Origin of the sequence: Streptomyces sp. NPDC058371, assembly GCF_042723265.1 — a bacterium.
Taxonomy (GTDB): Bacteria; Actinomycetota; Actinomycetes; order Streptomycetales; family Streptomycetaceae; genus Streptomyces.
Genome location: NZ_JBHXJC010000023.1, coordinates 1 through 56,812 on the forward strand (window position 1 = coordinate 1; position 56,812 = coordinate 56,812).

50 protein-coding genes and 3 tRNA genes (1 of these 53 cut by a window edge) are annotated in these 56,812 nt (G+C 70.2%); 22 read left to right on the plus strand and 31 right to left on the minus strand.

From position 1 onward, the window contains the following. The 4 genes from ACFWM2_RS38380 to pdhA all read right to left on the minus strand — a co-directional run. Window positions 1-649, minus strand: a 649-nt coding sequence (locus ACFWM2_RS38380) for an NTP transferase domain-containing protein (protein ID WP_383290382.1), incomplete at its 3' end; no start/stop codon positions are given. Window positions 650-721: 72 nt separating this feature from the next. After that, window positions 722-2,341 carry a dihydrolipoamide acetyltransferase family protein gene (locus ACFWM2_RS38385; RefSeq protein WP_383290385.1) on the minus strand — a complete coding sequence of 540 codons (1,620 nt, stop codon included), beginning with the start codon at window positions 2,339-2,341 and terminating at the stop codon, window positions 722-724. Then, window positions 2,341-3,345 carry an alpha-ketoacid dehydrogenase subunit beta gene (locus ACFWM2_RS38390; RefSeq protein ID WP_383290388.1) on the minus strand — a complete coding sequence of 335 codons (1,005 nt, stop codon included), beginning with the start codon at window positions 3,343-3,345 and terminating at the stop codon, window positions 2,341-2,343. Before ACFWM2_RS38390 ends, ACFWM2_RS38385 begins: the two co-directional genes overlap by 1 nt. Continuing rightward, window positions 3,342-4,496 (minus strand): pyruvate dehydrogenase (acetyl-transferring) E1 component subunit alpha, encoded by a 1,155-nt coding sequence (pdhA, locus tag ACFWM2_RS38395; RefSeq protein WP_383290391.1) that lies wholly within the window; start codon window positions 4,494-4,496, stop codon window positions 3,342-3,344. Before pdhA ends, ACFWM2_RS38390 begins: the two co-directional genes overlap by 4 nt. 175 nt (window positions 4,497-4,671) lie before the next feature. On the opposite strand from pdhA, the gene ACFWM2_RS38400 reads away from it, so the two are divergent. Next, entirely contained in the window at window positions 4,672-5,172 is a 501-nt protein-coding gene (locus tag ACFWM2_RS38400; protein WP_383290394.1) for an Lrp/AsnC family transcriptional regulator, read from the plus strand. Between the two features lie 224 nt (window positions 5,173-5,396). Here the strand turns inward: ACFWM2_RS38400 and ACFWM2_RS38405 are convergent, their stop codons facing one another. Together ACFWM2_RS38405 and ACFWM2_RS38410 are read right to left on the minus strand one after the other, a co-directional pair. After that, complete coding sequence (locus tag ACFWM2_RS38405; protein ID WP_383290397.1) at window positions 5,397-5,987, minus strand: TetR/AcrR family transcriptional regulator; 591 nt, start codon at window positions 5,985-5,987, stop codon at window positions 5,397-5,399. After that, window positions 5,984-7,498, minus strand: coding sequence for a 3-hydroxyacyl-CoA dehydrogenase (locus ACFWM2_RS38410; RefSeq protein WP_383290400.1), 1,515 nt, complete (start codon window positions 7,496-7,498; stop codon window positions 5,984-5,986). The genes ACFWM2_RS38405 and ACFWM2_RS38410 overlap by 4 nt, the downstream gene beginning before the upstream one ends. Window positions 7,499-7,646: 148 nt before the next feature. On the opposite strand from ACFWM2_RS38410, the gene paaN reads away from it, so the two are divergent. Next, window positions 7,647-9,353: a phenylacetic acid degradation protein PaaN gene (paaN, locus tag ACFWM2_RS38415; RefSeq protein ID WP_383290403.1), complete on the plus strand. Its 1,707-nt coding sequence runs from the start codon at window positions 7,647-7,649 to the stop codon at window positions 9,351-9,353. Between the two features lie 22 nt (window positions 9,354-9,375). Here the strand turns inward: paaN and ACFWM2_RS38420 are convergent, their stop codons facing one another. From ACFWM2_RS38420 to ACFWM2_RS38430, 3 genes are read right to left on the minus strand one after another with little or no spacing between them, the layout of a single operon-like run. After that, window positions 9,376-10,170 carry a TrmH family RNA methyltransferase gene (locus ACFWM2_RS38420; RefSeq protein WP_383290406.1) on the minus strand — a complete coding sequence of 265 codons (795 nt, stop codon included), beginning with the start codon at window positions 10,168-10,170 and terminating at the stop codon, window positions 9,376-9,378. After that, window positions 10,167-11,399: an HTTM domain-containing protein gene (locus ACFWM2_RS38425; RefSeq protein ID WP_383290409.1), complete on the minus strand. Its 1,233-nt coding sequence runs from the start codon at window positions 11,397-11,399 to the stop codon at window positions 10,167-10,169. The genes ACFWM2_RS38420 and ACFWM2_RS38425 overlap by 4 nt, the downstream gene beginning before the upstream one ends. Then, entirely contained in the window at window positions 11,399-12,409 is a 1,011-nt protein-coding gene (locus ACFWM2_RS38430) for a DUF5819 family protein (RefSeq protein WP_383290412.1), read from the minus strand. Before ACFWM2_RS38430 ends, ACFWM2_RS38425 begins: the two co-directional genes overlap by 1 nt. Window positions 12,410-12,703: 294 nt before the next feature. Here ACFWM2_RS38430 and paaA point away from each other — a divergent pair, with 294 nt between their 5' ends. The 6 genes from paaA to ACFWM2_RS38460 all read left to right on the plus strand — a co-directional run bounded on the left by paaA (window position 12,704) and on the right by ACFWM2_RS38460 (window position 17,690). Continuing rightward, entirely contained in the window at window positions 12,704-13,747 is a 1,044-nt protein-coding gene (gene paaA / locus ACFWM2_RS38435) for a 1,2-phenylacetyl-CoA epoxidase subunit PaaA (RefSeq protein WP_383290415.1), read from the plus strand. Beyond that, window positions 13,744-14,031 (plus strand): 1,2-phenylacetyl-CoA epoxidase subunit PaaB, encoded by a 288-nt coding sequence (gene paaB / locus ACFWM2_RS38440; RefSeq protein WP_383290418.1) that lies wholly within the window; start codon window positions 13,744-13,746, stop codon window positions 14,029-14,031. Before paaA ends, paaB begins: the two co-directional genes overlap by 4 nt. Next, window positions 14,028-14,762, plus strand: coding sequence for a 1,2-phenylacetyl-CoA epoxidase subunit PaaC (paaC, locus tag ACFWM2_RS38445; protein ID WP_383290421.1), 735 nt, complete (start codon window positions 14,028-14,030; stop codon window positions 14,760-14,762). The genes paaB and paaC overlap by 4 nt, the downstream gene beginning before the upstream one ends. Continuing rightward, the gene (gene paaD, locus ACFWM2_RS38450) at window positions 14,756-15,334 is read left to right on the plus strand and encodes a 1,2-phenylacetyl-CoA epoxidase subunit PaaD (protein WP_383290424.1); all 579 of its coding nucleotides are present in this window, start codon (window positions 14,756-14,758) and stop codon (window positions 15,332-15,334) included. Before paaC ends, paaD begins: the two co-directional genes overlap by 7 nt. Beyond that, on the plus strand, window positions 15,334-16,401 hold the full coding sequence (locus ACFWM2_RS38455; RefSeq protein ID WP_383290428.1) for a 2Fe-2S iron-sulfur cluster-binding protein: 1,068 nt from the start codon (window positions 15,334-15,336) through the stop codon (window positions 16,399-16,401). The genes paaD and ACFWM2_RS38455 overlap by 1 nt, the downstream gene beginning before the upstream one ends. Before the next feature lie 155 nt (window positions 16,402-16,556). Then, window positions 16,557-17,690, plus strand: coding sequence for an acyl-CoA dehydrogenase family protein (locus ACFWM2_RS38460; protein WP_383290431.1), 1,134 nt, complete (start codon window positions 16,557-16,559; stop codon window positions 17,688-17,690). Between the two features lie 54 nt (window positions 17,691-17,744). Here ACFWM2_RS38460 and ACFWM2_RS38465 read toward each other — a convergent pair whose 3' ends face one another. From ACFWM2_RS38465 to ACFWM2_RS38480, 4 genes are all read right to left on the minus strand, one after another. Continuing rightward, window positions 17,745-18,074 (minus strand): rhodanese-like domain-containing protein, encoded by a 330-nt coding sequence (locus ACFWM2_RS38465; RefSeq protein ID WP_383290623.1) that lies wholly within the window; start codon window positions 18,072-18,074, stop codon window positions 17,745-17,747. 320 nt (window positions 18,075-18,394) lie between these two features. Further along, the gene (locus tag ACFWM2_RS38470; protein WP_383290626.1) at window positions 18,395-19,276 is read right to left on the minus strand and encodes a hypothetical protein; all 882 of its coding nucleotides are present in this window, start codon (window positions 19,274-19,276) and stop codon (window positions 18,395-18,397) included. Between the two features lie 507 nt (window positions 19,277-19,783). Then, a complete protein-coding gene (locus ACFWM2_RS38475; RefSeq protein WP_383290434.1) occupies window positions 19,784-21,232 on the minus strand; it encodes a DUF2252 domain-containing protein in 1,449 nt (482 codons plus the stop codon). Between the two features lie 141 nt (window positions 21,233-21,373). Further along, entirely contained in the window at window positions 21,374-21,745 is a 372-nt protein-coding gene (locus tag ACFWM2_RS38480) for a winged helix-turn-helix transcriptional regulator (RefSeq protein WP_383290437.1), read from the minus strand. Between the two features lie 134 nt (window positions 21,746-21,879). Here ACFWM2_RS38480 and ACFWM2_RS38485 point away from each other — a divergent pair, with 134 nt between their 5' ends. Together ACFWM2_RS38485 and ACFWM2_RS38490 are read left to right on the plus strand one after the other, a co-directional pair. Next, the gene (locus tag ACFWM2_RS38485) at window positions 21,880-22,533 is read left to right on the plus strand and encodes an FMN-dependent NADH-azoreductase (protein ID WP_383290440.1); all 654 of its coding nucleotides are present in this window, start codon (window positions 21,880-21,882) and stop codon (window positions 22,531-22,533) included. A 290-nt stretch (window positions 22,534-22,823) separates the two neighbouring features. Next, the gene (locus ACFWM2_RS38490) at window positions 22,824-23,462 is read left to right on the plus strand and encodes a TetR/AcrR family transcriptional regulator (protein WP_383290443.1); all 639 of its coding nucleotides are present in this window, start codon (window positions 22,824-22,826) and stop codon (window positions 23,460-23,462) included. Between the two features lie 303 nt (window positions 23,463-23,765). Here the strand turns inward: ACFWM2_RS38490 and ACFWM2_RS38495 are convergent, their stop codons facing one another. From ACFWM2_RS38495 to ACFWM2_RS38505, 3 genes are all read right to left on the minus strand, one after another. Next, window positions 23,766-24,500, minus strand: a complete 735-nt coding sequence (locus ACFWM2_RS38495) for a DUF2993 domain-containing protein (protein ID WP_383290445.1) — start codon at window positions 24,498-24,500, stop codon at window positions 23,766-23,768. Next, window positions 24,497-26,419 (minus strand): Stk1 family PASTA domain-containing Ser/Thr kinase, encoded by a 1,923-nt coding sequence (gene pknB, locus ACFWM2_RS38500; protein ID WP_383290629.1) that lies wholly within the window; start codon window positions 26,417-26,419, stop codon window positions 24,497-24,499. The genes ACFWM2_RS38495 and pknB (ACFWM2_RS38500) overlap by 4 nt, the downstream gene beginning before the upstream one ends. 723 nt (window positions 26,420-27,142) lie before the next feature. Beyond that, window positions 27,143-27,226 (minus strand) — tRNA-Leu (locus ACFWM2_RS38505). Between the two features lie 489 nt (window positions 27,227-27,715). Between ACFWM2_RS38505 and ACFWM2_RS38510 the strand changes: the two genes are divergently transcribed. The 7 genes from ACFWM2_RS38510 to ACFWM2_RS38540 all read left to right on the plus strand — a co-directional run bounded on the left by ACFWM2_RS38510 (window position 27,716) and on the right by ACFWM2_RS38540 (window position 37,210). Beyond that, complete coding sequence (locus tag ACFWM2_RS38510) at window positions 27,716-28,567, plus strand: FhaA domain-containing protein (protein WP_383290448.1); 852 nt, start codon at window positions 27,716-27,718, stop codon at window positions 28,565-28,567. Between the two features lie 10 nt (window positions 28,568-28,577). After that, window positions 28,578-29,108, plus strand: a complete 531-nt coding sequence (locus ACFWM2_RS38515; protein ID WP_383290451.1) for an FHA domain-containing protein — start codon at window positions 28,578-28,580, stop codon at window positions 29,106-29,108. A gap of 98 nt (window positions 29,109-29,206) precedes the next feature. After that, a complete protein-coding gene (locus ACFWM2_RS38520) occupies window positions 29,207-30,775 on the plus strand; it encodes a Stp1/IreP family PP2C-type Ser/Thr phosphatase (protein WP_383290632.1) in 1,569 nt (522 codons plus the stop codon). Window positions 30,776-30,801: 26 nt separating this feature from the next. Continuing rightward, window positions 30,802-32,241, plus strand: a complete 1,440-nt coding sequence (locus ACFWM2_RS38525; RefSeq protein ID WP_383290454.1) for an FtsW/RodA/SpoVE family cell cycle protein — start codon at window positions 30,802-30,804, stop codon at window positions 32,239-32,241. Further along, window positions 32,238-33,713: a peptidoglycan D,D-transpeptidase FtsI family protein gene (locus ACFWM2_RS38530; protein ID WP_383290457.1), complete on the plus strand. Its 1,476-nt coding sequence runs from the start codon at window positions 32,238-32,240 to the stop codon at window positions 33,711-33,713. Before ACFWM2_RS38525 ends, ACFWM2_RS38530 begins: the two co-directional genes overlap by 4 nt. Before the next feature lie 170 nt (window positions 33,714-33,883). Then, on the plus strand, window positions 33,884-35,881 hold the full coding sequence (pknB, locus tag ACFWM2_RS38535; protein WP_383290460.1) for a Stk1 family PASTA domain-containing Ser/Thr kinase: 1,998 nt from the start codon (window positions 33,884-33,886) through the stop codon (window positions 35,879-35,881). A gap of 297 nt (window positions 35,882-36,178) precedes the next feature. After that, window positions 36,179-37,210, plus strand: a complete 1,032-nt coding sequence (locus tag ACFWM2_RS38540) for a restriction endonuclease (protein ID WP_383290463.1) — start codon at window positions 36,179-36,181, stop codon at window positions 37,208-37,210. A gap of 84 nt (window positions 37,211-37,294) precedes the next feature. Here the strand turns inward: ACFWM2_RS38540 and ACFWM2_RS38545 are convergent, their stop codons facing one another. The 6 genes from ACFWM2_RS38545 to ACFWM2_RS38570 form a co-directional block, all read right to left on the minus strand. Further along, on the minus strand, window positions 37,295-38,038 hold the full coding sequence (locus tag ACFWM2_RS38545) for a class E sortase (RefSeq protein ID WP_383290466.1): 744 nt from the start codon (window positions 38,036-38,038) through the stop codon (window positions 37,295-37,297). Window positions 38,039-38,108: 70 nt separating this feature from the next. After that, window positions 38,109-39,509: a class E sortase gene (locus ACFWM2_RS38550; protein ID WP_383290469.1), complete on the minus strand. Its 1,401-nt coding sequence runs from the start codon at window positions 39,507-39,509 to the stop codon at window positions 38,109-38,111. Next, a complete protein-coding gene (locus tag ACFWM2_RS38555; RefSeq protein ID WP_383290472.1) occupies window positions 39,506-40,144 on the minus strand; it encodes an aminodeoxychorismate/anthranilate synthase component II in 639 nt (212 codons plus the stop codon). Before ACFWM2_RS38555 ends, ACFWM2_RS38550 begins: the two co-directional genes overlap by 4 nt. Continuing rightward, window positions 40,141-40,338, minus strand: coding sequence for a hypothetical protein (locus ACFWM2_RS38560; protein ID WP_383290475.1), 198 nt, complete (start codon window positions 40,336-40,338; stop codon window positions 40,141-40,143). Before ACFWM2_RS38560 ends, ACFWM2_RS38555 begins: the two co-directional genes overlap by 4 nt. A 37-nt stretch (window positions 40,339-40,375) precedes the next feature. Beyond that, the gene (locus tag ACFWM2_RS38565; RefSeq protein ID WP_383290478.1) at window positions 40,376-41,113 is read right to left on the minus strand and encodes a class E sortase; all 738 of its coding nucleotides are present in this window, start codon (window positions 41,111-41,113) and stop codon (window positions 40,376-40,378) included. A 32-nt stretch (window positions 41,114-41,145) separates the two neighbouring features. Further along, window positions 41,146-41,925, minus strand: coding sequence for a DUF881 domain-containing protein (locus ACFWM2_RS38570; protein WP_383290481.1), 780 nt, complete (start codon window positions 41,923-41,925; stop codon window positions 41,146-41,148). Between the two features lie 142 nt (window positions 41,926-42,067). Here ACFWM2_RS38570 and crgA point away from each other — a divergent pair, with 142 nt between their 5' ends. Continuing rightward, a complete protein-coding gene (gene crgA, locus ACFWM2_RS38575; protein WP_383290484.1) occupies window positions 42,068-42,322 on the plus strand; it encodes a cell division protein CrgA in 255 nt (84 codons plus the stop codon). Window positions 42,323-42,603: 281 nt separating this feature from the next. Here the strand turns inward: crgA and ACFWM2_RS38580 are convergent, their stop codons facing one another. Together ACFWM2_RS38580 and ACFWM2_RS38585 are read right to left on the minus strand one after the other, a co-directional pair. After that, complete coding sequence (locus tag ACFWM2_RS38580) at window positions 42,604-43,515, minus strand: rhomboid family intramembrane serine protease (protein ID WP_383290487.1); 912 nt, start codon at window positions 43,513-43,515, stop codon at window positions 42,604-42,606. Between the two features lie 150 nt (window positions 43,516-43,665). Continuing rightward, window positions 43,666-44,199, minus strand: a complete 534-nt coding sequence (locus tag ACFWM2_RS38585; protein ID WP_383290490.1) for a peptidylprolyl isomerase — start codon at window positions 44,197-44,199, stop codon at window positions 43,666-43,668. A gap of 439 nt (window positions 44,200-44,638) precedes the next feature. Between ACFWM2_RS38585 and ACFWM2_RS38590 the strand changes: the two genes are divergently transcribed. After that, window positions 44,639-45,331 carry a DUF5324 family protein gene (locus ACFWM2_RS38590; RefSeq protein ID WP_383290493.1) on the plus strand — a complete coding sequence of 231 codons (693 nt, stop codon included), beginning with the start codon at window positions 44,639-44,641 and terminating at the stop codon, window positions 45,329-45,331. A 459-nt stretch (window positions 45,332-45,790) separates the two neighbouring features. Here the strand turns inward: ACFWM2_RS38590 and ACFWM2_RS38595 are convergent. Further along, window positions 45,791-45,863, minus strand: a tRNA-Ala gene (locus tag ACFWM2_RS38595). Between the two features lie 181 nt (window positions 45,864-46,044). Between ACFWM2_RS38595 and ACFWM2_RS38600 the strand changes: the two genes are divergently transcribed. Together ACFWM2_RS38600 and ACFWM2_RS38605 are read left to right on the plus strand one after the other, a co-directional pair. Continuing rightward, the gene (locus tag ACFWM2_RS38600; RefSeq protein ID WP_362023614.1) at window positions 46,045-46,593 is read left to right on the plus strand and encodes a DNA-binding protein; all 549 of its coding nucleotides are present in this window, start codon (window positions 46,045-46,047) and stop codon (window positions 46,591-46,593) included. A 130-nt stretch (window positions 46,594-46,723) separates the two neighbouring features. After that, window positions 46,724-48,433 (plus strand): protein kinase, encoded by a 1,710-nt coding sequence (locus ACFWM2_RS38605; RefSeq protein ID WP_383290496.1) that lies wholly within the window; start codon window positions 46,724-46,726, stop codon window positions 48,431-48,433. A gap of 91 nt (window positions 48,434-48,524) precedes the next feature. Here ACFWM2_RS38605 and ACFWM2_RS38610 read toward each other — a convergent pair whose 3' ends face one another. Then, window positions 48,525-49,946: a hypothetical protein gene (locus tag ACFWM2_RS38610; protein WP_383290499.1), complete on the minus strand. Its 1,422-nt coding sequence runs from the start codon at window positions 49,944-49,946 to the stop codon at window positions 48,525-48,527. Window positions 49,947-50,349: 403 nt separating this feature from the next. Next, a complete protein-coding gene (locus ACFWM2_RS38615; RefSeq protein WP_003999697.1) occupies window positions 50,350-50,478 on the minus strand; it encodes a DLW-39 family protein in 129 nt (42 codons plus the stop codon). 327 nt (window positions 50,479-50,805) lie between these two features. Between ACFWM2_RS38615 and ACFWM2_RS38620 the strand changes: the two genes are divergently transcribed. Next, the gene (locus ACFWM2_RS38620; protein ID WP_383290502.1) at window positions 50,806-51,192 is read left to right on the plus strand and encodes a DUF6344 domain-containing protein; all 387 of its coding nucleotides are present in this window, start codon (window positions 50,806-50,808) and stop codon (window positions 51,190-51,192) included. A 599-nt stretch (window positions 51,193-51,791) separates the two neighbouring features. On the opposite strand, the gene ACFWM2_RS38625 is transcribed toward ACFWM2_RS38620, so the two are convergent. From ACFWM2_RS38625 to gyrB, 4 genes are all read right to left on the minus strand, one after another. Next, window positions 51,792-51,868 (minus strand) — tRNA-Ile (locus ACFWM2_RS38625). Window positions 51,869-51,980: 112 nt separating this feature from the next. After that, complete coding sequence (locus ACFWM2_RS38630; RefSeq protein WP_383290505.1) at window positions 51,981-52,700, minus strand: DUF3566 domain-containing protein; 720 nt, start codon at window positions 52,698-52,700, stop codon at window positions 51,981-51,983. Between the two features lie 18 nt (window positions 52,701-52,718). Beyond that, a complete protein-coding gene (gyrA, locus tag ACFWM2_RS38635) occupies window positions 52,719-55,310 on the minus strand; it encodes a DNA gyrase subunit A (RefSeq protein WP_383290508.1) in 2,592 nt (863 codons plus the stop codon). Between the two features lie 42 nt (window positions 55,311-55,352). Then, on the minus strand, window positions 55,353-56,812 hold the 3' portion of the coding sequence (gene gyrB / locus ACFWM2_RS38640; RefSeq protein ID WP_383290510.1) for a DNA topoisomerase (ATP-hydrolyzing) subunit B. The gene runs 604 nt beyond the window's last position; only the last 1,460 of its 2,064 coding nucleotides appear in the window; its start codon lies off the right edge, out of view; the stop codon is at window positions 55,353-55,355.

The following is a 56,812-nucleotide window of genomic DNA, read 5'->3' on the forward strand; positions in this document are numbered from 1 at the left end:
TACCTGGCGCGGGGCCCGTCGTGCCGGGCGCGGCAGACGCCGTACCTGGCGCGGGGCCCGTCGTGCCGGGCGCGGCAGACGCCGTACCTGGCGCGGGGCCCGTCGTGCCGGGCGCGGCAGACGCCGTACCTGGCGCGAGGTCCGTCGGGCCCGTAGCGGCAGCCATCGTGCCCAGCGCGGGACCCATCGCACCCGACGCGGCTGCCGTCGTACCCGGCAAGGGGCCCGTCGCGCCGCGCGTGGCGTCCGGGCTCAGGGCGGCCAGCAACCGCCGTACCGTCGCCGCGTCGAGGAACGGCAGGTCGGCCGAGAGGACGACGACGTACTCGGCGGTGGTGTGGCGCAGCCCGGCCTCCAGCGCGGCGACGGGTCCCGCGCCGGGCGGATCCTCGTGGGCCCACACCACCGGCCGCGCGGTCGCCCGCGGCCGGGCCACCACGACCGTGGTCGCGGCGCCGGCGCAGGCGGCCAGCACGCGGTCTAGCAGCGCCCGGCCGCCCACCCGGACACCGGGCTTGTCCGCGCCGCCGAGCCGCCGAGCGGCGCCGCCAGCGAGCACGACGGCGTCGTACGTGGCCGGGGCCCCGTAGGCGTCGTGGGCGACAGCGGCGCCGGTGCCGGCCTCGCCCGGTGGCTCGTACGCGGTCATCCCCCGAGTATGAGCGCCCGAAGGATCATTGCCACCCCCGCCCGGCAGGTGGACGGGGATCTTTCCCGGCGGCTACAGGCTCCGCAGCAGCACCGCCGGCTGTTCCACGCAATCCGCGACATGGCGCAGGAAACCGCCCGCCGTGCCCCCGTCGCACACCCGGTGGTCGAAGGTGAGCGAGAGCTGCACGACCTGCCGCACCGCCAGCTCGCCCGCGTGCACCCACGGCTTGGGAACGATGCGGCCGACGCCCAGCATGGCGGCCTCGGGGTGGTTGATGATCGGCGTCGAACCGTCGACACCGAACACCCCGTAGTTGTTCAGCGTGAACGTGCCGCCCGTTAGCTCCCCCGGGGTCAGCGTCCCGGTCCGCGCCGCCTCGGTCAGGCGCGCGAACTCGGCGCCGAGCGACTCCGTGGCGCGCGCGTGCGCGTCCCGTACGACGGGCACGACGAGCCCCCGCTCGGTCTGGGCGGCGAAGCCCAGGTGCACCCGGTCGAGCCGGACGACTTCGCGGGCCTCCATGTCGACCGTCGAGTTCAGCTCCGGGTAGCGGGCCAGCGCGGCCGTGCAGATGCGGGCGAGCAGTGCGAGGAGCGAGATCTTGGGACCGCCCGCCGCGTTCATCGCCGCGCGCGCGTGCATCAGTTCCGTCGCGTCCGCGTCCACCCAGCAGGTGGCGTCGGGGATCTCGCGGCGGCTGCGGGAGAGCTTGTCGGCGACGGCGCCGCGCACCCCGCGCAGGGGGACACGGGTGCCGGTCGCGGCGGACGACGGGTTCGTGAGGCCGGCCGCGGCACGCGGGGCCGCCCCGTCGGCGACGGAGGGCGCCCGGAGGATCTCCGGGGTCGCGCGGCCGGGGAGGCCCGCGGCCCGCAGTGCGTATTCGACGTCGGCCCGCAGAATCAGTCCGTCGGGGCCGGAGCCCTCCAACTCCCGCAGATCCAGGCCGTTCTCCCGGGCGAGCCGCCGTACGAGCGGGGAGATGACGGGCACGGGCCCCTCGGCGAGGGCCACGGAACCGCCGACGTGAGCCCCGGCACCGTCCACGCGGGACCCTGCACCGTCGGCACGCGGCGCGGAGAACGAGGTGTTCGCACTGTCGAGCGCGGCCGCCACGCGCCCGTGCGGTGCCGGTCCGGCAGAAGTGCCGGGCTGTGCCGAGCCGCCGGGAGTCCCGCGATCGCCGCCGGAAACCCCATGGTCGCCGCCGGAAGCCCCGTAGTCGCCGCCGAGCGGTCCGGAGTACCCGGGCTCCCGTCCGGTTTCCCGGCCCGTGTCCGGAGCGACCGCTCCGTCGGCCTCGCCGGCAGGCGGTCCCGCGGGCCGCCGTACCGGAGTCCCCATGCCGTCCGCCGGCCGCACCCTTCTGCGTCGCGCGGGCGCTGCCCCCGTGCCGTATCCCACCAGCACGTTGCCCGAGCCCTCGTCGTCGGTGGGCGCGGGGGCTCCCACGGCGACCGTCAGCAACGGGGAGCCGACCGGCAGTTCGGTGCCCTCCTCGCCGAAGCGGGCGGTGACCACACCGCCGTAGGGGCAGGGGACCTCGACCATCGCCTTGGCGGTCTCGACCTCGACGACCGGCTGGTCGATGGCGACGACGTCCCCGACCTCCACCAGCCAGCGGACGATCTCCGCCTCGGTGAGGCCTTCACCGAGGTCGGGCAGTTTGAACTCCAGCACCTGGGCCATCAGCTCTGCGCCTCCCACTGCAACCGCGCCACCGCGTCCAGAATCCGGTCGACACCGGGCAGGTGGTGCCGCTCCAGCATCGGCGGCGGATACGGGATGTCGAACCCGGCCACCCGAAGCACCGGCGCCTCCAACTGGTGGAAGCAGCGTTCGGTGATCCGGGCGGCGATCTCGCCGCCCGGGCCGCCGTACCCACTCGATTCGTGCACGACGACCGCGCGTCCGGTCCGGCGGACCGACGCGCACACCGTCTCGTCGTCGAAAGGCACCAGGGAGCGCAGATCGACGACTTCAAGGTCCCAGCCCTCGGCCCGCGCCGCCTCCGCCGCTTCCAGGCAGACGGGGACGGACGGCCCGTACGTGACGAGGGTGGCGCTCCGGCCCGAGCGCCGCACCGCCGCGCGGCCTATCGGCTCAACGGCCGGCGGCTCGTCCGGGTTCCAGGAGTCCTTCGACCAGTACAGCCGCTTGGGCTCCAGGACGACGACCGGGTCGTCGGAGGCGATGGCGGCGCGCAGCAGGCCGTAGGCGTCGGCGACCGTCGCGGGCGTGACGACATGGAGCCCCGGGGTCGCCATGTAGTACGCCTCGGAGGAGTCGCTGTGGTGCTCGACGCCGCCGATGCCTCCCCCGTAGGGGACGCGGATGGTGATGGGCAGCGGCATCGCGCCGCGCGTGCGGTTGCGCATCTTCGCGACATGGCTGATCAGCTGCTCGAACGCCGGATAGGCGAAGGCGTCGAACTGCATCTCCACGACCGGCCGCAGCCCGTACATCGCCATGCCGACGGCCGCCCCGAGGATGCCCGCCTCGGCGAGCGGGGTGTCCGTACAGCGGTCCTCGCCGAACTCCTTGGCCAGTCCGTCGGTGACCCGGAAGACGCCGCCGAGCGTGCCGACGTCCTCGCCCATGACGTGCACCGAGGGGTCTTCGGCCATGGCGTCGCGCAGTGCCCGGCCGAAGGCCTGCGCCATGGTGGCGGGCTTGAGGGCCACGGTGGTCATCGCCCGGCTCCTTCCGGCCCGTGCGACCCCTCGGCCTCCGCCGCCAGCTCGGCGCGCAACTGCGCCTCCTGCTCGCGCAGTTGCGGGGTGGGCTCGGCATACACATGGGCGAACAGGTCCATGGGGTCGAGCACCGGGTCCTGGTTCATGCGCTCGCGCAGATCCGCGGCCATCGCCTCGGCGTCCTCGCGCGCGGCCCGTATGCCGTCCTCGTCCAGGAGGCCGCGCTCGGTCAGCTCGTGCTCCAGGAGGGCGATCGGGTCGTGGGCACGCCAGGTCTCGACCTCGGAGTCCCCGCGGTAGCGCGTGGCGTCGTCCGCGTTCGTGTGGGCGTCCATGCGGTACGTCACGGCCTCGACGAGGGTCGGACCGCCACCCTCGCGCGCGTGCCGTACGGCGTCGCTGAGCACCTCGTACACCGCGGCCGCGTCGTTGCCGTCCACCAGGCGGCCGGGCATCCCGTAGCCGACGGCCTTGTGGGCCAGCGACGGGGCGGCGGTCTGCTTGGCGAGCGGGACGGAGATGGCGAAGCCGTTGTTCTGGACGAGGAAGACGACCGGGGCCTGCCATACGGCGGCGAAGTTCAGTGCCTCGTGGAAGTCGCCCTCGCTGGTGCCGCCGTCGCCCACCAGGGCGAGCGCGACCACGTCGTCGCCCTTGAGGCGGGCGGCGTGCGCGAGGCCCACGGCATGGGGGAGCTGCGTCGCCAGCGGCGTGCTCAGGGGCGCGACGCGGTGCTCGCGGGCGTCGTAGCCGGTGTGCCAGTCGCCGCGCAGCAGGGTCAGCGCCTGGACGGGGTCGAGACCCCGGGCGACGGCCGCGAGGGTGTCTCGATAGCTGGGGAAGAGCCAGTCCCGCTCTTCCAGCACCAGCGCGGCGGCGACCTCGCAGGCCTCCTGGCCGGTGCTGGAGGGGTAGACCGCGAGGCGGCCCTGCTTGGTGAGGGCGGTGGCCTGCGTGTTGTAGCGGCGGCCACGGACCAGCTCCGCGTACAGCCGGCGCAGCAGTCCCGGGTCGACCTGGGCGGCGGCTTCGGTGCCGAGGACGCGATGGGGCAGCGCGTCGGGCAGCAGCGGCGCGGGGTCGGTGCGGGGCTGCCAGGCGGGCGGCGGCGTGGGCCGGTAAGCGCCTCGCTGCTCCATGACCGTCATGACGGCACCTCCTCGTGGGAGCGGCTGGAAGAGGCGCGTCGGGTGTGATGCGCCTCACCTACCGATTGTTCGGTCGCCGGCGCATTTTGGCTACAGGCACCGCCAGGCTGTGGACAAACGGTTCTGCACAGCCTGAGATGGATGCAGTACGTCCATGCTAGGGAGGCGGGGGGACATGGCACCTGAACAAATGGCCGAGGGGCCCGAGACCGGCACGTCCCTGCCACCCGCCCGTCCACTCGACGCCATCGATCAGGACATCATCCAGATGCTCCAGGCGGACGGCCGCGCGTCGATACGCTCCGTGGCCGAGCGGGTCCATGTGTCGCGGGCCAACGCCTACGCGCGGATCAACCGCCTCATCGAGGACGGCGTGATCCGCGGCTTCGGGGCCCGCGTCAACCACGAACGGGCGGGTCAGGGCACGTCGGCGTACATCACGCTCAAGATCGTGCAGAACTCCTGGCGGACCGTGCGCGAGCAGCTCAGGGTGCTGCCGGGGGCGGCGCACATCTCCCTGGTGGGCGGCGACTTCGACGTGCTGCTCCTGGTGCACACCCCCCACAACAGGGCGCTGCGCGAGCTGGTGCTCACCCGCCTCCAGGCCATCCCCGAGGTGCTCAGCACCCGGACCCTGCTGGTCTTCGAGGAGGAGGACGTGGGGCCGGAAGGGTGAGCCTGCGGCGCCCGGCGGCGGTGCGGGCCCGCTACGGGGGAGCACCTCGCCGGCGAGCGTCGAGCGTCGAGCCGTTGCCGTAAGGCCCCGGGGTGACCGGTTCATCCGGTTCCGGCGTGACGCGTGCGGCCGGTTTCGGTGTAACGCATGCGGCCGACCCCGGCGTGACGCGTGCGGCCGACCCCGGGCAACGACCCATGGAACCCGCCCCGCGCGTGCCCCGTTCAGCCCTCGCTGCGCAGGCCGCCGAAGACCAGCCGTGCGACCGCCTCGGTCACTTCGCGCTCGCCCATGCCCCGGCTGTCGGGCCGGTACCACTCCACGATGGAGTTGATCATCCCGAAGACCAGCCGGGTCGCGAGGCGGACCTCCACGTCGCCGCGTACGTCCCCGTCGGCGGCCGCCGCCTTCAGCAGCTCGGCCACCCGGTGGTCGAAGTCGCGGCGCCGCTCCAGGGCCCAGCGCTCGGTGTCCGTGTTGCCGCGCACCCGCAGCAGCAGCGTCACGTACGGCAGCTCGGCCGTGAGCACCTCGACCATGCGCCGTACGACGTACTCCAGGCGCTCCACGGCACGCCCCACGCGTGCGTGCTCCTCGTCGAGGATCTCGAAGAGGCCGTCCAGCGCCCGGCTGACGGCCCGGCGCAGCAGTTCCTCCTTGCCCGCGACGTGGTGGTAGATCGACGACTTGGAGATGCCGGCCGCCTTGGAGAGGTGCTCCATGGACGTGCCGTCGTAGCCGCGCTCGATGAAGACCTGGACGGCGACGGAGAGCAGCGTCTCCGGGGTGTACGTGTCGCGCTTGGCGGTGGTCATGAGGTGCCCTCCCGCTTCTCGGATGCGTACGCGTGGCGGTACAGCGCGAGCGAGGGAGCGTAGCGCCCGGAGGGGTCGCGCAGGTGCAGGTCGTCCAGGAGCGCGTACGCCCAGTTCTTGCCGAGCCTGCGGCTCCATTCGAAGGGGCCCAGAGGGTAGTTGACGCCCAGGCGCATCGCCGTGTCGATGTCCTCCTCGGTGGCCACACCCTTGGCGACGGCGTCGTGCGCGAGGTCGACGATCCGCGCCACGGTCCTGGCGACGATCATGCCGGGCGCGTCCCCGATGATGCTGACGTCCTTGCCGAGCGCCTGGAAGAGGCCGATCGCCTCCGAGAGGGTCCGGGACGCGGTGTCCTGGGAGGCCGACAGGGCGATGCGGGTCGCCTTCCGGTAGTCGAGCGCCAGGTCGAAGTAGACGACGTCACGGAACTCGACGGAGGTCTGGCCGTCGGCGAGGGCGAGCTGGCCACCGCCGGGCAGCACCAGGCGGGTGCCGTGGTCCTCCTCGTCCTCGCGGACCTGGATGCCCGCCTCGCGGATCAGGGTGAGCAGCTCGGACGCCGGGCCCAGGTCGCCCTCGGCGGTCACGTACGCGGGCGGCCGGGCACTTTCCGCGGTGTGCGGCTCGGGGCGCTCGGCCTCGTCCCCGTAGTCGAACCAGCCCTGTCCCGTCTTGCGGCCGTGCCGGCCGGACTCCACCAGCCGCCGCTGGGCGAGGGAGGGCGTGAAGCGCACGTCCTGGAAGAAGGCCTGCCAGACGGAGTGCGTGACCGACTCGTTGACGTCCTGGCCGATCAGGTCGGTCAGCTCGAAGGCGCCCATCCGGAAACCGCCCGACTCGCGCAGGACGGCGTCGATCGTCGCGGGGTCGGCCGCCTGGGCCTCGTACACCGCGAAGGCCTCGGCGTAGTAGGGCCGGGCGATGCGGTTGACGATGAAGCCGGGGGTGTCGGCGCAGGCCACCGGGGTCTTCCCCCAGGCGCGTGCCGTCTCGTACGCGCGCGTGGCCGACGTGACGTCGGTCGAGAACCCGGAGACGACCTCCACCAGGGGCAGCAGCGGCGCGGGGTTGAAGAAGTGCAGTCCGACGAGGCGGCCGGGGTTGCGCAGCGCGCCGCCGATGGCCGTGACGGACAAGGAGGAGGTGTTGGTGGCGAGCAGGCAGTTCTCGTCGACGGTGTCCTCGAGGTCGCGGAACAGCTGCTGCTTCGCGTCGAGTTGTTCGAGCACCGCCTCGATGACGAGCACACAGTCCGCGAGCTCGGCGAGGCTCTGCGCCGGCCGCAGCCGCGCGCGGGCCGCGTCCCGCTCCGTACCGGCGAGCCGGTCCTTCTCGACCAGCCGGTCGAGGCGGGCGCCGATCGCTTCGGCCGCCGCGTCGGCGCGCCCGGGTACGGCGTCGTAGAGCCGCACGACGTGGCCCGCGACGAGTGCGACCTGGGCGATGCCCTGGCCCATGGTGCCGGTACCGACGACGGCCACGGGGCTGCTGAGGTCGAGTGCTGTCATGCTCGCGATCCTCCCGCACATGGTTTTCCACAGATGCGGCGGACCCCCTTGTCCCGACCGATCGTTCGGTTACTCTAGCTCTGTCCGGCTGTTTCTGCCCAGGTCATGAGCTCGAAGAAGAGTTCTTGAGACGAGGAGTTGGTCCCCGATGGCCGCCGAACCGACCGCGCACCAGCTGATCGCCCAGCACCGGCCCACCCTTGACCAGGCGCTGGAAGCGATTCGCACGCGCGCGTACTGGTCCCCGCACCCCGAGCACCCCAAGGCGTACGGAGAGCACGGCAGCCTGGGCATGGCCGAGGGCAAGGCCGCCTTCGACGCCCTCCTGGGCACCCGTCTGGACCTCGGCCAGCCCGGCACCGACGACTGGGTGGGCGGCGAGGTCTCGCCGTACGGAATCGAGCTGGGCGTCAGCTATCCGCACGCGGACGTGGACGCGCTGCTGCCCGCCATGCAGGCCGGCCTGCGCGCCTGGCGCGACGCGGGCGCGGAGACGCGTGCCGCGGTCTGTCTGGAGATCCTCAAGCGCATCAGCGACCGCACGCACGAGTTCGCGCACGCGGTCATGCACACCAGCGGCCAGGCCTTCATGATGGCGTTCCAGGCGGGCGGCCCGCACGCGCAGGACCGAGGCCTGGAAGCGGTGGCGTACGCGTACGCGGAGCAGGTCCGCACCCCGGACAGCGTCGACTGGTCCAAGCCCCAGGGCAAGCGCGATCCGCTCGCGCTGACCAAGCAGTTCACGCCCGTGCCGCGCGGCATCTCACTCCTCATCGGCTGCAACACCTTCCCGACGTGGAACGGATATCCGGGCCTGTTCGCCTCCCTCGCCACCGGTAACGCGGTGCTGGTAAAGCCCCACCCGCGCGCGGTGCTGCCGCTGGCGCTCACCGTCCAGGTCGCCCGCGAGGTGCTCACCGAGGCCGGCTTCGACCCGAATGTGGTGGCGCTGGCCGCCGAGCGTCCCGGAGAGGGCATCGCCAAGACCCTGGCCCTGCGGTCCGAGATCCGGATCATCGACTACACGGGCTCGACGGCGTTCGGCGACTGGCTGGAGACCAACGCCCGCCAGGCCCAGGTCTACACGGAGAAGGCCGGCGTCAACTCGGTGATCATCGAGTCGACCGACGACTACAAGGGCATGCTCTCCAACCTGGCCTTCTCCCTGTCCCTGTACAGCGGCCAGATGTGCACGACCCCGCAGAACCTCCTGATCCCCCGCGACGGCATCCGCACCGACGAGGGCCCCAAGTCGTACGACGAGGTGGTCGCCGACCTCGCCAGGTCGGTCGGCGGACTCCTCGGGGACGACGCCCGGGCGAACGCGCTGCTCGGAGCCATCGTCAACCCGGACGTGAAGGCCCGCCTGGAGGCCGCCGCCGGTCTCGGCGAAGTCGCCCTCCCCTCACGGGAGGTCGCCAATCCCGAGTTCCCGGACGCCGTGGTGCGTACGCCGGTGATCGTGAAGCTCGACGGCGCGCGGAAATACTGGGAGGGGGCGGACGACGAGGCCGCCTATATGAACGAGTGCTTCGGCCCGGTCTCCTTCGCCGTCGCCGTCGACTCGGCCGAGGACGCGGTGGCGCTGCTGCGCCGCACGGTCCGCGAGAAGGGCGCGATGACGGTCGGCGCGTACACCACCTCCGATGAGGTCGAGCAGGCCGTGCAGGAGGCCTGCCTGGAGGAGGCCGCCCAGCTCTCGCTGAACCTCACGGGCGGGGTCTACGTCAACCAGACCGCGGCGTTCTCGGACTTCCACGGCTCGGGCGGCAACCCGGCGGCCAACGCGGCGCTGTGCGACGGGGCGTTCGTGGCGAACCGCTTCCGTGTGGTGGAGGTCCGCCGCCAGGCCTGAGCCGAGCCGTCCGGGGACCCCCCTAGACGGTCGCGCCCCCGGTCGCACTCCAGTGGAACAGCGTCATCGCCACACTGGTCGCGAGGTTGTAGCTGGAGACCTGGGGGCGCATCGGCAGGGACACCAAGTGGTCGGTGCGGGCGCGCAGTTCGGCGGAGAGCCCGCTGCGCTCGGAGCCGAAGGCGAGCACGGCGTCGTCCGGGAGCTTCAGCCCCCGGATGTCCGCACCCTCCGGATCGAGCGCGAACACCGGCCCCGGCGGCAGCTCGGCCACCGTCAGCCGCTCCACGGCGGTCGCGAAGTGCAGGCCCGCCCCGGCGCGGACGACCGTCGGATGCCAGGGGTCGAGCGTGCCCGTCGTGACGACTCCGGTGACGCCGAAGCCGGCGGCGAGCCGGATCACGGCGCCCGCGTTGCCCAGGTTGCGGGGGTTGTCGAGCACGATGACGGGCGCCGTCCGGGACGGCTGCGCCAGCGCCGCGAGGTGGGCCTCCCGGGAGGGGCGTTCGGCGAGCGCGGCGACCGCGGTGGGGTGCACGCGCGGCACGAGGGCCCGCAGCGTCGCCTCCGGGACCTCGGCCAGCAGTCCGTCGATCACCTCCCGTACGTCCGGGGCGAGTTCGTCGGCCAGCGCGAGCGTCGCCCGCCGGTCGGCGGTCACGGCCACCGGGATACGGGCCTGGAAGCGCACGGCGTGCTTGAGAGCGTGGAACCCGTCGAGCAGGACGGCGGTGTCGGCGAGCCGGTGCCAGGCCCGTACGGCGTCCTGTGCGCCGGTGTCACCGTGCGGGCCCTGCCTGCTGTCCGGGTCGTTCATGCCCTGAAGCCTACGTGCGTCTCCTCGGCCGGTTCCGGGGTGCGCTGCTGCTGCCTGCGCGGGCCCGGCAGCGTACGGCCGCGGCCCGGGAAGAGCCCTTCACGCGCGCGTGCCGCCCGGTCCCCGAGGCGCCGCAGGAAGGTCGTCGGCAGGAACACGGCGTCGGCGGCGATCATCGCCAGCGAGAAGAACGGCAGTCCCAGCACCACGGCGATCACGGCGTGCTCGGTGATCATGGCCGCCAGCAGGACGTTCTTGACCCGCCGGTTGAAAAGGGTGAAGGGGAAGGCGACCTGCACGGCGACCGTTCCGTAGGTCACCAGCATCACGAGCGTGCCGTGCGCCGAGAGCAGGTCGGACAGCGCGGGCCAGGGCGAGAAGTAGTCCAGGTGGAGCGGGTAGTAGACCGCGGTGCCGTCCTGCCAGCGCGAACCCTGGATCTTGTACCAGCCGGCGGTCGAGTAGATGAGACATGCCTCGGCCATGATCACGAACAGGGCCGCGTTGTGCACGAGGTTGGCGACGACGTCCAGCAGGATCCGCGGCTCCCTCCCGCGCGCGTGGCGGCCGACGGCCCACCACAGCGCCTGCACGGCCCACAGGCCCCAGAAGACCGTGAGCCAGCCGCCCAGCAGGCCTCCGTCGAGCTTCCCCGCCAGGGTCGCCGCGGCAAGGGCGAGGCCCAGTACCGCCCACAGGGCGGGTCCGGACCAGTCGAATGGCTCTCGCTCGCCACGCGCGCGTGCCGCACGCGCGCGCCGGGCCCGCCGCGCGTCCAGCGACCACACCTGACCGCAGCGCGTGAACACCAGGTAGATCGCCATCAGGTGGATGACGTTGTCGCCGCCGTCCCCCATGAAGATGCTGCGGTTCTGCAGGGAGAGCACGCCGACCATGAAGAGCACGGACATCGTGCGCGTGCGCCAGCCGAGCAGCAGCAGAGCGCTCGACAGCAGGGCCAGCGCGTAGACGCTCTCGAACCACAGCCCGCTGTCGGACCACATCAGGACCGTGAAGGCGTGGTTGCCCGCGATGAGCTCCTGGGCCAGGCTCCAGCTCCACGGTCCTTCGGGCCCGTACATCTCCTGCCGGTGCGGGAACTCGCGCAGCAGGAACAGCAGCCAGGTGGCCGAGAACCCGATGCGGATCACTGCGGACTGGTACGGGCCGAGGGCCGCGTCGGTGACTCGCGCGATCCCGCGAGAGATCCACTGGGAGAAGCGGTTCATCACGTGTCGGCCTCCGTCCGCTCGGCCGCCGGCACCGTCCACCAGGGCAGCTCGCGGTAGACGGGTTTGTCGGACAGCTGCTCCTCGCTCCAGTCGGGAGGCGGCACGTTGGTGGTACGGGAGCGGACCTGGACGCGCTCCAGAGCGGCGCCCTTGCCGCCCGCGTCCGCTCGGCCGAGACGCAGGACGACGACCCGGCGCAGATAGCGCTCGGCGAGGTCGCCGCGCATGCCCGCGGGACGGTTCTGGTTGTCGTGCGTGCCGAGGTAGAAGTCCCAGGCCCGGCGCAGCTCGTTCTGCTGGGTGTGGCTCGGCAGCAGATTGCCGTCGATGGCGGCGCCGTCCTGCGCGGAGAGGTCGTACCAGCCGGTCGTGTTGCGGCCGCCGTCCGCGGTGCGGACGTCGGCGCGGACCTGGACCGCGATGTTCTGCTGGAGCGGATTGGGCGCGAAGAGCTTCCAGTTCTGCTCGAACTCGGGGTAGACCCAGTCGTCCACCGCCCGGCCGTGCTGCTTGGTGACCGTGTTCGAGGGCGCGACGTGCAGGAACACCAGGGCGAGATGGGCGCACGCGCCGACCATCACGACGGCGAGCGCGAGGGCGGCGGCGATCTGGTACGGCAGGGAGAGGGCGGCCAGGCCGGTGGGGGCGGGGTGCGGGTCGCGCCCGTCCGGGTCGCCTTCCCGGTGGATGCGCCCCGGGCCCGCGTCCGGGCCGTCCTGGGGAGAACCTCCACCTTCGCTGACGTGACGGGGATCCGTATCGGGGCCGTCGCCTTCGTGGACGTGCCCGGGACTCGCGTCGGAGCCCTCACCTTCGTGGGGGCGCACTGGCGGCGCGGGTTCGTGCGGTGCGGGCCGCGAGCCGTCGCCGGCTGGGCCGTCCTGGCGGGAACCCTCGTCGGAAGCGGTGCCGGGGCTGCTGTCGGCGCGGGCCGAGTCGTCCGGTACGGAGCCGTCGGGGCCGCCCGGTCCCTGCCGGGCGTGCGAGCCCTCGTCGTACGCGTCCATTCCGCCCCGTTCCCGATCCCGGTCCGATTCCTCCGTCCGGCCGTACGACGCCGTACCGGACTGCGCGCCACCCGCCCGTCCGGGGCCGTAGAGCCCGCGCACCCGGCGCCGCGGTCGCACCGGAACGGTACTCAGGCCCGCCGCCCGGCACAGCCCCTGTGGGCACAGTGGTCACATCCGGGGCCACGAGGTTATCCACAGCGGTTGACACTGTACGACCCTCACCCGACCATGGGGGGTGAGCGGACCGAACGATCGGTCGGTCGACAGGAGCGAGAGGTCAGGGGGGACCGGATGGCGACAGCAGCCGCGCACCGTACGGCCCGCACGCCGGAAGCGGACCCGGCGGCGGACAGCACCGCGCAGGAGGCGTACGAGCGCGCCTTCGACGCCGCGGTGGCGGCCGACGAACGCATCGAGCCACGCGACTGGATGCCCGACGCCTATCGCTCCACGCTCGTCCGGCAGATGGCACAGCACGCCCACTCGGAGATCATCGGCATGCAGCCGGAGGCGAACTGGATCACGCGCGCGCCGTCCCTGCGCCGCAAGGCGATCCTGATGGCCAAGGTCCAGGACGAGGCCGGGCACGGGTTGTATCTCTACAGCGCGGCCGAGACCCTCGGCACCGGCCGCGACGAATTGCTCGACAAGCTGCACACCGGCCGCCAGAAGTACTCGTCGATCTTCAACTACCCGACGCTGACCTGGGCGGACGTCGGCGCCATCGGCTGGCTGGTGGACGGCGCCGCGATCACCAACCAGGTCCCCCTCTGCCGCTGCTCCTACGGGCCGTACGCGCGCGCGATGGTCCGCATCTGCAAGGAGGAGTCCTTCCACCAGCGCCAGGGCTACGAGCTGCTGCTGGCCCTCAGCCGCGGCACCCCGGAGCAGCACGAGATGGCACAGGACGCGGTGAACCGCTGGTGGTGGCCGTCCCTGATGATGTTCGGCCCTCCCGACGCCGAGTCCGCGCACTCGGCGCAGTCGACGATCTGGAAGATCAAGCGCCACTCGAACGACGAGCTGCGCCAGCGCTTCGTGGACATCTGCGTGCCGCAGGCGGAATCCCTCGGCCTGGCCCTCCCCGACCCGGACCTCCGGTGGAACGAGGAGCGGGGACAGCACGACTTCGGCCCGATCGACTGGACCGAGTTCCGAGAGGTCCTCAAGGGCAACGGCCCGTGCAACGAACAGCGCATCACGCAGCGCCGGCGCGCCCACGAGGAGGGCGCCTGGGTGCGGGACGCGGCCGCCGCGTACGCCGGCAAGCAGACGGCGAAGAAGGACCCGGCCGGCGCCGGCCACGCAGACGCACACGGAAAGGCCCGAGCATGACGACCAACGACTGGCCCCTGTGGGAGGTCTTCGTGCGCTCCCGCCGCGGCCTCTCGCACACCCACGCCGGCAGCCTGCACGCGCCGGACGCCGAGCTCGCCCTGCGCAACGCGCGCGATCTGTACACCCGGCGCGGCGAAGGCATCTCGATCTGGGTCGTCCCGTCCACCGCCGTCACGGCCTCCTCGCCCGACGAGAAGGACCCCTTCTTCGAATCGTCCGCGGACAAGCCGTACCGCCACCCGACGTTCTACGAGATCCCGGAGGGGGTGGAGCACCTGTGAAGCCCGCACTGCCCGAGACCGGCAGCACGGCTGCCGCGGCGCTGGCCCTCGGCGACGACGCGCTGGTGCTCTCGCACCGCCTGGGCGAGTGGGCGGGACACGCGCCCGTCCTCGAAGAGGAAGTGGCCCTCGCCAATATCGCGCTGGACCTGCTGGGCCAGGCCCGCGTGCTGCTGTCCCTGGTCGGCGACGAGGACGAGCTGGCCTACCTCCGCGAGGAGCGGGCCTTCCGCAACGTCCAGCTGGTGGAGCAGCCGAACGGCGACTTCGCCCACACGATCGCCCGCCAGCTCTACTTCTCCACCTACCAACACCTGCTGTACGGGCGGCTGGCCGCCCAGGACGGCGCCTTCGCACCCCTCGCCGCGAAGGCCGTCAAGGAGGTCGCCTACCACCAGGACCACGCCGAGCAGTGGACCCTGCGGCTCGGCGACGGCACCGAGGTGAGCCACGAGCGGATGCAGCAGGCCTGCGAGGCGCTGTGGCGGTTCACGGGTGAGCCGTTCCAGCCGGTGGAGGGGCTCGACGTCGACTGGGCGGAGCTGCAGACGGACTGGCTGACGTCCGTCACCGGTGTCCTTCTCCGGGCGACTCTCCAGGTGCCGGAGGGGCCGCGGTCGGGGGCGTGGACCGCCGGCGCCGGCCGCCAGGGCCTGCACACGGAGTCCTTCGGCCGCATGCTGGCCGAGATGCAGCATCTGCACCGCAGCCACCCGGGGGCGTCATGGTGACCCGCACCCCCACGGACCACGTCACCACGGCAACGCCCCTCGAAGAGGAACTGCGCCGGCTCGCCGGGTCCGTGCCCGACCCGGAGCTGCCCGTCCTGACCCTCGACGAACTGGGCGTCCTGCGCGCGGTGCACGTCCACGCCGGAGGCTCGGTCGACGTCGAGCTCACCCCGACGTACACCGGCTGCCCGGCCATCGAGGCGATGTCGGCCGACATCGAGCGGCTGCTGCACGAACACGGCATACGCGAGGTCGCCGTGCACACAGTGCTCAGCCCGGCCTGGTCGACGGACGACATCTCGGACGAAGGCCGCCGCAAACTGCGGGAGTTCGGCATCGCCCCGCCCCGCGGCGGTCGTACGACGGGACCGGTCACGGTCGGGCTGGGCCCCACCAGGACGCTCAGCGCGACCCCGGAAGCGGCGGCCGCCCCGGAGCCGGAGCCCATCCGCTGCCCGTACTGCGAATCGGCCGAGACGGAGCTGCTCAGCCGCTTCTCGTCCACGGCGTGCAAGGCACTGCGGCGCTGTCTGTCCTGCCGTGAACCGTTCGACCACTTCAAGGAGTTGTGATGGCCCGCTTCCACCCCCTCCCGGTGGCCGCGGTCGAGCGACTCACGGACGACTCCGTGGCCCTGACCTTCGCCGTGCCCCCGGCCCTGCGTGCGGAGTACCGGCACGCGGCCGGCCAGCACCTCGCCCTGCGCCGCAGCGTCGACGGTACGGAAGTCCGCCGGACGTACTCGATCTGCTCCCCGGCGCCCGCCCCGACGGACGCCGAGGGCCCGCGGAGACTGACGGTCGGCGTGCGCCTCGTCGACGGCGGCGCCTTCTCGACGTACGCGCTCAAGGAGATCGCCGTCGGTCACGAGCTGGAGGTGATGACGCCGGCGGGACGCTTCACGCTGGAGCCGGCACCCGGGCTGTACGCGGCAGTGGTCGGCGGCAGCGGGATCACCCCGGTGCTGTCGATCGTCACGACCCTGCTGACGCGGGAGCCGGAGGCGCGGTTCTGTCTCCTGCGCAGTGACCGCACGTCCGCGTCGACGATGTTCCTGGAGGAGGTCGCCGACCTCAAGGACCGCTTTCCCGAGCGGTTCCAGCTGGTGACGGTGCTCTCCCGGGAGGAGCAGCAGGCCGGGCTGCCGTCCGGGCGGCTGGATGAGGAGCGGCTTGCCGCGCTGCTGCCGGCGCTGCTGCCGGTGGAGCGGGTGGCGGGCTGGTTCCTGTGCGGGCCGTTCGGTCTGGTGCAGGGTGCCGAGCGGGCGCTGCGCGCGCTCGGGGTGGCGCGGACCCGCATCCACGAGGAGATCTTCCACGTGGACGCGGGCACCGCAGCGGCCCCCACGAGGCCAACTCCCGCGCACAGCACGGTGACCGCCCGGCTGGACGGCCGCGGCGGGGCCTGGGCGGTCCAGGACGGCGAGTCACTCCTGGAGGCGGTGCTGCGCAACCGTCCCGACGCGCCCTACGCCTGCAAGGGCGGCGTCTGCGGTACGTGCCGCGCCTTCCTCGTCTCGGGCGAGGTGCGCATGGACCGCAACTTCGCGCTGGAGCCGGAGGAGACGGAGGCCGGGTATGTACTGGCCTGCCAGTCCCATCCGGCCACGGAGCAGGTGGAGTTGGACTTCGACCGGTGAGCCTTGGCCTGCGGACCGCGGACCGCGGACGGTGGCTCGCGGGCCGTGGCTCGCGGGCCGTTCCCTTCTCGTAGAACCTGTTCTATCTTGACGCTCCGTCAGATCGATGGATCCGGAGATCCCTCCGGTGTGCCGGCGCGTGGGAGGGCAGGACCGTGGACTTCACCTTCACCGAGGAGCAGCAGGCGGCGGCCGAGGCGGCGAAGGCGGTGTTCGCCGGGGTCGCCCCGGACGGCGTGCCCAGCCCCGCCCTCACACCGGGCGCCGTCGCGGAGGACTTCGACCGCGGTCTGTGGGCGAAGCTCGCCGGCACGGACCTGCTGAGCCTGCTGCTGGACGAGGAGTACGGCGGAGCGGGGCTGGACGCGATCGCCCTGTGTCTGGTCCTGCGCGAGTCCGCGAAGGTGCTGGCCCGGGTGCCCCTGCTGGAGAGCACCGCGGCCGTGGTGACCGTGCAGGCTTACGGGGGCCCCGAGTTGAAGGCGGACGTTCTCGCACCGGCCGCCCGGGGCGAGCTCGTACTGACCGTCGCCGCGAACGGCCGGACCGGTCACGACCCGGCCGAACTGGCCGTGACCGCACGGCAGGACGGTGACGCGTGGGTGCTGGACGGCGTGCAGACGGCCGTGCCCTGGGCCCACAACGCCGACTTCACGCTCGTACCCGCGCACACCGCGGCCGGCCGCACCGTCCTCGCCCTCGTCCCCCGCGCCCACGACGGGGTCGTACTCGCCGAGCAGATCTCCACCACCGGCGAGCGGCTGGCCGAGCTGCGCCTGGAGTCGGCACGGATCGCCGTGCGGGACGTCATCGACGCGGAGGGCGCGTGGGAGTCGCTGCGCGAACTGCTCGCCACCGGGACGTGCGCGCTGTCGCTCGGGCTCGGGGAGGCCGTACTCGGCATGACGAGCGCGTACACGAGCAAGCGCGAGCAGTTCGGGTTCCCGGTCGCCACCTTCCAGGCCGTCGCCGTGCAGGCCGCCGACCGCTACATCGACCTGCGCGCGATGGAGGCCACGCTGTGGCAGGCCGCGTGGCGGATCAGTACGGGCGCGGGAGGTGTGCTGCCGGCGTCCGGGGACGTGGCCGTCGCCAAGATCTGGGCGTCGGAGGGGGTACGGCGGGTCGTGCAGACCGCGCAGCATCTGCACGGCGGCTTCGGCGCCGACACGGACTACGCCCTGCACCGCTACCACGCCTGGGCCAAGCAACTCGAGCTGTCGCTCGGCCCGGCGGCAGCACACGAGGAGGCGCTGGGGGACCTGCTGGCCGCCCATCCCCTGGGCTGAACCGCCGCAGTCGCAGGGGACGCGGCCGCAACGGCCGCGTCCGCCGACGAGCGTCTAGAGCACGAAGCCCGGGGCGCCCTTGTCGTCCAGGACCGGGCGGCCGGCGGCGGCCCAGACCTGCATTCCGCCGGCGACGTTCACGGCGTCGAGGCCCTGCTGGACGAGGTACGTCGCGACCTGGGCCGAGCGGCCCCCGGAACGGCAGATCACGTGGACCTTGCCGTCCTGCGGCGCCGCCTCGGTCAACTCACCGTAGCGCGCCACGAATTCACTGATCGGGATGTGCAGCGCCCCCTCGGCATGACCTGCCTGCCACTCGTCGTCCTCGCGGACGTCCAGCAGAAAGTCTCCGTCCGTGAGGTCCGCGACCTCGACGGTGGGCACACCAGCTCCAAAATGCATGGCCCCGACGCTACCCGACCGGACCGGCGGACCGGGGGTGAGCCCGGAGATCCAACCGATCACCTCACGAGGTCCAGGCGGTCGCGTCGCGAGATCCAGGCAGTCGCGTCGCGAGATCCAGGCAGTCGCCCTGCCTCATCCGGGCGGTCAACTTGCCCGCCCAGGCGATCACCTCGCGCCATCCGGGCGGTCAACTTGCCCCGCCCAGACGATCACCTCGCGCCGAGCTACTGGTTGGCGCGGCCCGCGGCGAACTACTGGTCGGCCCGGCCCGCGCCGAGCTACTGGTCGGCCCGCGCGGTCTAGCCGATCAGCGCGGCCAGCTGTGTCTCGCGCTCGCCGACCTGGGTCAGGAGCTGCTCGGCAATTTCATCGAGCAGCTGGTCGGGGTCGTCCGGAGCAAGCTTGAGCATCGCGCCGATCGCGCTCTCCTCCAGCTCGCCGGCGATGAAGGTCAGCATTTCCTTGCGCTGGGAGAGCCATTCGAGGCGGGCGTAGAGCTCCTCGCTGCGGCTCGGCTTCCACTCCTCGGGCGCGGGACCGGCAGCCCACTCCTCGGCGAGCTCCCGCAGCAGCTCCGCGTCACCGCGCGCGTAGGCGGCGTTGACCCGGGTGATGAACTCGTCCCGCCGCTCGCGTTCGTCCTCGTCCTGGGCCAGGTCGGGGTGGGCCTTGCGGGCCAGCTCGCGGTAGAGCTTGCGGGCCTCGGCGCTGGGGCGCACCCGCTGCGGGGGCCGTACCGCCTGATCCGTCAGCATCGCGGCAGCCTCGGGGTAGAGACCCTCCGAGTCCATCCAGCCGTGGAACAGCTCCTCGACCCCCGGCATCGGCATGACCCGCGCCCGCGCCTCGTGCGCCTTGCGTACGTCCTCCGGGTCGCCGGTCCGCTCGGCCTGCGCCTCGGCGATCTGCGCCTCCAGTTCGTCGAGCCGCGCGTACATCGGCCCGAGCTTCTGGTGGTGCAGCCGCGAGAAGTTCTCGACCTCCACGCGGAACGTCTCCACGGCGATCTCGTACTCGATCAGCGCCTGCTCGGCAACGCGTACGGCTCGCTCCAGGCGTGCCTCGGGCCGCGCGTCCTCGTCGGACGCCTCACCCGAGCCCTGCCCGTCATCAGACCCGGCGGGCCCCTGCCCGGCGCCTGCCTCCTGCCCGGCACCGGAAACCTGCTCGGCACCCGACACCGCGCCAGACCCCCGCCCGGCGCCAGACTCCTGCCCGGCACCGGAATCCTGCCCGGCACCCGGCACCGCGGCCGAGTCCTGGCCGTGGTCCCGGTCCCGGCCCAGGTCCAGGTCCTGATCGCCGCCCGGCCCCTGTTCGGCACCCGACACCGCGCCCGGCCCCTGTTCGGCACCCGGCACCGCGGCCGAACCCTGTTCGGCTTCGGGCGCCGAGGCCGCGCTCCCGGCCTCTGACTGCGGGCCGGCACCAGGGAACGACTGTGGCTCCCCCGCACCTCGCGGCCGGCCGTCCGCGGCCTCGCGGGCGTCGTCCGCCTCGATGCGGTCGGGCTGGCTGTGCTCGGCTTCCGGGGTTGTCACTCGTCCAGCCTAGGCCACGGCCGCAGGCGGCTCGTGGCCTTCCCCACCGCGTCGGCGCCGCGACCCGCACCCGGTCGGTGCCCCGGCCCGGGCGAGCGCGAGACAGCCCGCGTCACCGGCCCCCGCGACCGGCGCCGGCCGGTCCCGTCATACCCCCAGCTCCGCGGCTGTCCTGCCGTCCCTGACCGCTGCCACCAGGTCCGCGTGATCCGCCTCCGTGCGGTCCGCGTAGACGAGGGCGAAGGAGGCGATCGCCTCGTCCAGCTCCTCGTTCTTGCCGCAGTAGCCGGCTATCAGGCGCGGGTCGGCGCTGTGCGAGTGGGCGCGGGCGAGCAGGGCGCCGGTCATCCGGCCGTAGTCGTCGATCTGGTCGGCGGCGAGCGCGGCGGGGTCGACGCTGCCCTTGCGGTTGCGGAACTGGCGTACCTGGAAAGGACGGCCGCCGACCGAGGTCCAGCCCAGCAGGAAGTCGCTGACGACCTGCATGCTCTTCTGCCCGAGCACCACGCGGCGCCCTTCGTGGTCCACGTCGGGCACGGCGTGACCTGCGGTCGCGAGATGGGGGAGCAGCGCCGACGGGCGCGCCTCCTTCACTTGGAGGACGAGGGGTTCCCCACGGTGGTCCAGCAGCAGCACGACGTACGAGCGGGTGCCGACGCTGCCCGTTCCGACGACACGGAACGCGACGTCGTGCACTGCGTAGCGGGCGATGAGCGGGAGACGGTCCTCCGACAGGGTCGTCAGATAGGCCTCCAGCGAGGACACGACCGCCGCCGCCTCCGCGTCGGGCACGCGGCGCAGCACGGGAGGCGCGTCGACGAACCGCCGCCCGCCGCCGTCCGCCGGCTCGGTCGACTTGGCCGCGAACCGCCCGCTGGTGTTGGCCCGCGCCTTCTCCGAGACCCGGTCCAGCGTGCCGAGCAGATCGTGGGCGTCGGTGTGCGAGACGAGCTCCTCGTCCGCGATGGCGTTCCACGCGTCGAGGACCGGCAGCTTCGCGAGCAGGCGCATGGTGCGGCGGTAGGCACCGACCGCGTCGTGCGCTGCCGCACGGCAGGTGTCCTCGTCCGCTCCCGCCTCCCGGCCGGCGAGCACGAGCGAGGCGGCGAGCCGCTTGAGGTCCCACTCCCAGGGGCCGTGCGCCGTCTCGTCGAAGTCGTTCAGATCGATGACGAGGCCCCCTCGCGCGTCCCCGTACAGGCCGAAGTTTGCCGCGTGGGCGTCGCCGCAGATCTGGGCGCCTATGCCGGTCATGGGGGTGCGCGCGAGGTCGTACGCCATGAGGCCGGCCGAACCGCGCAGGAAGGCGAAGGGCGTGGCGGCCATCCTGCCGACGCGTATCGGCGTGAGCTCGGGGAGCCGGCCCCGATTGGACTCCTCGACCGCGGACACCGCGTCCGGCCGGTCGGCGTCCGGCGAGAACTCGGAGTGCGCGGCGCGCGGCACCCGGCCGCGCAAAGCCTTGCCCTCCTTCTTGGGGGAGCCCTCAACGGGCCACGTCGCGAACCCCCGGGCCCCAGGCCCCCCAGACACCGCAGACACCGGGGAATCCCCGGACGCCTGCTGCGCCGGAATCACTGCACCGACCTCGGTCATCGCGACCGCCTCCCCCGCGCACGAACATCAACTCGTGATGACCGTACCGCCGGTCACGACGGCGCGTCAGACCCTGTGGACAACTCCGCTGCCAGGGCCGGGAACCCCGTGGCGGATCAGCCCCACCACCCCACCACCGGACTACTTCCTCAGCTGCCCGGGGCAGGGCGCACTTTCCGGGAGGTGGGTCTCCGCCCAGGACCCGAGTTCCTTGAGGGCCGGCTCCAGCGCGGCCCCCGCCTCCGTGAGGCCGTACGACACCCGCAGCGGGGGACCCTCGTCGACCTGGCGCACGACCAGTCCCGCCGCGCCGAGTTCCGTGAGCCGGTCCGAGAGCATCCGTTCGCTGATGCCGGGAATCGCCCTGCGCAGGTCGGCGAAGTGCACGGGGTGCTGGAGCAGCACGGCCACGATCAGGCCGGTCCAGCGCTTTCCGAGCAACTCGAAGACCCGAGTGATGCCGTCATCGACTTTCTGGCACGGCCCTGCGGCGGAGCTTCCCGGCTCTGGCATGGATCCAGAGTACTGCGTTCCCGCAAGGGGGTGAAAAAAAGTAAGTGACTGTGTTATCTATAGTTGAGTACGAAACAGAAGGTCCTCTCGGCTCACCGCCGGAGCGCCCCCCGCTTCCTTCCTTGGAGACCCCCATGGCCACCCTTCTCCACATAGATTCGTCCGTGTTCCCCGCCTCCGCGTCCGCGTCCCGCGCGGTGACCGACGCCTTCCGCAAGACCTGGGAGGAGCAGCACCCGGAGGGCACGGTGATCTACCGCGACCTCGCCGCGAACCCCGTGCCGCACATCACCGCCGAGGGCCACACCGCCGGATTCGCCGCCCCGGACACGCACACCCCGGAGCAGGCCGACGCCTTCGCCGTGCGCCTGAAGTTCATCGAGGAGCTGGAGCAGGCCGACGCGGTGCTGATCGGCGCCCCGATGTACAACTTCTCGATCCCGTCGACGCTGAAGGCGTGGGTGGACAACGTGCTCCTCATCGGCCGCACCGCCATGTCGGAGGAGTCGAAGGTCAAGGGCACCCCGGTCACCGTCGTGGCCAGCCGCGGCGGCTCCTACGCGCCGGGCACCCCGCGCGAGCCCTTCGAGTACGTGCAGAACTACCTGGAGGCGGTCCTGCGCGACACGCTCGCCCTGGACCTCACGTTCATCGTCCCGGAGCTCACCATGGCGCCGCACAACCCGGCGATGGCCGAGCTGGTCCCGCTGTTCGAGGCCTCCCGTACGCAGGCCCTCGACGCCGCCACCACCCAGGCGAAGGAACTCGCCAGGCGCTTCGCCGCGTAACCCAGGACGGGTGCGGCTCCGGAACGGGCCCGCCGCCGGAACCGGCCAACCTCCGAGACCGACCCTCGGAACCAGCCGCCTCCGGGGTGGGCCAGGACCGGTCAGAGCCGGTCAGGACCGGCCAGGGATCGGCCGCTCGTCCCACCCGCCCCGCCCCACCCGCGCCGTGCGGCTGCCTCCCCAGGGACAGCCGCACGGCGCACGCGTGCGTGCCCGACGCACGCCACACCCCCCGGCAGCGTGACCTGTACGTATGCGAGTCTTCGCCAGAGCGACATGAGGAGCAGGCGATGACTGAGACCGCGAAGGCGACGCCCCGGCGGCGGCACGCCCAGGCGAACCGGCGGCGCATCCTGGAGGCGGCGCGCGAAAGCCTGAGTGTGGACCCCGACACCACCATCGACGACATCGCCCGCGCGGCCGGGGTCGCCCGCCGCACGCTCTACGGCCATTTCGCGAGCCGTGAGGAACTCCTCGACGCCCTGGCCGACGACGCCGTGGAGACGGTCCGGCAGACCTTCGTCGAGCTGCGCGTTCCCGGCGAGTCCCCCGACCTGGCCCTGGCCCGCTTCACGCTGGCCGTCTGGGGCATCGGGGACCGCTATCGCATGCTCATCGCGCTCGGCCGCCGCGGCCTGGAAGGCGGCATCCACGGCGTGCTGACCCCCGTACGCGATCTGGCGACGGAGTTGCTGGCCGAGGGGCAGCGGGACGGGGTGTTCGCCGACCATCTGCCCGCGGAGGTTCTCGCGCACGCGCACGAGTCCATGGTCATCTCGCTGCTGGAGTCGGTGAACAACGGCACGTGGGAGGGGTCGGCCTCGGCCGCCACCACAGCGATCCTGCTGGCCACCGGAAGGACCCCGGCCGAGGCGGCCGCCGTGCTCCGCCAGGTGCGAACCGAAACGGGCGACGCAACCGACGACTGAGCGGCGTACCGGCACCGAAGACCCAACGCCGGCTGAGCCGCCTACCAGCACCGAAAAGCCATCCGGCGACTGAGCCACGTACCGGCCATGCATCCGGCGTCCCGGCGTACGGGCGGCGTACGGGCGGCGTTCAGGCATCCGGACATCAGGCATCCGGGGCCCGCCGCTCCTCGGGCCCCGGATGCGCTGCGTGCGGGGCGCCGGTGAGGCGGCCCGCGTGCGGGCCGGACAGGGGACAGCCGTCCGTCCCCACAGCAACTGCCTGCGCCTGTCCGGCCCGGTCCTGCGGCACCTGGCCGACGCTCAGGCGCCGGCCGTGGTGTGGAAAGTGACGTCCTTGCCGGAGAGCGTGGCGGTGACTCCGTCGGGAGTGGTGGTGAGGCTCTTCAGAGCCAGGCCCGCCGGGATGCCGTCGAGTTTCAACTCCCGCTCCAGGGCACCGGACAGGTCGGCCTTCAGAGCCGTCGGCAGGGCGCCCTCGACCCGTACGGACCGGAACGCGATCGTGTCGGCGCCCGCGACCGCCACCCGGGCGCTCGCGGTGGCCTCGCCCACCAGCGGCAGATCGGTGTCGGCCTCGACGCGCGGCGCGCCCTTCCTGCTGTCGTCGCTGTAACGGACCTCCAGACCGAGCGCCTCGGACAGGTCCTGGTACGAGACGAACGCCGTGGCCTCGGCGGAGGCGGCGTGCGCCGCCGAGGCGTCCGACGAGCGGCTCAGCCGGTCGAGTTGGACCCTGAGCCGGGTGACGGGCATCCGGCGACCGTCCTGGCCGGCGGGTATGTCCGACTCCTCGATGTCGACGCGGTCCAGCGTGCCCCCGGCCAGCTGGGTGAGGACGGGAAAGCCGTGGACGGTCACCGCGGGCTCCGACGTCAGGCCCTGGGCGTCCTGGAAGGCGTCGGCAGTGGAGTGCTCGACCCAGGCGACCGCGGCACGGTCCGCGGCGACACTCATCCCGGCCAGAGCGACGGCGACGACGACGTACTTCCGCCGGCCGCGCAGCGCTCCACGCGCGCGTGGACGTGGACTCGTCATGACGCACCACCCGAGGATCCGGCCCCCGAGGCACCGGCCTTCGAGGCACCGGAAGCCGCGACACCCGAAGCCGACGAAGCCGACGAGCCCGACGCATCGGAGGCCGCAGTACCCGCGTCCGAACCCCCCGTCTCCGAAGGCGCCCCGGTCTCCGTCTCCGTCCCGGAAACCGTCTCCGCCCCCGAACCCGAACCCGAACCCGAACCCGAATCCGAATCCGAATCCGTCCCATCGTCCTCGGCCGCCTCGGTGACGAGGGTCACCGTGCTTCCCGCGGCCACCTCGCTGCCAGGTTCCGGAGTGCTCGCGGTCACGACGGCGTCCGACGCTCCCGACGAGTCGGACGCGACACTCACGTCGAGTCCGAGATCGCCGAGCTCGCTGCGGACCTCGGCGAGCGTCTTGCCGACGATGTCGGCGGGCACCTGGACCGTCTCCACCGCCCCGGCCACCTTCACGTCCACGGTCGTACCGGGTTCGACCTCCTGGCCGTCCGCGACGCTCTGCCCGACGACGGTGCCGGTCTCGGCCCCGCTGTCGACCTCGGTCGTACTGCCCAGCGTGAGGTCCTGTGCGGCGAGCAGGGCCTTGGCCTCGGCGACGGTCGCGCCGGTGAGGTCCGGGACCGTGGACTCGGCGGCCGCCCCGGCCACGCTGAGGGTGATCTCCGTGCCCTTCGCGACCCGGTCGCCGCCCGACGGATCCTGGTCGAGCACCGTGCCGGGGTCCTTCCCGGAGGTGACGTGCCTGGTGTTCACCTTGAAGCCCTTCTCGTCGAGAATCCGGGACGCCGCGTCCTCGTCCTTGCCCGTGACATCCGGCACCTCGATCTTCGCTGCGCCGGTGGAGACGGCAGCGGAGACCGCCTCCCCCTTGCCGTCCTCGCCGGTGCCGGGTGGTGGTCCCCCACCGAACAGGAACCAGCCGAGCGCCAGCGCGCCCGCGACCACGAGGACACCGGCCGCCGCGAGCAGAGCCGTGGACTTCTTCCCACCGCCGCCCGAAGACCCCTCACCCCCGAACTCGTCCTCGCCGTACTGCGCCTGGTACCGCGCCGCGTCGACCGGCTCCGCGGGAGGTACGGCGACGGGTGCCGGCCCGCCTCCGCCGAGGCAGGCCTCGATGTCGGCGCGCATCTCGTCGGCGGACCCGTAGCGGACGTCACGGTCCTTGGCGAGGGCCCGCAGGACGACGGCGTCGAGCTCGGGGGTGACCTCGGGGTTGTGCAGACTCGGCGGCTGCGGCATCTCCTGGACGTGCTGGTACATCACCGCCATCGGGGAGTCACCGGTGAACGGCGTCCGGAAGGTGAGCAGTTCGTACAGCAGGCAGCCGAGGGAGTACAGGTCGGAACGGGCGTCGACCTGCCGGCCGAGTGCCTGTTCCGGGGAGAGGTACTGCGCGGTGCCGACGACGGTCGCCGGCTGCGTCATCGTCATCCCTGCATCGGCCATGTCCCGGGCGATGCCGAAGTCCATGACCTTGACCTGGCCGCCGCGCGTCAGCATGACGTTGGCGGGCTTGATGTCCCGGTGCACGATGCCGCCGCGGTGCGAGTACGCGAGCGCGTGGAGGATGCCGACGGCGATCTCCAGGATCCGTTCGGGCAGCAAGGTGCGCCCGGAGTACAGGAGTTCCCGCAAGGTGAAGCCGTCGACGTACTCCATCACGATGTACGGCAGGGACATGCCTGCGCCCGCGCCGCCGGCATCGTCGTAAGCCCTGTCCTCGCCGGTGTCGTAGACCGCGGCGATGGCCGGGTGGTTGAGCGAGGCGGTGGACTGCGCCTCGCGACGGAACCGGGCCTGGAAGACCGCGTCCTGGGCGAGATCGGCGCGGAGCGTCTTCACGGCGACGGTGCGGCCGAGCCGGGTGTCCTGGGCGAGGTACACCTCGGCCATGCCGCCCCGGCCGAGCACCTGTCCCAGTTCGTAGCGCCCGCCGAAGGCCCGTACGGCCCCGCCCCCGGCCGGATCCGCGTACCAGCCGGAGTCACCGGCCGATGCCGCGCCGGACGCCCCGTAACCGGCAGCCGACGCGTCGGGCCCCGGGTAGCCGTAACCGGCAGCCGACCCGTCAGGCCCCGGGTAGCCGTAACCGGCAGCCGACCCGTCAGGCCCCGGGTAGCCGTAACCGGCAGCCGACCCGTCAGGCCCCGGGTAGCCGTAGTCCGTGCCCGGGTAGCCGTAGCCGGTGCCGGGCGGGGCTTCGGGACGGGGGTGGATCAGGTCGTCCGACCCGCCAAGGTTCACCGGACGTCCCCGGACGAGACCGGGCGGACCAAGCGGACCGGCCGGACGTGACGGGCCGACCGGGCGTGACGGGCCGACCGGGCGTGACGCCCCCGGCTTTCGCACATGACGGATCTCGACACCGCACTACCTCTTTCGACTGTGAGGGTCGAGCACATACTTGCACACTGATGAGCAAGTACGGAACGGCGGCAGGAGCGGCACCGGGCGACCCGGCACGCGGAGGCCGGACGGGACGTGCACAAAAAGGAGGGCCCCGACCGTGAGATACCTCACCGTCGGGGCCCTGCCACGCCGCACCGTCCGGGCCGGGCCCGTCCGTACACGCAAGAAACGGGCCCCACCAGGACTTGCGTCTCTGGTGAAGACCCGTTTCTCGGTTCTTCGCTGTGCGCGAGGGGGGAGTTGAACCCCCACGCCCTTTCGGGCACTGGAACCTGAATCCAGCGCGTCTGCCTATTCCGCCACCCGCGCATTGGGTGTGTCCTCGGTCTCTCACCGCGTGGTGGGAGCGCCTGTCGACATGCAGAAGATTAGCACGCTGCATGGGGTGGAATCACATCCCTTTCCCCGGTGCCCCGCACCCCCACGAGCCCCCTTGCGGGGCCCCCGGCCGGGGAAGCAGCTCGTCCACACACCAAGTGGAAGCGGTTCACGTATCAACCTCGTACCGGTCCTGCGCATCTCCCCAGGAGCCGGACAGGGTGCACAGTCAGGTGCGGGACACTGGTCGTGCGCCGCCTCTACGATCCTGGGCAGAAGGAGTTCGAAGAGGTGCTCCGGAGGGAACTTCGGGAGGGGACCTCGGAAGGCGTCGACATCCGTCGACCGGGCCGACAGGGGGAACCAGCCGATTTCCCGGCGCGTGGATACGATCAGTAAGCAGTATCAGGACGACGGCGAGCAGTATGAGCAGCACGCCGTCGCCGGCACACAGGACGATGTCGAAGGAGGAGGTGCCCCATGGGAGTCCTGAAGAAGTTCGAGCAGCGTCTCGAAGGTCTGGTCAACGGCACCTTCGCCAAGGTGTTCAAGTCCGAGGTCCAGCCCGTCGAGATCGCGGGAGCGCTCCAGCGCGAGTGCGACAACAACGCGACGATCTGGAACCGCGAGCGGACCGTCGTACCCAATGACTTCATCGTGGAGCTGAGCACTCCGGACTTCGAGCGCCTCAGCCCGTACTCGGGCCAGCTCGGCGACGAGCTCGCCGGCATGGTGCGCGACTACGCGAAGCAGCAGCGCTACACCTTCATGGGCCCCATCAAGGTCCATCTGGAGAACGCGGACGATCTGGACACCGGTCTGTACCGGGTCCGCAGCCGTACGCTCGCCTCCTCCTCGAACCAGCAGGCTCCCGCGTCCGCTCCGGCGGGCCCGGCGAGCCCGGCCGCGGGCCGCCCCGGCGGATACGGCTATCCGCCGTCCGCCCAGCCCGCGGGCGCTCCTCCGATGCCGTCCACGCCGCCGCCCGGCGGCCGTCCCGGCGCGGCCCCCCAGGGCCAGCGGCCCGCAGCGGGCCCGCTGCCGGGCACACGGACACGGCACTGGATCGAGATCAACGGCACCCGCCATCAGATCTCCCGCCCGACGCTGGTGCTGGGTCGCAGCACCGAAGCCGACGTGCGGATCGACGACCCCGGCGTATCCCGCCGGCACTGTGAGATCCGGACCGGAACGCCCTCGACGATCCAGGATCTCGGGTCCACCAACGGCATCGTGGTGGACGGGCAGCACACCACCCGCGCTACGCTCCGCGACGGCTCGCGGATCGTCGTGGGCAGCAGCACCATCATTTACCGGCAAGCCGAAGGGTGAAGCGGGGGCAATGTCAGAGCTGACCCTCACGGTCATGCGGCTGGGTTTCCTGGCCGTACTGTGGCTGTTCGTGATCGTGGCCGTGCAGGTCATCCGCAGCGATCTGTTCGGTACGCGCGTCACGCAGCGCGGCTCGCGCCGGGACGCCTCCAGGCCGCAGCAGGCCGCGCGCCAGGCCGCGCCGCCACAACAGCGGCAACAGCAGGCGCCACCGCCCAGCGGTGGCGGCGGCCGGCAGCGTCGCGGTGCCCCCAGCAAGCTGGTCGTCTCGGAGGGCACCCTCACGGGCACGACCGTCGCGCTGCAGGGCCAGACCATCACGCTGGGCCGCGCGCACGACTCCACGATCGTCCTCGACGACGACTACGCATCCAGCAGGCACGCCCGGATCTACCCGGACCGGGACGGCCAGTGGATCGTCGAGGACCTCGGTTCCACGAACGGCACCTATCTCGACCGGGCCCGGCTCACGACCCCCACACCGGTCCCGCTGGGCGCGCCGATCCGCATCGGCAAGACCGTCATCGAGCTGCGGAAGTAGTACTCCATCATGAATAGGCGCGAGCGGAGCGAGCACGCAACGGCGGTCCCCACGACGGACCCCGGCGCGCTCCCGACCGGAGGGTGGGCACCGTGCGGATGTACCCGGAGCCGACGGGCGAGGTGCGCATGAGTCTGTCACTGCGCTTCGCCGCCGGATCGCACAAAGGCATGATCCGCGAGGGCAACGAGGACTCCGGCTACGCCGGTCCCCGGCTGCTCGCGATCGCCGACGGGATGGGCGGCCAGGCCGCCGGTGAGGTCGCCAGCTCCGAGGTGATCTCCACGATCGTCGCGCTCGACGACGACGTGCCCGGCTCCGACATCCTCACCTCGCTCGGCACCGCCGTGCAGCGGGCCAACGACCAGCTGCGGATGATGGTCGAGGAGGACCCCCAGCTGGAGGGCATGGGCACCACGCTCACCGCCCTGCTGTGGACCGGTCAGCGCCTCGGCCTCGTCCACGTCGGCGACTCCCGCGCCTACCTCCTGCGCGACGGCGTCCTCACTCAGATCACGCAGGACCACACCTGGGTGCAGCGCCTCGTCGACGAGGGACGCATCACCGAGGAGGAAGCCACCACCCACCCGCAGAGGTCACTCCTCATGCGCGCACTGGGCAGCGGCGACCACGTCGAACCGGACCTCTCCATCCGCGAAGTCCGCGCCGGCGACCGGTACTTGATCTGCTCCGACGGCCTCAGCGGCGTCGTGTCCCATCAGACGATGGAGGACACCCTCGCCAGCTACCAGGGCCCGCAGGAGACCGTGCAGGAGCTGATCCAGCTCGCGCTGCGCGGCGGCGGCCCCGACAACATCACGGTCATCGTGGCCGACGTCCTCGACATCGACAGCGGTGACACCCTCGCCACCCAGCTCTCCGACACCCCGGTCGTCGTGGGCGCCGTCGCCGAGAACCAGCACCAGCTGCACGACAACGGCGCGATGCAGACGCCCGCCGGCCGCGCCTCCAGCCTCGGCCGGCAGGTGCCGGGACAGGGCGGCGGCGAGTTCGGCCCGCCCGGCTCCGGCGACACCACCGGCTTCGTCCCCGCCGGCAGCTTCGGCGGCTACTCGGACGAGGACTTCGTCAAGCCGCGCACCGGCCGCAAATGGCTGAAGAGATCCTTCTACACCGTGCTCGTACTCGCGGTCATCGGCGGTGGCCTGTACGGCGGCTACCGCTGGACGCAGACCCAGTACTACGTCGGCGCCCAGGACGAGCACGTCGCGCTGTACCGCGGCATCAGCCAGGACCTGGCCTGGGTCTCGCTCTCGAAGGTGGAGAAGGACCACCCCGAGATCGAACTCAAGTACCTGCCGCCGTATCAGCAGAAGCAGGTCAAGGCGACCATCGCCGAGGGCGGCCTCAGCGACGCGCAGTCGAAGATCGACGAGCTCGCCGTGCAGGCGTCCGCGTGCAAGAAGGACTCCGAGCGCCGTGCCGCCGAGAGCCAGAACAACGCCAAGACCGGCGAAGGCGAGGCCGGTGGCGTCACGGGAACCACAAAGACCTCACTGACGTCCAAGGCCACATCGACGCCGACGCCCAACCCGTCGTCGTCGGCACCGTCGTCCTCCAAGTCCAAGACCGCACCCACTCCCACACCCGGCCCCAGCCTCTCGGACGAAGAGCAGAAGCTGGTCTCGCTGTGCGGTAAGCAGTAAGCAGCCGTGAGGGGCCCTGTCACACCATGAGCAGTAGTACGAACTCGTCGACGCACCAGACGTCCACGATCGGCTCGATCGGTACACCGAGCCGCCGCAACACCGAGCTGGCGCTGCTGGTGTTCGCCGTCGTCATCCCGGTGTTCGCCTACGCCAACGTGGGCCTCGCCATCAACGACGAGGTGCCGCCCGGCCTGCTGAGCTACGGCCTGGGCCTCGGCCTGCTGGCGGGCGTCGCGCATCTCGTCGTGCGCAAGTTCGCGCAGTACGCCGACCCGCTGCTGCTGCCACTGGCGACGCTGCTCAACGGCCTCGGGCTCGTGATCATCTGGCGCCTCGACCAGTCCAAGCTGCTCCAGTCGATCAACCAGGCCGGCACCGCCGCACCCCGGCAGCTGATGTACACCGCGCTGGGCATCGCCCTGTTCGTCGTCGTACTGATCTTCCTCAAGGACCACCGCGTCCTGCAGCGCTACACCTACATCTCCATGGTCGGCGCGCTGGTCCTGCTCCTGCTCCCGCTGGTTCCGGGCCTCGGCGCCAACATCTACGGCGCGAAGATCTGGATCCACATCGGCAGCTTCTCCATCCAGCCCGGTGAGTTCGCGAAGATCGTCCTGGCGATCTTCTTCGCCGGCTATCTGATGGTGAAGCGCGACGCGCTCGCCCTCGCCAGCCGCCGCTTCATCGGCCTCTACCTGCCGCGCGGCCGCGACCTGGGCCCGATCCTCGTCGTCTGGTTCATCTCGATCCTGATCCTGGTCTTCGAGACCGACCTCGGCACGTCCCTGCTGTTCTTCGGAATGTTCGTCATCATGCTGTACGTCGCCACCGAGCGGACCAGCTGGATCGTCTTCGGTCTGCTGATGTCCGCGGGCGGCGCGGTCGGCGTCGCCTCCTTCGAGTCGCACGTCCAGCAGCGCGTCCAGGCCTGGCTCGACCCGATGAAGGAGTACACGCTCAGCCAGTCGGGCGCCCCCGGACTCCACTCCGAGCAGGCCATGCAGGCCCTGTGGGCCTTCGGCTCCGGCGGCACCCTTGGCACCGGCCTCGGCCAGGGCCACTCCGAACTGATCCGGTTCGCCGCCAACTCCGACTTCATCCTCGCCACCTTCGGCGAGGAACTGGGCCTCGCCGGAATCATGGCGATCCTGCTGCTCTACGGCCTGATCGTCGAGCGGGGCATCCGTACGGCGCTCGCGGCCCGCGACCCCTTCGGCAAGCTCCTCGCCGTGGGTCTCTCCGGCGCCTTCGGCCTCCAGGTCTTCGTCGTCGCGGGCGGCGTCATGGGCCTCATCCCGCTGACCGGTATGACCATGCCGTTCCTGGCGTACGGCGGATCCTCCGTCATCGCCAACTGGGCCCTGATCGGCATCCTGATCCGCATCAGCGACACCGCCCGCCGGCCCGCGCCCGCCCCCGCCCCGAACCCCGACGCCGAGATGACCCAGGTGGTCCGCCCGTGAACAAGCCCCTGCGCCGGATCGCGATCTTCTGCGGGCTGCTCGTCCTCGCCCTGCTCGCCCGGGACAACTGGCTCCAGTACGTCCAGGCCGACTCCCTGAAGGACGACCCCAAGAACCGCCGCGTCGCCATCGAGCGCTACGCCACACCACGCGGCAACATCATCGTCGACGGCGAGTCGATCACCGGCTCCAAGAAGATCGAAGGCAGCGACTACGAGTACAAGCGCACCTACAAGGACGGCGCCATGTGGGCGCCCGTCACCGGGTACGCCTCACAGGCCTTCGGAGCCACACAGCTGGAGTCCATCGACGACGGCATCCTCACCGGCAACGACGACCGGCTCTTCTTCCGCAACACGCTCGACATGATCACCGGCAAGAAGAAGCAGGGCGGCAACGTCGTCACCACCCTCAACTCGGCCGCACAGAAGGCCGCGTACGACGGGCTGCTGAAGCAGGGCAAGGGCGCCGTCGCCGCGATCGATCCGCAAACCGGCGCGATCCTGGCGCTGGCCTCCACCCCGTCGTACGACCCGTCGACCTTCGCCGGAAACTCCACGACGACGGACACCAAGGCCTGGCAGAAGATCCAGAAGAAGAACGACCCGAACGACCCGATGCTCAACCGGGCACTGCGCGAGACCTACCCGCCGGGCTCCACCTTCAAGGTCGTCACCGCCGCCGCGGCACTGCAGGACAAGCTCTACACGAGCGCCGACGACAAGACCGACTCGCCGCTTCCCTACACCCTGCCGAACACAACGACCGAGCTGAAGAACGAGGGGAACATCCCCTGCAAGAACGCCACGATGCGGGTGGCGCTCAGGTACTCCTGCAACACCGTCTTCGGCAAGATCGGCGCCGACCTCGGCAAGGACAAGATGGTGGCGGAGGCCGAGAAGTTCGGCTTCAACTCCGAGCAGTTCACCCCGGTCCGCTCCAGCGCCTCCAACTTCCCCACGAAGATGGACAAGCCGCAGACCGCACTCAGCTCGATCGGCCAGTTCGAGACCGCCGCGACCCCGTTGCAGATGGCCATGGTGGCCTCCGCCGTCGCCAACAACGGCACCCTCATGAAGCCGTACATGGTCGACAAGCTGCAGGCCCCGAGCATCGACGTCATCTCGCAGACCGAGCCCGAGAAGATGAGCCAGCCGCTCACCGAGGAGAACGCCCAGATCCTCCAGTCGATGATGGAGACGGTCGTGAAGGAGGGCACCGGCACGAACGCCCAGATCAGCGGCGTCACCGTGGGCGGCAAGACGGGTACCGCCCAGCACGGTGTCGACAACAGCGAGAACCCGTACGCCTGGTTCATCTCCTACGCCAAGCAGAGCGACGGCAGCTCGCCGGTCGCCGTGGCCGTGGTGGTCGAGGACGAGAGCGCCAACCGTGACGACATCTCGGGTGGTGGTCTCGCGGCGCCCATCGCGAGGGACGTGATGAAGGCGGTCATCGACAGCAAGAAGTGACCCCTGTCACGTCCCCTTCGCATCGGTGCACGTTGCGATACCGGTCCTGTATCGGGTGACGGGCTTGGCCAGGTCACACAAGGCGAGCCGGGTACGGTATGCCCGGACGGCACACCGCCGGACCACACAAAGGTGCGGTCGGGACCGACGGAGAGGGCTGGTAGGTAGCTATGGAAGAGCCGCGTCGCCTCGGCGGCCGGTACGAGCTGGGCCACGTGCTCGGCCGTGGTGGCATGGCGGAGGTCTACCTCGCGCATGACACCCGGCTCGGCCGCACGGTGGCGGTGAAGACGCTGCGAGCCGACCTCGCACGCGACCCGTCGTTCCAGGCCCGGTTCCGCCGGGAGGCCCAGTCGGCCGCCTCGCTCAACCATCCCGCGATCGTCGCCGTGTACGACACGGGCGAGGACTACATCGACGGCACCTCCATCCCGTACATCGTGATGGAGTACGTCGACGGGTCCACGCTGCGCGAGCTGCTGCACTCCGGGCGCAAGCTGCTGCCCGAGCGCACCCTGGAGATGACCATCGGCATCCTCCAGGCCCTCGAGTACTCGCACCGCGCCGGCATCGTCCACCGCGACATCAAGCCCGCCAACGTCATGCTGACGCGCAACGGCCAGGTCAAGGTCATGGACTTCGGCATCGCCCGCGCCATGGGCGACTCCGGCATGACGATGACACAGACCGCCGCGGTCATCGGCACGGCCCAGTACCTCTCGCCCGAGCAGGCGAAGGGCGAACAGGTCGACGCCCGCTCCGACCTGTATTCGACCGGCTGCCTGCTGTACGAGCTGCTGACCGTACGTCCGCCCTTCGTCGGCGACTCCCCGGTCGCGGTCGCGTACCAGCACGTCCGCGAGGAACCGCAGCCGCCCAGCGTCTTCGACCCCGAGATCACGCCCGAGATGGACGCCATCGTCCTCAAGGCGCTGACCAAGGACCCCGACTACCGCTACCAGTCCGCCGACGAGATGCGGATCGACATCGAGGCCTGCCTCGACGGCCAGCCCGTCGCGGCCACGGCCGCCATGGGCTCCGTCGGCTACGGCGGCTACCCCGACGACCAGCCCACGACGGCCCTGCGCTCCACGGACGCCGGGGCCACGTCGATGCTGCCCCCGATGAACCCGGACGACGGCAGCTACGGCTACGACGACCGCCCCGACCGCCGCCGCCAGAAGAAGTCGAACACCTCGACGATCCTGCTGGTCGTGGCGGGCATCCTGGTCCTCGTCGGCGCGATCCTGATCGGCAAGTGGGCCTTCGGGGGCAACGGCGCGGACAACTCGTCCTTCGCGGCGCCGAACTTCGTGGGTCAGCCGAAGGACGACGCCCAGAAGATGGCCGACAACGTCGAGCTGAAGGTGACCTTCAGCTCGAAGGCCTGCGAGAACCAGAAGACGGGCAACATCTGCAGTCAGACCCCGCAGCCCAAGACCCAGGTGAACAAGGGCGACACGGTCAACCTGGTGGTGTCGACGGGTGCGCCGAAGGTGGCGGTACCGAACGTCATCGACGACCCCCTCGACGAGGCGAAGGCCGAGCTCGAGAAGGACAAGTACCAGTTCCAGGTCGAAACACAGACCAAGGAGTCCAGCCAGGAGCCCGGCACCGTCCTCGCGCAGGACCCGGACCCGGGCAAGGAGGTGGAGAAGGGATCGACGATCACCCTCACCATCGCCAAGGAGAAGAAGCAGTCCACGGTCCCCGACGTCACCGGCAAGACCTGTGACGAGGCCAAGCAGCAGATGCAGGACAACGAGCTGGTCGGCTCCTGCACCGAGGTGGAGACCGGCGACCAGTCGAAGGTCGGCAAGGTCATCCAGACCTCCCCGGCGGCCAATTCCACGGCCGACCCGAACTCCACGGTGACCATCCAGATCGGCAAGGCGGCCGAGAACCAGAAGGTCTCCGTTCCGAACCTGGGCGGGCAGCGGCTCAAGGACGCCAAGAAGGCCCTCCAGGACGCGGGACTGCAGGTCGGCAACATCAACGGCTCCCAGGACGACAACGCCTTCGTCATCGTCTCCGATCCCGCGGGCGGCACCCAGGTCGACCAGGGCAGCGCGGTCAACCTGCAGACCACGGGCCAGGCCGGCGACAACGGCGGCAACGGCGGCATCTTCGGAGGCGTCACCGGAACCGCGGCCCGCACGGAGAACTGAGCACCTCTCCGACCACGACAGAGCCCCGGCACCCTTTCGCGGATGCCGGGGCTCCGTCATGCCCGCCCGACCCCTGCCGGGGCTCCGTCATGCCGGCCCGGCCCCTGCCGGGGCTCCGTCATGCCGGCCCACCCGCCTCCCACCGTCCTCGACCCGTAACCTCGTACGATCTTCGACCACATCTCCGTACTTTCCGACTCGTTGAACGAAGGGGGCGGGGATCAAAGCTCTGCCCCGGCGGCCTGGCCGGATGGCCGGCTGGCCACTCGGCCACGACACGAGGGGAAGGGGCAGAGCGTGATCAACGAATCGGCGCTGCTGGAATCGAAGGCCCTGCGCAGCGGTGTGCTGGAGCGCACGGACGTGCTCGACAGAGTCAAGGCCCTGTCACTGCTGCCGGACGGGATGCATGTGACTACGGCGATGGTGGGGGCGTATTTCGAAGTCGGCGTCAAGGCGATCGAATCTCTTGTGGTCGATCACCGGGAGGAGCTCGAGGCCAACGGGTACCGCGTGTTGGCAGGTACAGAACTGACCTCCTTCAAGGAGGCCTGTGGGATCCAGTCACGCACCCGGGCGCTCGCGCTATATCCCCGCCGCGCCGTCCTCAACGTCGCCATGCTGCTCCGGGACAGCGAAGTCGCACGTCAGGTGCGTGTGTACCTCCTCGACATGGAGTACATGGCCCGCACGCAGCCTGTGGACAACAACACCGTCCACAGCCCCGCGGAGGATCTGGACGAGCACATCGACCGCCGCCTCACCCACATCCTCAGCAAAACCGTCGTCCCCCTCTTCAACGCCCTCATCGAAACCTCCGGCGAGCACAGCCGCGAACTCGTCGAGCTGCGCGAGGACGTCGAGAACGTGGAGCGCAGGCTGTGCTGGCACCACGAGCGAATGCGCGCCCTGGAAGCCGGAACCCCGACAGACGCCGTCGGAGCGTCCATCAAGGCCATGACCTGGCAGGCTTTCGAGCGGCACGTCGCCGACCTGCTGCGTCGTGACGGCTGCACGCAGGTCGTCGTACGACAGGCCAGAAGCGACCGCGGTATCGACATCACCGGACACACCGCGGACGGGCGCACCGTGGCCGTCCAGTGCAAGAACCGCGACGCCCGCTGGTCCGTACCGAGTGCCGACATGCAGAAGTTCGCCGGCGCCGCACGAACCATCCATCCCGCGGACGTGGCGCTGTTCGTCGCCACGTCACACTTCAGCAGCGAAGCGCAGGCCATCGCCGATCTGAGCGGGATCATCACCGTCGCTCGGGACGAGCTGGAGGCCTGGAGCGCCGGAGCGCGCCTCAAGGCACTGCGGTCGGCGTAGTGGGAAGAGGCCCGACGTCGCAAGAGCGAGTTGTGGCTTCGGGCCTCCGGCAGGCCGGTGGCCGAGGACCCCGAAGGGCCTGGTTCAGCGCAGCTCCGCCGGCGGCGTGCGGGCGTTGTCGACCTTCTCGACGCGCTCCAGCTCGCCCCAGACCACATAGCGGTACCGCGAGGTGTAGACGGGCGTGCAGGTCGTCAGCGTGATGTAGCGGCCCGCCTTCTTCACGCCCGACTGCTTCGGGACCGCCCCCAGCACCTTGACGTTGTACTTCGAGGTCTCCGGAAGGACCGAGAAGACCTTGTAGACGTACCAGTCGTCCTTCGTCTCGAAGACGACCGGATCGCCCTTCTTGATCTTGTCGATGTTGTGGAACTTGGCGCCGTGACCGTCCCGGTGGGCGGCCAGCGCGAAGTTGCCCTTCTCGTCCTGCGGAAGGGCCGACTTCACGGGATCGGTGTAGTAGCCGGCGACACCACCGTTCAGAACCTTGGTCGACGTCCCCTTCTTGACCAGGACCTCGCCGTTCTTCATCGCCGGCACATGCAGGAACCCGATGCCGTTCTTCGTGTCCAGCGAACCGGGACCGCGGTCCAGCCAGTGGTCGCGGACCTTGTCGGACTGCTTGTCCGCCGCACGGTCCGCGACGACGTTCGTCCACCACAGCGAATAGACGACGAACAGACCGAGCACCAGACCCGCCGTGATGAGCAGTTCACCGAACACACTGACGGCCAGCGCGATGCGCCCGGTGCCACGACGCCGGGACGCGGGCTCGTCGGCCGCGGCATCGGCTCCGGCGCGCTCGTCGTGGTCCGTACTCGCTGCCACTGTGCATCCGCCCCGTCTGGTCCGTCTCGTACTGTCTCGGCAGGCCCGACGACATCAGGCACCCGTGCGCCTACTGGACGAGCGCGTCCGGCTTGCCCTTGCTGCGCGGCCGTTCCTCGACCATCTTGCCCCAGACGATCATCCGGTACTTGCTGGTGAATTCCGGCGTACACGTGGTCAGTGTGATGTAGCGCCCCGGCTTGGTGAAACCCGACCCCTTGGGGATCGCGTCCAGCACGCTCGTGTTCGACGGCGCCGTCACCGGCAGGATCGAACTCATCTTGTAGACGAAGTACTCGTCCTGCGTCTCAACGACGATCGCGTCGCCCGGCTTGAGGCGATTGATGTAGCGGAACGGCTCACCGTGCGTATTGCGGTGACCGGCGAGCCCGAAGTTGCCCGTCTTCGCGTCCGGCATCGCCGTCTTCACACTGTCCGGGCCGTAGTGCCCGACCATCCCCCGGTCGAGAACCTTCGACTTGCTGATGCCCTCGGCGATCGGCGCCACCACGTCCAGCTTCGGAATGTGCAGGATGGCGAAACCCTGCCCCGGCTCGAACGCCCCCGGCGTCCGCTTCCCGTTCGCCCAGTCCTCCTGGAGGTGATGCGCGGCACTGCCCGCCTGCTGATGCGCGCGCACGTTCGACCACCACAGCTGGTAGGTCACGAACAACAGCATCAGCACACCGGTGGTGATGAACGCCTCACCGATCACCCGGCTCACGATGACCGCCGCACCCGGCTTCTGCGCCCGCGCCGCACGCCGCGCCTCAAGACGTGAACGAGGCGTCTCCGAAGAACCCTCAGCGGGCGCCTCCACGGCCGCCTGCGCGCCCCCGTGCCTCCCCCGGCGCCCCGCGGCCTTCCGGCGCGCCGCACGCCCCCCAGGGGCGGCTATGGACTCGCCCCCGGCCGCCTCCACGGCGCCCCCGCGCCTGCGCGACACCTCCGGCATCTCCGGGATCCGCAGCGCCACCGTCTCGTCGTCCGGCACCCGCGGCGCCACGACCCGCTGCCCCACGTCGAACCCGGGCACGGCCGCCCCTCCGTACGACGCACCGGCGGGGTCCGTACAGGACGGGCTCTCGGCCTCCCCGTAGGACGGAGCCGCCGGCTCCCCGTACGCAGGGGACACCGGCACCTCGTACGGCGCCTGCACCGGCTCCTCGTACGACGGCCCCGCATACGACTCCTCGTACGACGGCTGCGGCACCACCCCCTCGAACGGCCCCGGCCCAGGCTCATACGGCCGCTCAGCCGCCCCGTACCAGTCCCGCGGAGACCCGTCGGAGTCGTACCACTCCTCCTGCGCCACAGGCCGCTGCTGCGCCGGGAGCGGGTCCGTCAGCGGATCGGCCAGCTGCTCGACCGCCGCCTCGAACGCCTCCGCACCCTCGAACGCGTCGGCGCCCCCGTAGGCAGCCTCGCCGCCGTAGGGGGAACTTTCGCGCTCAGGGCGCAGCGCGGTCACGCCGTAGCCCTGCCCACCACCGGGGCCAGCCCCACCGACCTCGCCACCGCCTCCTGGTCCCCGCACTCCACCAGCCAGTTGGCCAGCATCCGATGCCCATGCTCGGTCAGCACCGACTCCGGATGGAACTGCACACCCTCGACCCGCAACTCACGATGCCGCAGCCCCATGACAATCCCGTCATGGGTCCGGGCCGTGACCTCCAGCTCGGCCGGAACAGTCGCAGGCTCAGCGGCCAGCGAGTGATACCGCGTCGCCGTGAAGGGCGACGGCAGCCCCGCGAAGACACCCGCACCATGGTGCTCGACGAGCGACGTCTTGCCGTGCAGCAGCTCCGGCGCCCGGTCCACCACACCGCCGTACGCCACCTGCATCGACTGCATGCCCAGACAGACACCGAACACAGGGACGCCCGTCGCGGCACAGTGCCGGACCATGTCGATACAGACACCCGCCTGCTCCGGAGCACCAGGCCCCGGCGACAGCAGCACACCGTCGAAACCGTCCTGAGCATGCGCCGTCGACACCTCGTCGTTGCGCAGCACCTCGCACTCCGCACCCAGCTGATACAGGTACTGGACCAGGTTGAAGACGAAGCTGTCGTAGTTGTCCACGACGAGAATCCGGGCGCTCACTGGTCGTTCACCGTCACATCGTTGAAGGGCAGCAGCGGTTCGGCCCACGGGAAGACGTACTGGAAGAGCACGTAGACCACCGCAAGGACCAGAACGAGCGAGGTCAACGCCCTCACCCACGCGTTCCCCGGCAGATGCCGCCAGATCCAGCCGTACATGCCGTCCCTTCCGTAGCACCACGGCACTTGAGTCACGCCATACACCACAGGACTCACGCCGTACTGCACCAGACTAACGGCGCAGGGCCTCCGGTTTCCCGGCCTCCACAGGCTGGGTGGAATCAAGGTGCGCCCAGACGATCAGCCGATGACTGTGCCCCCACTCCGGTTCACACGTGGTCAGGGTCAGATAGCGGCCCGCACGCGTGTACCCCGACTTCTTCGGCACGGGGTCGATGACCGCGACATCACCCGGCAGCGTCTTGTACGGCTTCGTATCGATCCGGTACGTGAACCACGACGTGCCGTCGGTCAGGACCACCGCGTCACCCGGGCGCAGCCTGGGGAAATCCTTGAAGGGGTCGCCATAGGTGCGACGGTGGCCGGCGACCGCGAAATTCCCCCGCTGACCCAGCTGCGCGGTACGCGCGTAATGGCCGAGGCCTTTCTTCAGGGTGCCGACGCCGGTCCCGTCGAGCACCGGCTTGTTCCACGTGAAACCAAGCCGCGGGATGTACATGATCGCGAAGGGCTCGCCGTTCACATAGGGCGCCGGTTTCGCGGGGCTCCCGGCGGCCGGCGCACCGGAGCTTCCGCTTCCGGCCGCCGGGGAAGACGGCAGCCCTCCCGACGGCGTGGGTACCGGGCGCACCGACCCCTGCGACCACCGGTCCTGCAGCTTGTCGATCTGGTGGTCCATCACCGAGTCGGCCTTCACACCGGTCCAGAACAAGACATAGACCACGAAGAGCACGATCACGGTCCCGACGGTGATGCACAGTTCGCTGATCGTCCTGACGACCACTCGCACCGACACAGGGTCCCCCAGCGGCAGTTACTCCACTACTCCACAGGCGTCGCGTAGTGGAGATCCACTGTGCCCGAGTAGCCGGGAAGAGTCACCGTCCCGTTCTCCTCGACTTTCCAGCCGAGCCCGTACACGTTGACGTACACCATGTAGTTCTGGATCGCCGGCGAGGCCGCCAGCGCCTTCTGGAGCTTCTCCGGGTTCCCCACCGCGGTGATCTTGTACGGAGGCGAGTAGACGCGGCCCTGGAGGATCAGGGTGTTGCCGACACAGCGCACGGCGCTGGTGGAGATCAGCCGCTGATCCATCACCTTGATGCCCTGGGCACCGCCCTGCCACAGCGCATTGACCACGGCCTGCAGGTCCTGCTGGTGGATGACCAGGTAGTCCGGCTGCGGCTCCGGATACCCCGGCAGCTTGGCCGTGGCGTTCGGCGGGGCGTCGTTGAGTGTGACGGTGACGGCCTTGCCCTTGAGCTTCTGGGTGCCCGCGTTCTTCTCCAGCGCCGCGAGCTTCGCGTCCTCCGCCTTCGTACGGCCGTCATCGCGCTCGGCGAGCGACTCGACATCGTCGCGCAGAGCACCGTTGGACTCGTCGAGCTGACCGTTCTTGTGACTGCGCTCCTGAATCAGGTCGGACAGCTTCAGCAAGGACGCATCCGTACGGATATTGGTGCCCTTGGCCGTATTGAAGCTGGTGAAGAAAATCAGCCCCGCCAGGGCAAACACCGCTACGGTGAGCACCCGCAAGGGCCGGAAACGGCGTGCGCGGCCAGGGGTGGACCCCGTCCCTGGAGAGTCGGCAGAATTGCTCAACGTACCCTTATCTCCTTCGGCGCCGCGGAAGCACTACGCTAACGGACGCCCGGGGGAGCACTCAGTGTCCCCTTGTACGCTGCCCCGGAGCCAGCCCCAGTTCCCTGCGCGGCCACGCAGCGCATCGACAGGAGAGACCCTCGTGCCGAAGTCACGTATCCGCAAGAAGGCCGACTACACGCCGCCGCCGTCCAAGCAGGCGACGGCCATCAAACTGAACAGCCGCGGCTGGGTAGCCCCCGTCATGCTGGCGATGTTCCTCATTGGCCTGGCCTGGATCGTCGTCTTCTACGTGACCGACGGCTCCTTGCCGCTCGACGCCCTGAACAACTGGAACATCGTGGTCGGCTTCGGCTTCATCGCGGCGGGATTCGGCGTCTCCACCCAGTGGAAGTAGCCGCTTTCCCGGTCGGGTAACGGAAGCCGACGGGCAGCTGGACGTACCTCTGCCCCAAGCTATCCACTGAGTTATCCACAGCGTTTTCCACAGTGGGGAAAAGAACGACGATCTGTGGATAACCCATCCGGTGTTGACGCCGGTGTGACTGACCTACCGGGATCCGCAAGTCTGTTCGCCCCCTGTCCTACCTGGGAAAACTCGGGTCAGCGACAGGGGGCACAGTTGTTCCCACACAGCGTGCACAAGATCCGGCACCGTCTGTGGACAACACCGGCCGCTCAGGTCAGCTGAACGGTCCTGACCAGCGTCATGACGACGACCGCGACCAGGATCACGGCACACACTCCGTACTGGATCAGGGCCCGTCGCTCCCGCGGCGCGTGCACCATCGCGTAGCCGACGACGACACCGACGACGAGGCCGCCGATGTGCGCCTGCCAGGCGATGTTGGGCCAGCCGAAGGTGAAGATCAGGTTGATCACCAGCAGGGCGATGACCGGGCGCATGTCGTAGTTGAGGCGGCGCATGAGGATGGCGGTCGCACCGAGGAGGCCGAAGATCGCGCCGGAGGCGCCGAGCGAGGGTGTGTTCGGCTCGGCGATCAGGTAGGTGAGGGCGCTGCCGGCGAGGCCCGAGGCGAAGTAGAGGGCCAGGTAGCGGGCGCGGCCGAGGGCGGCTTCCAGGGGGCCGCCGATCCACCAGAGGCTGAGCATGTTGAAGATGATGTGCATGACGCTGCCGTGCAGGAACATCGCCGTGAGCAGCCGGTACCACTGGCCTTCGGCGACTCCTTCGACGGAGCCGAGGAGTGGGACGTAGGCGCGGCCGAGGAGGTCGAAGCGTTCGGTGAAGCGGTCGCCGGCTGTCTGTTGCACCACGTAGGCGGCGATGCAGAGGCCGATGAGGATCTTGGTGACGAGCCGCGGGTCGGTGGTGACTGTGCCGCCGGCGAGGGTGCGGGGCTGGGTGGCGGTGGGCGGGTGGCCGGTGCCTGAGCCGCCGCGTACGCAGGTGGGGCACTGGAAGCCGACGGAGGCGCTGACCATGCATTCGGGGCAGATGGGGCGTTCGCAGCGGGTGCAGCGGATGCCGGTTTCGCGGTCCGGGTGTCGGTAGCAGGTGGGCAGGCTCTGGGCGTCCTGCGGTCCCTGTTCGTGCGGGCCCTGCGGGTTGCCTGGTGCCTGGTCCATGGGGGTCCCCTCGTGTGTCCGTGCGTCGGCTGCGCGTCGGGCGCGTGCCTGTCCGGCCGGGCTCTGTGCGGGCCTGGTGTGCGCAACGCATCGCCCCGCTCATCCTTACGGATGGGCGGGGCGTTTGGTTCCCTGTGGGATCCGGTGGGCTCAGCCTTCGCGGGTCTCGACGACGACGGACTCGATGACGACGTCGTTGACGGGGCGGTCGGTGCGCGGGTTGGTCTTGGTGTTGACGATGGCGTCCACGATCTTCTGGCTGGCCGCGTCGGTGATCTCGCCGAAGATGGTGTGCTTGCGGGTCAGCCAGGCCGTCGGAGAGACGGTGATGAAGAACTGGGAGCCGTTGGTGCCCGGGCCGGCGTTCGCCATGGCCAGCAGGTAGGGCTTGTCGAAGGCGAGGTCGGGGTGGAACTCGTCCTCGAACTCGTAGCCGGGGCCGCCGGTGCCGTTGCCCAGCGGGTCTCCGCCCTGGATCATGAAGCCGCTGATCACCCGGTGGAAGACCGTGCCGTCGTAGAGCTTGTCGGTGGACTTGGCACCCGTCTCGGGGTTGGTCCACTCACGCTCGCCCTTGGCGAGTTCGACGAAGTTCCGGACCGTCTTGGGCGCGTGGTTCGGCAGGAGCCGGACTTCGATGTCGCCTTGGTTGGTCTTCAAGGTGGCGTAAAGCTGCTCAGCCACGATCTGCCTTCCGTTGCCTTCTCTGACTCCCCGATCCTCGCACGGACGGGGTCGTGCGTCTCCCGCCACCACCGTTGCGCGCGCTTAGTACCCCTTCTTCAGGGCACCCGGTTGTGGTCTTCGGAATGAAGTCCGGGGTGGTGTCGGCAGAAAACCGGTCGACTCCGTTCGGACGGGGGCGCGTCGCGACGATCCGTGGCATTGTCGACGACAAGCTCCTGTTGCCCTGTATTAATCCGCTATTGGACTTGATCGTTGCTTGTCAGTCGCTTGATCGTCCCTGATCGCCCCTTTGACCGGCTCCGGCTCCGAGCTCACCCAGTGCCGGTACCCGTGACCCGGATGCCCGCCCTCACATGCCCCGGAGACCGCTGACGGGCATGATCCCGATAAGGGCGGAAAGGTGAAATACCGTACGCCACCGAGGAGGAGGAAACCCGTGACCCGCATCGACAGCGTGCGCGCCGCGACCGGCTCGGCAAAGGACAGCGTGCTGCACGCCGCGGAAGTGGTGGCGCCCTACGCCGACACGGCCAAGGACAGGGCCGCACACTACGCACACGAGGCACGCGTACGGCTCGCGCCGAAAGTGTCGCTGGCCGCCGATCAGGCCCGCGTCCAGTACGACGCTCATCTCGCGCCGCGTCTGGAACAGGCCCGTTCGCATGTCCCGCCGAAGGTCGACCAGGCCGCTCATGACGCCGCCGTCCGTACTCGTCAGGCCGCTCGTCAGGCCGCCGACTATTCCAAGCCGCGTATCGACCAGGCGGTGGCCGCGGCTCAGCCTGTGAGGGAAGAGGCTGCGGCGCGTGGAGTGGCCGCGCTGGCCGCGCTGCGTGGCCAGGTTTCGCCCAAACAGATCCAGAAGCTGGTGCGCAAGCAGCAGCGGCGGGCGAAGGCCGGCCGTATCGCCAAGGGGCTGGCTGTTCTGGGCGTCGTGGCGGGCGGCGCCTATGCCGCTTGGAAGTGGTGGGACAAGCAGGCCAACCCGGACTGGCTGGTCGAGCCTCCTGCCGCCACCGAGGTCCCGGACAGCGGCCGTCTCACGTCGGTGGACGGCACTGGTCTGGACCCGGAGGTGCAGGCGAAGGCAGCCGAGGAAGAGGCGGCGGATCAGGACGAGCACCGCTGATCCCGGCCGCCGGGCCGGGCCTCAACGACGCCGTGGGGCAGAAGACTTGAGGGTCTTCTGCCCCACGGCGTTTGTGTCGGGCTGTTTCCCGGGGCGTTGTTTCACGTGGAACCGGCGGGGCCGGGCGGCTCCCTTTCCGAAGGGAAGCGCTCGCATTTACAGCACGTCCACACGATGACGTTTGCAACGCCCGAACGGCACGAGATCCTCACATTTCTCTTCACGGTACGCATTGCCGTCGTCACCCATTTCCGCCATGGCCGGATCGCACAAGGCCGACGGACCGGGGCCCAGCGCCCTCACTGTCCGCGACCGGCCCCCGCGGCGGGCGCTCGGACCGCTCCGCCCGCTTCTCTTTGCGCAAAGTACTGCAACGACAGCAAACTAATTGCTGTGGTCCACCTCACCGAAACGCAGGACCGGCCGGCCGCCCTGAGGGGCGACCGGCCGGTCTGAATGTGGAGCCTAGGGGAGTCGAACCCCTGACATCTGCCATGCAAAGACAGCGCTCTACCAACTGAGCTAAGGCCCCGGGAGGGGAGCGTCCGGCCGGAAGGATGTCGCACCGGCGGGCGCCGGGGACCAGAGTACCGGGTCACCCCCCGGATTCCGCAAAAAGATTGGGGGTCCCCGTGGGCGACCACTCTCCGTAAGATGCTCGACGTGGTTCGCGACAGCGAACCGCCGTTTTGGGGAAGCGATGGGGAGACGCAATGGACGCCGCACAGCAGGAAGCAACCGCAAGAGCCCGGGAGCTGCAGCGGAACTGGTACGGGGAGCCGCTGGGGGCGCTCTTCCGCAGGCTCATCGACGATCTGGGTCTCAACCAGGCGCGGCTTGCCGGGGTGCTGGGGCTGTCGGCGCCCATGCTGTCGCAGCTGATGAGCGGCCAGCGTGCCAAGATCGGCAATCCCGCGGTGGTCCAGCGTGTGCAGCTGCTCCAGGACCTGGCGGGGCAGGTCGCGGACGGCAGCGTCAGCGCGGCGGAGGCGACCGAGCGGATGGACGAGATCAAGAAGTCGCAGGGGGGCTCGGTGCTGAGCAACACCACGCAGTCGACGACCAGTTCGGGTGCGCCTACGGTCAAGCGGGTGGTCCGCGAGATTCAGTCGCTGCTGCGGTCCGTGGCGGCCGCCGGCGACATCATCGAAGCCGCTGACACCCTCGCCCCGACCCACCCGGAACTGGCAGAGTTCCTCCGGGTGTACGGCGCGGGCCGCACCTCCGACGCTGTGGCGCACTACCAGTCGCACCAGAGCTGAGCGACAGCCCGGCCGCCGAACGCCCCGCCGCCGGAGGCGCGTTACGCCTTCCGGCCACCGGGAGACAGGCAGCCGGGCACCTCGCACGAGGCTGCCGGGCCGACCGCCGAAGGGGGAGCGAGGCACGAGCATGGGTGAGGTCTTCGCCGGCCGGTACGAACTGGTCGACCCGGTCGGGCGTGGGGGAGTCGGTGCGGTCTGGCGTGCCTGGGACCACCGGCGGCGCCGGTATGTGGCCGCCAAGGTCCTGCAGCAGAGCGACGCTCACTCGCTGCTGCGTTTTGTGCGCGAGCAGGCGCTGCGGATCGATCATCCTCATGTGCTCGCGCCGGCCAGCTGGGCGGCCGACGACGACAAGGTCCTGTTCACCATGGACCTGGTCGCCGGGGGCTCGCTGGTCCATCTCGTCGGCGATTACGGCCCGTTGCCCGCTCCCTTCGTCTGCACCTTGCTCGATCAGCTCCTCGCGGGGCTCGCCGCCGTCCATGCGGAGGGGGTGGTGCACCGTGACATCAAGCCGGCCAACGTGCTCCTCGAGGCCACCGGTGCGGCTCGGCCCCGGCTGCGGTTGTCCGACTTCGGGATCGCCATGCGCCTGGGCGAACCCCGGCTGACGGAGACGAACTACGTGGTGGGAACGCCCGGTTACTTCGCTCCTGAGCAGATGATGGGTGCCGAACCGGACTTCCCCGCCGATCTGTTCGCCGTGGGACTGGTCGCCCTCTATCTGCTGGAGGGTGCCAAACCCGACGCCAAAGCCCTCATCGAGTACTTCGCGGCCCATGGCACGCCGGGGGCACCCCAGAGCATTCCCGAGCCGCTGTGGCAGGTCGTGGCCACCCTGCTGCAACCGGACCCGGACGCGCGCTTCCGCACGGCCACGGGGGCGCGCAAGGCTCTCGCCTCGGCGGCCGAGCTGCTGCCCGCGCCGTTGGTCGACGACGAGCTGGTCGAGGTCTTCGACCAAGTGGGGCCGCTGCCAACGGGTTTCGGGCCGGCGGGGCCGCTCAGGACATCTCCGGGGGTGAGTCCGTCGCGCTCGCGCCTGGGCGCCGTATCGCCATCCGGTGGTGACAGCACGCCTCGTCTCGGGGGCACCGGGACCAGCGGCGGCGCTGCGGTTGCTCAGACCGGGACCAGCAGCGGCACCATACCTCCGCGCCCCCGCACCGCCCCGCCGATCCCGCGTTCCGACGACGGCACCTTGCCCCCACATCCCGGTGCCGTCACCGCGACTCCTCCACCGCCGCCTCCCAGCAGTCCACCGACGCCGTACCCAACCGGCAGCGCGGTTCCAGAGCCCGGGGCCGGCAGCGCGAACCCGGACACGGCTCACTGGCACGCCGCCGGTACTGCGCCCCCTTACCTGGACACCGGCACCACGGCCTCTCGGTCCGCCCCCGACGGCACGCCCCCGCAGCCGTCCCCTATGTCGTCCCCTATGTCGGACACCGGAAGCTTCCATCTGCCGCCGCCCCAGGTCCAGTCGGTGACGCAGCCTCCACAGCGGACTGCTCCCGCGGGGCCCTCCGCTCCCCCCGCGGCCCCGGAACGCCCGACGCCAACTCCCGTCCACACACCCGTCTTCGAGCCCCCGATCGCGTCCCCTCATGCGTCCTCCCCTCACGAGCCCGCGGCTTCCAACATCGCGGTGCAGCCGCACGCGTTTGCCTCTACTGGTTCATACACCGCTCGGACCTCGCAGGTTCCGCCTCAGCGAAGGGCAGTTTCACGGCATCGCACGAGGCGTCCCGGGCCGCCCGCGACCGTGGCCGTGCCGGTCCTGTTCCTCGCGGTCATCTGCTTCGCGGTGGGTTTCTGGGCGCTGGCCCAGATCTGAGGAGCCCCGGGCTGAGGAGCCCAAAGCCAAGCAACCAGGAGCGAGGAGCAAGGCGCTGAGGAGCAAGGCGCCAGGTGCAGAGGCAGCCGCCTCAGGCTCCCGTCCGCTCCCCCCACCCACCGGACGCACGGCGGCGGGCGACGGTCCTCCACAGGGCGAGCGTCAGCACCAGCACGCATCCCGAACCGATCCCGGCCGCGGCCACCAGCTTCATCGTCCGGCCCCCGCCACCCGACCCGTCCGCACGACTGTCACCGCCATCGCCATCGCCATCGCCGTTGCCGTCGCGCCCGCTGCCGGCCGTACCGGCGTCCGCCTCTGCCCGGTCCTGCGCGCTGACGTCGAAGGCGCCCCGGGGTTCCGACTGCCCCGCGTACGCCGGACCGGCCACCGCAGTCCCGTTCACACGCACGCGCAGCGTCATCCCGAGCGGTCCGTCGCCGAACTTCTCGGCGACCTGGGCGCCGAGGTGCACCACGAGGTAGTAGGAGCCGGCGAACCGCATCGCGCTCAGCCGGTCATTGATCGCGTAGCGATTGTCGTACTGGACGGGAGGCAGGGGCCGCAGTGTGGCCGACCGCTGCGTGCCGTCGTATCCACAGCCCACGTCGTCGACGTGGGCGCGTACCGGGTTGTAGAGGGACATGGACAGGGCGGTGCCCACATAGCCGTCGCCGCCCGGTGAACTGCCGAGTTCGGCGGTCGCGTAGAGCTGCTGGCCCCAGTCGACGGGCACTCTGTAGAAGAGTGTCTGACCGGCCCGGATCCCCGTCTGCCAGACGCCCTGCCGCAGGGCGACGGCGGTGCTGAAGCCCATGCCGCCCGTGCGGCGGCCGGCATCGCCCGGAAGGGCTTCGGGCGGCGCGGAGTTCCAGCTCTCGGGCGCAGCAGTCGAACCGGCGTCCCGCAGGTGGGGCTCCGACGCGTAGTCGAGCTCCAGGTCCCAGTCGTCCGAAGCGGAACCGGGCGGCCCGCTGCGCTCGACGACCGCGTAGTACGTGCCTGCTTCCTGGCATGCGTATTTGCTGCGGCTTCCGATCTCGCGGGCCGCCCAGGCGGTGACGGGGTGCGGGCTCTGCGTGGGCCCGAGATGCGCGGACTCGGAGGAGCAGGTGGAGCCGTCGGCGTCCTGCACGGTCACCTTGACGCCGTCCGCGGACGAGACCGTCGTCCCCAGCCTGGGGACGGCCGTGGCGGAGACGTACGCGCTGGAGGTGGCGTCGAGTTCGAGGCGGTAGTAGAGCTTGCCGTCCTTCTTGATGGAGCTGCGGTACGTCCCACCGGGCTCCAGGCGTACGGCGCCCGTGGTGCCGTCGGCGCCTTCGACCGTCTTGGCGTCCTTGGCGAAGGTGTACGGATCCGGCGTGCTGCTCGCCCGGGACCGCTTGACGAGGGATGTGCCCCGGAGAGGGGCTGCCGCACCCGCCCGGCTGCCTGGCCCACTCTTGGGAGCGGCCGCTGCCGTGCTCACCGCAGCCGTCGTCGTGCACAGTGCCGCGGCTACCGTCACCATCGCGAGCACCGCCGCCGATGCTGGTGCCGGTGCCTGGCCACCGCGTCGCGACACCGCGCGCCACTTCACCGTGCGCCGCCCCATCACGCGCCACCCCTCGTCGCAGCCCCGGATTCGTGGCCCATCCTGCCCCGGCCGCCTCCGCACCACCACGCTCCGGGTACGCGCGGCCGAAACGCGCCCCTCACGCCCCCTGGGCCGGCGCTCCCGGATCTCACCGGCTGAGTGCTGGGGCGTCGGAACTCCCGACTTTGCCCGTGCAAGTGATTCGCTTGCTAGCGCGAACCGGCCCGTCGACGGGCACGCGGACAGGCCCTTGGATGCCCCGCAGGCAACACAAAACCCCGACCGCGAGGGCGGCCGGGGTCTGCTCTGAGACTGATGTCTCGACTGTTGTCGATCCTCACGAACCCGTGGGGACGGAGTCAGTCGCCTCCGTCCACAGATCCTGCTCGGCGCGATCCGCCTGGATCTGGCGGTACACGAGGAGCCCGCCGATGGCGGCCAGTGCGACCAGGAGAAGCTTCTTCACCGCGCTACCTCGTCTTTCCTTGACGTAGGGGACCTCTGGCGCCCGACTATACACACCGACCGATACCGATCGGTGACCTGCGTCGGCCCCCAACTCCCGCCCGGAACACCCCAGTAGGGCGGGAGGGCGACGCCACGTTCAGAGGGTTACCACTCATCGCACAACGCGACTTTTCGCCGCTCTTCCTGTCTTTTCAGGCCTCTTGCACCCATCCGGGTGGTGTTCATCTGAACATCGACGCGCCACGGGCGTCGGTCCCCCACTTCGCGGCCTCCATACACATCATGAGGAAAGTACGCAAATCGCCCAACCCGAAAGTGAGGGGCCGTGGCCCAGAACAAGGTCATGAAGCTGTGGAGCACCGTCGTCACCGCGCTCCTCGCGCTGTGCACGGCGCTGGGACTCATCACGACCACCGCGGCCGCGGCGGTACCGCAGGCCTCGTCGGCGCGCAACACCGGCGCCCACTCGACGGCGCCGACGGCGCTGGCCCCCTGGGCCTCGTCCAACAGCCGGGCCCTGCCCCCCACCATGAAGCAACGCATCCGCGCCGAGGCCCACGGTTCCTCACCGAGCTGCCGCCACCGCCCGACGACGGACGACGACGACACGGACGACGGCACGGACGCGGACGCGACCGAGATCGACGTGGAGACAGGCCCGGACGCAGCGGCAGAGGCAGCGACTGAGGCTGTCGAGCCCCTTCACCGCTGACCGCCCGACCGCACCGCCTCTCCCGTACGAGCGCGCGGTAGCACCCCCCGGCACCCCCTGACGTAGCGGCGAACTTGCGTACAAAGCCACACAGGGCGATGGCCCGGCAACTCGGACGAGTTGCCGGGCCTTTCTGCATTGCCGTACCCGGCTATGGCGTCGACAAGTTCGGGGTACCCGTGCGCCGGATCATCCTCACGACGTGCGGTACATGTGCACGGCGGGCCCACAGTCGCACAGGGCCCGCAGACGATTCGCACTCGATCACCAGCGCGCCTGTCGGGAGCCGCCACACTTCGCGGATGGTCGCCTCGCGTGCGCAGACATAGTTCAGATCTGCCGGGAGTTCACGCAGCCGTGTCCACGACCGGCGAGGCCTCCAGCGGAACTCGCTTCCGGCCTGCACCCGGCCAAGGCTGACCACTCTCATCCCAGTGCCGGCTGTCCCCCACCGGAGGCATTGTCTTGACCACGGGCCGTTCAATGCCGTGACGACTCATGGCTTCCACTCGCCGAGTCGCTGGAAGATCCACTCATCGGCTGATGTCGGCAATAGATGTCAAAGACCCCCAGCCGATATCGACTGGGGGTCTTTGCACTGGTGGGGCTAACAGGATTTGAACCTGTGGCCTCATCCTTATCAGGGATGCGCTCTAACCAACTGAGCTATAGCCCCGCCGCGCTCTGCGGTGTATGTCCCGCGCGCTGACCTCTGAAGATTAGCGCACGACGCGGCCAGTCCCAAAATCGGTATCCCGGGCTCCGGGAGCGGCCCCGAGGACCTGCTGTTACTCGTCCTCGGCGAGGGTCAGCTCGACGCCGCCGACGAAGCCCGCGGAGAGGTTGTAGATGAACGCGCCGAGCGTCGCCAGCGCCGTGGCGAGGACGACATCGATGACCGCGATGATGGTCGTGAACATCAGGACATGGGGCAGCGACAGGAACGACTGCAGGTCGAAGCCGTTGGACTCGTTCGAGCCGGTGGCCTCGGAGATCGTGCCGCCGACGGTCGAGAAGACGCCCATCGCGTCCATGACCATCCACAGCACCGCGGACGCCACGATCGTGCAGACGCCGAGGGCGATGGAGAGCAGGAAGCTGACCTTCATCACCGACCACGGGTCGGCCTTGGCCACCCGCAGGCGCGCCTTACGGGTGCGGGGCGTGGTGCGCGCGCCGGTCCGCGGACGCCGTACGGCAGCGGCCGGCGCGGGGGCCGGCTGGTAGGCCTGCGGCGGGTGATACGGCCCGGCGGGCTGCTGCGGCTGCCGTTCGCCCGGCAGCGCGGAGCCGGCCTGCGGAGCGGCCGGAGCTGCCGCCGCGGCCGGCCCGCCCGGAGCCGCCGGGCCCGAACCGGCCGCGTACTGCTGGGCCTGCGGACCTCGGGTGTCCGTCACAGTTCCCCCCTGGGATCCATGAGAGTCATGGGAGTCAGCCGTCTCCGTGGCGGTGCCACGGCCGCCGTCCGTTTCCGTACCGGTCGATCCGGCGCCCGTGGCTCCGCTCACGATGACTCACTCCTCGCGCTACTCGGCCGAGGACTGCTCGCCCTCTTCCGTACCGACGACCTCGATGTCCTCGGCGGTCTCGTCATCGGCGATCACGCCTTCGACTTCCTCCGCCTCACGACCGGCCTCGGCGTTACGAGCGATACCGACCACGGCATCGCGCTTGCCCAGGTTGATCAGTTGGACGCCCATGGTGTCACGGCCCGTCTCCCTGACCTCGTTGACTCGCGTACGAATCACACCGCCGGACAGCGTGATGGCGAGAATCTCGTCGGTCTCCTCGACCACCAGCGCGCCGACGAGCGATCCGCGGTCCTCGACGATCTTGGCGGCCTTGATGCCGAGGCCACCGCGACCCTGGACGCGGTACTCGTCGACGGCAGTTCGCTTTGCGTACCCACCGTCCGTAGCAGTGAACACGAACGTACCGGGTCGAACAACATTCATCGAGAGCAGCTCGTCGCCCTCGCGGAAACTCATTCCCTTGACGCCCGAGGTGGCACGGCCCATCGGACGCAGCGCGTCATCCGTGGCCGTGAACCTGATCGACTGGGCCTTCTTGCTGATCAGCAGCAGATCGTCTTCTGCCGAAACCAGCTCGGCTCCGATCAGTTCGTCGTCGGATCCGCTCTCCGTCTCCCGGAGATTGATCGCGATGACGCCGCCGGCGCGCGGGGAATCGTAGTCCTTCAGAGATGTCTTCTTGACCAGCCCGCCCTTGGTGGCGAGGACCAGGTAGGGCGCGGCGTTGTAGTCGCGGACCGCGAGGATCTCGGCGATCGCCTCGTCCGGCTGGAAGGCCAGCAGGTTCGCGACGTGCTGACCCCGCGCGTCCCGGCCAGCATCCGGGAGTTCGTACGCCTTGGCGCGGTAGACGCGGCCCTTGTTGGTGAAGAACAGCAGCCAGTGGTGGGTCGTCGACACGAAGAAGTGGTCGACGATGTCGTCCTGCTTCAGCTTCGTGCCGCGGACGCCCTTGCCGCCGCGCTTCTGCGAGCGGTAGTCCTCGGTCTTGGTCCGCTTGATGTAGCCGCCGCGCGTGATGGTGACGACGATGTCCTCTTCGGCGATCAGGTCCTCCATCGACATGTCGCCGTCGAAAGGAATCAGCTTGGACCGGCGGTCGTCACCGAACTTGTCGACGATCGCGGTGAGTTCCTCGCTGATGATCTGCCGCTGCCGCACCGGCGAGGCGAGGATCGCGTTGTACTCGGTGATCTTCGCCTGGAGTTCGTCGTGCTCCTGGACGATCTTCTGGCGCTCGAGAGCGGCCAGTCGGCGCAGCTGCATCTCGAGGATGGCGTTCGCCTGGATCTCGTCGATCTCCAGGAGGCCCATCAGGCCCTCACGCGCGATGTCGACGGTGTCGCTGCGCCGGATCAGCGCGATGACCTCGTCGATGGCGTCCAGGGCCTTCAGGAGGCCACGCAGGATGTGCGCGCGCTCCTCGGCCTTGCGCAGCCGGAACCTCGTACGGCGGACGATGACCTCGATCTGGTGCGTCACCCAGTGGCGGATGAACGCGTCGAGCGACAGCGTGCGCGGGACGCCGTCGACCAGCGCCAGCATGTTGGCGCTGAAGTTCGACTGCAGATCGGTGTGCTTGTAGAGGTTGTTCAGTACGACCTTGGCGACCGCGTCGCGCTTCAGGACGATGACCAGACGCTGGCCCGTACGGGACGACGTCTCGTCGCGGACGTCGGCGATGCCTCCGACCTTGCCGTCCTTCACGAGATCGGCGATCTTCTGCGCGAGGTTGTCCGGGTTGACCTGGTAGGGGAGTTCGGTGACCACCAGGCACTGGCGGTTCTGGATCTCCTCGACCTCGATGACCGCGCGCATCGTGATGGAGCCACGACCCGTGCGGTAGGCCTCTTCGATGCCCTTGCGGCCCACTACGAGGGCGCCGCTCGGGAAATCGGGGCCCTTGATGCGCTCGATCAGCGCGTCCAGGAGCTCCTCGTGGGAGGCCTCCGGGTTCTCCAGGTACCACTGGGCACCGGCCGCGACCTCGCGCAGGTTGTGCGGCGGGATGTTGGTGGCCATACCGACCGCGATACCGGCGGAGCCGTTGATCAGCAGGTTCGGGAAGCGGGCCGGCAGGACGGTGGGCTCCTGGGAGCGGCCGTCGTAGTTGTCCGTGAAGTCGACGGTCTCCTCGTCGATGTCGCGGACCATCTCCATGGACTGCGGCATCAGCTTGCACTCGGTGTACCGCATGGCGGCGGCCGGGTCGTTGCCCGGGGAACCGAAGTTGCCGTTGGAGTCCACCAGCGGCATCCGCATCGACCACGGCTGTGCGAGGCGGACCAGCGCGTCGTAGATCGAGGAGTCACCGTGCGGGTGGTAGTTGCCCATGACGTCGCCGACGACACGGGCGCACTTGTAGAAGCCCTTCTCGGGCCGGTAGCCACCGTCGTACATGGCGTACAGGACGCGGCGGTGGACGGGCTTGAGGCCGTCCCGGACGTCGGGCAGAGCACGCGACACGATGACGGACATCGCGTAGTCGAGATACGAGCGCTGCATCTCCGTCTCGAGCCCGACGGGCTCGACGCGCTGGGCGATGGCGCCCTCTTCAGGCGTACTGGGAGTGTTCTCGTCGGTCATTGCTGGCGAAGATCCTTTCTGGTGCGGTCAGCTGAGACCGACTCAGATGTCGAGGAAGCGGACGTCCTTGGCATTGCGCTGGATGAACGCGCGGCGCGCCTCGACGTCCTCGCCCATGAGGACCGAGAACAGGTCGTCGGCCTGGGCGGCGTCGTCGAGGGTGACCTGGCCGAGGACGCGGTGCTCCTGGTCCATGGTCGTGATGCGCAGTTCCTCGGCGTTCATCTCGCCGAGACCCTTGAAGCGCTGGACGGAGTCGTCGCGGATGCGCTTGCCGTTCTGACGGCCGAGCTCGATCAGCGCGTCCCGCTCGCGGTCCGAGTACGCGTACTCGAAGTCGTCCCGGCCCCACTTGATCTTGTAGAGCGGCGGACGGGAGAGGAACACGTGGCCGGCCTCGACCAGCGGCCGCATGAAGCGGAACAGGAAGGTCAGCAGCAGGGTGTTGATGTGCTGGCCGTCGACGTCGGCGTCCGCCATCAGAATGATCTTGTGATAGCGGAGCTTCGCGATGTCGAAGTCCTCGTGGACTCCGGTGCCGAAGGCCGAGATCAGCGCCTGGATCTCCTGGTTCTGCAGGATCTTGTCGATCCGCGCCTTCTCGACGTTGAGGATCTTGCCCCGGATCGGGAGGATCGCCTGGTACTGCGGGTTGCGGCCGGACTTGGCCGAGCCGCCGGCGGAGTCACCCTCGACGATGAAGATCTCGCACTTGGTGGGGTCGTTCGACTGGCAGTCGGACAGCTTGCCCGGCAGCGACGCCGACTCCAGCAGGCCCTTGCGGCGGGTGAGGTCACGCGCCTTGCGGGCCGCCACGCGCGCGGTGGCCGCCTGGATGGACTTGCGGATGATGTCCGAGGCCTCGTTCGGATTGCGGTCCAGCCAGTCCGTGAGGTGCTCGTGCACGACCTTCTGTACGAAGGTCTTCGCTTCCGTGTTGCCCAGCTTGGTCTTCGTCTGGCCCTCGAACTGCGGCTCGCCGAGCTTGACGGAGATGATCGCGGTCAGACCCTCGCGGATGTCGTCACCGGTGAGGTTGTCGTCCTTCTCGCGCAGCAGCTTCTTGTCGCGCGCGTACCGGTTGATGAGACCGGTGAGCGCCGCGCGGAAGCCCTCTTCGTGCGTGCCGCCCTCGTGGGTGTGGATGGTGTTGGCGAAGGAGTACACACCCTCGCTGTAGCCGCCGTTCCACTGCATCGCGACCTCGAGGGAGAGCATGCGCTCCTTGTCCTCGGCCTCGATGTCGATCACCGTCGGGTGAACCACTTCGCCCTTGCGGGAGTTGAGGTACTTCACGAAGTCGACGATGCCGCCTTCGTAGTGGTACGTGACGGTCTTGACCTCGGCCTTTTCGTCCGCCCCGGCCTCGTCGGCGCCCGCCGTGGCCTTGGCCGACTCGCGCTCATCAGTGAGTTTGATCGTCAAACCCTTGTTGAGGAACGCCATCTCCTGGAAGCGCCGCGAGAGCGTCTCGAAGGAGTAGTCGGTGGTCTCGAAGATGT

Excerpts from the sequence above, each read along its gene's own strand:
- ACFWM2_RS38490 (WP_383290443.1), top strand. The coding sequence starts at position 22,824 with ATGACTGAGACCGCGAAGGCGACGCCCCGGCGGCGGCACGCCCAGGCG.
- ACFWM2_RS38495 (WP_383290445.1), bottom strand. The coding sequence starts at position 24,500 with ATGACGAGTCCACGTCCACGCGCGCGTGGAGCGCTGCGCGGCCGGCGG.
- ACFWM2_RS38400 (WP_383290394.1), top strand. The coding sequence starts at position 4,672 with ATGGCACCTGAACAAATGGCCGAGGGGCCCGAGACCGGCACGTCCCTG.
- paaA (WP_383290415.1), top strand. The coding sequence starts at position 12,704 with ATGGCGACAGCAGCCGCGCACCGTACGGCCCGCACGCCGGAAGCGGAC.
- ACFWM2_RS38525 (WP_383290454.1), top strand. The coding sequence starts at position 30,802 with ATGAGCAGTAGTACGAACTCGTCGACGCACCAGACGTCCACGATCGGC.
- paaB (WP_383290418.1), top strand. The coding sequence starts at position 13,744 with ATGACGACCAACGACTGGCCCCTGTGGGAGGTCTTCGTGCGCTCCCGC.
- paaD (WP_383290424.1), top strand. The coding sequence starts at position 14,756 with ATGGTGACCCGCACCCCCACGGACCACGTCACCACGGCAACGCCCCTC.
- ACFWM2_RS38600 (WP_362023614.1), top strand. The coding sequence starts at position 46,045 with ATGGACGCCGCACAGCAGGAAGCAACCGCAAGAGCCCGGGAGCTGCAG.
- ACFWM2_RS38455 (WP_383290428.1), top strand. The coding sequence starts at position 15,334 with ATGGCCCGCTTCCACCCCCTCCCGGTGGCCGCGGTCGAGCGACTCACG.
- ACFWM2_RS38580 (WP_383290487.1), bottom strand. The coding sequence starts at position 43,515 with ATGGACCAGGCACCAGGCAACCCGCAGGGCCCGCACGAACAGGGACCG.
- gyrA (WP_383290508.1), bottom strand. The coding sequence starts at position 55,310 with ATGACCGACGAGAACACTCCCAGTACGCCTGAAGAGGGCGCCATCGCC.
- paaN (WP_383290403.1), top strand. The coding sequence starts at position 7,647 with ATGGCCGCCGAACCGACCGCGCACCAGCTGATCGCCCAGCACCGGCCC.
- ACFWM2_RS38480 (WP_383290437.1), bottom strand. The coding sequence starts at position 21,745 with ATGCCAGAGCCGGGAAGCTCCGCCGCAGGGCCGTGCCAGAAAGTCGAT.
- ACFWM2_RS38405 (WP_383290397.1), bottom strand. The coding sequence starts at position 5,987 with ATGACCACCGCCAAGCGCGACACGTACACCCCGGAGACGCTGCTCTCC.
- ACFWM2_RS38520 (WP_383290632.1), top strand. The coding sequence starts at position 29,207 with ATGTACCCGGAGCCGACGGGCGAGGTGCGCATGAGTCTGTCACTGCGC.
- ACFWM2_RS38385 (WP_383290385.1), bottom strand. The coding sequence starts at position 2,341 with ATGGCCCAGGTGCTGGAGTTCAAACTGCCCGACCTCGGTGAAGGCCTC.
- ACFWM2_RS38410 (WP_383290400.1), bottom strand. The coding sequence starts at position 7,498 with ATGACAGCACTCGACCTCAGCAGCCCCGTGGCCGTCGTCGGTACCGGC.
- ACFWM2_RS38430 (WP_383290412.1), bottom strand. The coding sequence starts at position 12,409 with ATGGACGCGTACGACGAGGGCTCGCACGCCCGGCAGGGACCGGGCGGC.
- pdhA (WP_383290391.1), bottom strand. The coding sequence starts at position 4,496 with ATGACGGTCATGGAGCAGCGAGGCGCTTACCGGCCCACGCCGCCGCCC.
- ACFWM2_RS38510 (WP_383290448.1), top strand. The coding sequence starts at position 27,716 with ATGGGAGTCCTGAAGAAGTTCGAGCAGCGTCTCGAAGGTCTGGTCAAC.
- ACFWM2_RS38605 (WP_383290496.1), top strand. The coding sequence starts at position 46,724 with ATGGGTGAGGTCTTCGCCGGCCGGTACGAACTGGTCGACCCGGTCGGG.
- ACFWM2_RS38485 (WP_383290440.1), top strand. The coding sequence starts at position 21,880 with ATGGCCACCCTTCTCCACATAGATTCGTCCGTGTTCCCCGCCTCCGCG.
- ACFWM2_RS38390 (WP_383290388.1), bottom strand. The coding sequence starts at position 3,345 with ATGACCACCGTGGCCCTCAAGCCCGCCACCATGGCGCAGGCCTTCGGC.
- pknB (WP_383290460.1), top strand. The coding sequence starts at position 33,884 with ATGGAAGAGCCGCGTCGCCTCGGCGGCCGGTACGAGCTGGGCCACGTG.
- ACFWM2_RS38475 (WP_383290434.1), bottom strand. The coding sequence starts at position 21,232 with ATGACCGAGGTCGGTGCAGTGATTCCGGCGCAGCAGGCGTCCGGGGAT.
- ACFWM2_RS38420 (WP_383290406.1), bottom strand. The coding sequence starts at position 10,170 with ATGAACGACCCGGACAGCAGGCAGGGCCCGCACGGTGACACCGGCGCA.
- ACFWM2_RS38515 (WP_383290451.1), top strand. The coding sequence starts at position 28,578 with ATGTCAGAGCTGACCCTCACGGTCATGCGGCTGGGTTTCCTGGCCGTA.
- ACFWM2_RS38610 (WP_383290499.1), bottom strand. The coding sequence starts at position 49,946 with ATGGTGACGGTAGCCGCGGCACTGTGCACGACGACGGCTGCGGTGAGC.
- ACFWM2_RS38425 (WP_383290409.1), bottom strand. The coding sequence starts at position 11,399 with ATGAACCGCTTCTCCCAGTGGATCTCTCGCGGGATCGCGCGAGTCACC.